This is a genomic window from Streptomyces sp. PA03-5A (assembly GCF_033792725.1).
Classification (GTDB): Bacteria; Actinomycetota; Actinomycetes; order Streptomycetales; family Streptomycetaceae; genus Actinacidiphila.
Genome location: NZ_JARAVL010000018.1, coordinates 57672 through 113588, shown reverse-complemented (window position 1 = coordinate 113588; position 55917 = coordinate 57672). Strand labels below are relative to the sequence as shown.

Here is a 55917-nt window from a genome sequence, read left to right as displayed (position 1 = left end):
CACCGCGGGTACCTCCAGGCCTTCCGTTCGATATACTGAACAGCATCCGCAACTGTGAATCTGTTCGGGAGCCTACTTGTGCGGGTCCCGGCCGAACAAGGGGGGTCCACTCCAGATGGCTGCAGGTGAGGGCGGCGCGCAGGTCAAATCCGCGGTGCGGACGGTGGAGCTGCTGGAGTTCTTCGCGGGGCAACCCGGCATGCACAGCCTGGCCGCCGTGCAGGAGGCCGTGGGCTACCCCAAGTCCAGCCTGTACATGCTGCTGCGCACGCTCGTGGAGCTGGGCTGGATCGAGACCGACGCCACCGGCACCCGCTACGGCATCGGCGTGCGCGCCCTGCTGGTCGGCACCTCGTACATCGACGGCGACGAGGTCGTCGCCGCGGCCCGCCCGACCCTGGACCGGCTCTCGGACGACACCAGCGAGACCATCCACCTGGCCCGCCTCGACGGAACCAGCGTCGTCTACCTGGCGACCCGCCAGTCCTCGCACTACCTGCGGCCGTTCACCCGGGTCGGCCGCCGGCTGCCGGCCCACTCCACCTCGCTCGGCAAGGCGCTGCTCGCCACGTACACCGACGAGCAGGTCCGCAAGCTGCTGCCGGAGACGCTGGAGCCGCTCACCGAGCACACCCACACCGACCGCGAGAAGCTGATCGCGGAGCTGCACCAGATCCGCGAGCAGGGCTACGCCGTGGACCGCGAGGAGAACACGCTGGGCCTGCGCTGCTTCGGCGTCGCCATCCCGTACCGCACGCCCGCCCGCGACGCGATCAGCTGCTCGGTCCCGGTGGCCAGGCTGACCCCGGCCCACGAGCAGCTGATCAAGGACGCCCTCTTCGACGCGCGCGACCGCCTCACGCTGGCGACCCGCCGTCTGTGACCCTCCCGGTCAGGACTCCTCGCGCAACACCCGGACGGCACCCGGCGGCACGCTGAGCCGGCCGATGACCCGTTCGCCGGTGAGCAGTTCCGTACCCGGCGCGTCGAGGGGCACCTTCGCCTCGGACCCGGTGTGGTTGATCACGAAGAGGTACCTGCCCTGCTCACCGGCGCGGCGGACGACCTCGACGTCACGCGGCAGTTCGGCCCGGTCCGGCAGGCCCGCGTCCTCCGCGGCGGCGGCCAGGACCGCGCCGATCTCCGCGGGGCCGAGCCGGGTCGAGACGTACCAGGCCGTGCCCTCGCCCAGGGCGTGCCGGGTGACGGCGGGGCGGCCGGCGGCGGGGCCGTCGGCGTACGTCCACACCGGCTCTGCGCCGCGCGGCACGACGACCTCGGTCCACAGGTCGCCGGTGAGGGCGGGGCCCTCGGGGCCGTCGAGCCGGACCCGTTCCCCGTCGAGCAGGGGCGCGAACTCCTCGACGGTCAGCCCGAGCACGTCCCGCAGCGCGCCGGGCGCGGGGCCCGGGTGGACGGTGTCGTGCTCGTCGACGACGCCGGAGAAGTAGGAGACCAGCAGCGTGCCGCCGCCCTCGACGTAGGCGCGCAGGTTCCGTCCGGCGGCCTCGGTGGTGAGGTAGAGGGCGGGGACGACGACGAGGGGATAGGCCGACAAGTCGGCTTCTGGACGCGTGAAGTCGACGGTCAGGTGCCGGTCGAAGAGGGCCTCGTAGTAACTGTCGGCGCGTTCGCGCGCGTCGTGGTCCTGGCTGGGCCGCCACTCCAGCTTCTGCGCCCACCAGGACTGCCAGTCCCACAGCACGGCGGCGTCCGCGACGGTCCGGGTGCCGGCGACCTCGGCGAGGGCGGCGACGTCGGCGCCCAGCCGGACCACCTCGCGCCAGACGCGGCTGTCGGTGCCCGCGTGCGGCAGCATCGCGGAGTGGAACTTCTCGGCGCCGTAGCGGGACTGCCGCCACTGGAAGAACAGGGCGCCCTCCGAGCCGCGGGCCACGTGCGCGAGGCTGTTGCGGGCCATCTGGCCGGGGGCCTTGGCGGGGTTGCGGCGCTGCCAGTTGACCCCGCTGGTGGAGTGCTCCAGCAGCAGCCAGGGGGCGCCGCCGGCGACGGAGCGGGTGAGGTCGGCGGCCATCGCCAGGTTGACGTGGGTGCGGCGGCCGTCGGTGATCAGGTAGTGGTCGTTGGTGACGAGGTCGACCTCGCGGCCCCAGGCCCAGTAGTCCATCGAGTCGCACTGGCTGAGCGCGGTCATGAAGTTGGTGGTGACCGGGATGCCGGGTGACAGCCGGTGCAGGATGTCGCGTTCCGCGGTGAAGTTGCCGCGGACGGTCTCGTCCGTGAAGCGGGCGTAGTCCAGCTGCTGGGCCGGGTTGGCGACGGTGGGGGTCAGCCGCGGGGCGTCGACGTGCGCCCAGTCGCCGTAGGTCTGCCCCCAGAAGGCCGTGCCCCAGGCGGCGTTGAGGGCGTCGAGGCCCTCGTAGCGGGCCCGCAGCCAGTGCCGGAACTCCTCGGCGGACGCCTCGCAGTAGCAGGCGCCGACCGGTACGCCGTACTCGTTGTGGACGTGCCACATCGCCACGGCCGGGTGACTCCCGTAGCGCTCGGCCAGCCGCTCGGTGATCCGGGCGGCTGCCCGGCGGTATGCGGCGGAGCTGTGGCAGATGGCGCCGCGCGAGCCGAAGCCGTAGCGGATGCCCTCGCGGCTCACCGGGAGCGCCTCGGGGTGGGCGGCGTAGAACCAGGCGGGCGGCACGACGGTGGGGGTGCCGAGGTCGGCGCGGATGCCGTGCTCGTGCAGCAGGTCCAGCAGCCGGTCGAGCCAGGCGAAGTCGTAGCGGCCGGGCTCGGGCTCCAGCTTCGACCAGGCGAAGATGCCGACGCTGACCATGGTCACACCGGCCTCGCGCATCAGCCGGACGTCCTCGTGCCAGACCTCCTCGGGCCATTGCTCGGGGTTGTAGTCGCCGCCGTAGGCAAGGCGCGCCATGGGATCTCCTGGGTCAACTCTGGGAACGTGCACAGCAGCCCGAGGGGCGGCTCGGCCAAGGTAACCGCACGGCCACAAGCATTGACAAGTGTCGGAGATGTTTCTCTACTGTGAACGCTCACAGCGCCCCCGCGCACCCTCGTCAGGGGAGGAACCCATGAACAAGCGCCTCGTCGCCGCATTCGCAGCGGCCGCGCTCTCCACCACGCTGCTGGCCGGCTGCGGTTCGTCGGACGACGGCGGAGACGGAGACAAGGCGGAGTCCGGACCGGTCAGCCTCACGTACTGGGCCTGGGCCCCCGGCCTGGACAAGGTCGCGGCGATCTGGAACGCCGGTCCCGGCAAGGAGGCCGGCATCACGGTCACGGTGAAGAAGCAGGCGTCGGGCGACGACCTGGTCACCAAGATCATCACCGCCTCGAAGGCGCACAAGGCGCCCGACCTGGTGCAGGCCGAGTTCCAGGCCCTCCCCACGCTGGTGAGCAACGACGTCCTGGCCGACATATCCGGGCAGGCGGGCGACGTGAAGAAGGACTTCGCCGACGGCGTGTGGCAGCAGGTGACCCTCGGCTCCGACGCGGTGTACGCGATCCCGCAGGACACCGGGCCGCTGATGTTCTACTACCGCCAGGACCTGTTCACGAAGTACGGCCTGAACGTGCCCACGACGTGGGACGAGTTCGCGCGGACGGCCCGCGACCTGAAGAAGAAGGACGCCGAGAAGTCGCTGACCACCTTCTCGGCGACCGACCCCGGCCTGTTCGCGGGCCTGTCGCAGCAGGCGGGCGCGAAGTGGTGGACGACCTCCGGCGACGAGTGGAACGTCGCCGTCGACGACGCCGCCTCCACCAAGGTCGCCGACTTCTGGGGCGGCCTGGTCAAGGAGGGCGTCGTCGACAACCAGCCGATGTACACCCCCGCGTGGAACAAGGCGCTCAACACCGGGACCCAGATCGCCTGGGTCAGCGCCGTGTGGGCGCCGGGCGTGCTGACGACCGCGGCCCCCGACACCAAGGGCAAGTGGGCCATGGCGCCGCTGCCGCAGTGGAACGCGGGTGAGAACGTCACGGGCAGCTGGGGCGGCTCCACGACCGGCATCAGCAACGACTCGAAGCACAAGGACGCCGCGGTGAAGTTCGCGACCTGGCTGAACACCGACCCGGAGGCCGTGACGGCGCTGGTGAAGAACGGCGGCATCTACCCGGCGGCGACGGCCGCCCAGACCGGGGACGCGCTCGCCCAGGCGCCGGAGTTCTTCTCCAACCAGCCGGACTTCTACACCAAGGCGGCCGAGATCGCGAAGACCACCGCCCCGGGGGCGTGGGGTCCGAACGTGAACGTCGCCTACAGCGCGTTCAAGGACGCCTTCGGCAAGGCGGCGCAGGACAAGGCCGGCTTCGGCCCGGCGCTGGGCACGGTGCAGTCGACGACGGTCGCCGACATGAAGAAGCAGGGCTTCTCGGTCGCGGAGTAGCGCGCGGCAGCCCCTCAGGCCGACCGGGGGCACCACGCGCCCCCGGTCCCGCCCGCCCGTCCGCTGCCCGTCCGTCCGCCCTCAGCCGTCAGCCGTCAGCCGTCAGCCGTCAGCCGTCCGAAACGAGCCGCCCATGCCGCCCACGTCCGCTGCCCGGCGCACCCGACGCCTCGCCCCCTACGGATTCCTCGTCCCCGCCGTCCTCCTGTTCGCCGCGACCTTCGCGCTCCCCATCGGCTACGCCGTCTACCTGAGCTTCCGCAAGATCGAGGTCAAGGGCCTGGGCCTGGGACGGGGCGCACGCGGCGAGGCCTGGGCGGGGCTGTCCAACTACACCTCCGTCCTGTCCGACACCGAGCTCCTGCACGGCGCCGCCCGCATCCTCGGCTACGGCGCGATCGTCGTGCCGGTGATGCTGGGCCTCGCCCTGCTGTTCGCCCTGATGCTGGACGCGCAGCGGACCCGGCTGCGCGGCTTCTCGCGGCTGGCGATCTTCCTGCCGTACGCCGTGCCGGGGGTGGTCGCGGCGCTGCTGTGGGGCTTCCTCTACCTGCCTTCGCTCAGCCCGCTCCACTACGCGCTGGGTGCCATGGGCCTGCCGGAGCCGGACCTGCTGACCGGCGGCGCGCTCTTCGGCGCGCTGGCGAACGTGGCCGTGTGGGGCGGCACGGGCTTCAACATGATCGTGATCTACACGTCGCTGCGGGCGGTGCCCTCCGAGATCTACGAGGCCGCGCGGATCGACGGCTGCTCGGAGCTGCAGATCGCGCTGCGGATCAAGATCCCCACGGTGGCGCCGGCGCTCGTGCTGACCTTCTTCTTCTCGATGATCGCCACCTTCCAGGTCTTCGGCGAGCCGATGACCCTGAAGGGGATGACGAACTCGATCTCCACGGCCTGGAGCCCGCTGATGAAGGTCTACCAGGACGCCTTCGTGCGCGGCGACCTCCACTCGGCGGCCGCGACGTCCGTGGTCATCGCCGTCGTCACCCTCGTCCTGTCCTTCGGCTTCCTGCGGGCGGCCAACTCCCGTACCCGGCAGGGAGCCTCCTGATGAGCGTCACGGCAACCCCCCTCGCCCAGCGGCCCGGCGCCACCACGGCGGCCCGCGCCTCCGCGCCGCGGCGGCGCCGCGGGACCGGCCTGGTCCCGACCGTCGTGCTGCTGCTCGGGGCGGCCTACTGCCTGCTCCCGGTCGCGTGGGTGCTGGTGGCGTCGACGAAGAGCAGCCGCGAGCTGTTCGCGACGTTCACCTTCCTGCCCGGCACGGGCCTGGTCGACAACGTCTCCGCGCTGACGGCGTACCGCGACGGCGTCTACTGGCGGTGGATGCTCAACTCCCTCTTCTACGCGGGCCTCGGCGCGCTGCTGTCCACCGCGGTGTCCGCGGTGAGCGGCTACGCACTGGCGAAGTACCGCTTCCGCGGCCGCGAGGCGATCTTCAACGTCCTGCTGACCGGGGTGCTGATGCCGCCGGTCATCCTGGCGATCCCGCAGTACCTGCTGATGGCCAAGGCGGGTCTGGCCGACAGCTACCTGTCGGTGCTGCTGCCGAGCGTCCTGGCGCCGTACGGCATCTACCTGGCGCGGATCTACGCCTCCGCCGCCGTGCCGGACGAGGTGGTGGAGGCGGCCCGGGTGGACGGGGCGGGCGAGTGGCGGATCTTCCGCACGATCGCGCTGCCGGTGATGCTGCCCGGACTGGTGACGGTCTTCCTCTTCCAGTTCGTGGCGATCTGGAACAACTTCCTGCTGCCGTTCATCATGCTGGGCGACGACGAGAAGTTCCCGGTGACGCTGGGCCTGTTCACCCTGCTCCAGCAGGGCGCCTCGGCGCCCGCCCTCTACACGCTGGTGATCACCGGTGCGATGCTGGCGATAATGCCGCTGATCGCACTGTTCCTGGTGATCCAGCGGTTCTGGAGCCTGGACCTGCTCTCCGGGGCCGTAAAGTCCTGAGGAGTCCCGAAGGAAGAACGGTATGAGCCGCACAGAACGACGCCGTCCCCCGACGATCCACGACGTGGCCCGCGAGGCGGGTGTGTCACGGGGCACGGTGTCGCGCGTCCTCAACGGCGGGCACAACGTGAGCCCGGCCGCGATGGAGGCGGTCAACGCCGCCATCCGCCGCACCGGATACGTGGTGAACCGGCACGCCCGCAGCCTGATCACCGGGCGTTCGGACTCGGTGGGCTTCCTTCTCACCGAGCCGCAGGAGCGCTTCTTCGAGGACCCGAACTTCAACGTGCTGCTCAGCGGCTGCACCCAGGCGCTGGCCGCGCACGACATACCGCTGCTGCTGATGATCGCCGGCGACGAGTCGGAGCGGCGGCGGATCACCCGCTACATCACCGCCGGGCACGTCGACGGCGTGCTGCTGGTGTCCAGCCACTCGGGGAACCCGGTCGCCGAGCGGCTGGAGAAGGCCGGGGTCCCGGTCGTCGCCTGCGGTGAGCCGCTGGGGCAGGGCGGCCGGGTCGCGTACGTGGCGGCCGACGAGCGGGGCGGCGCGCACCGGATGGTGCGGCACCTCGTGGCCTCCGGGCGGCGCACGATCGCCATGATCACGGGGCCGCTGGACACCCCCGGCGGTGTCCAGCGCCTGGCGGGCTACCGCGAGGAGCTGGCCGCCGCGGGGCTGCCCGCCGACGAGACCCTGATCGCCGAGGGCGACTACAGCCGGGCCAGCGGGGAGGCCGCGATGACCGCGCTGCTGGACCGCTCCCCCGGCCTGGACGCGGTCTTCGTCGCCTCCGACCTGATGGCCCAGGGCGCGCTGGCGGCGCTGGAACGGGCCGGGCGGCGGGTGCCGGAGCACGTCGCGGTCGGCGGCTTCGACGACTCCCCGGCGGCGCTGGCCACGCTGCCGCCGCTGACCACGATCCGCCAGCCGTGGGACCGGATCAGCGCCGAGATGGTGCGGCTGCTGCTCGCCCGCATCGCCGGTGACGAGCCGTCCGCGGTGATCCTCCCGACGGAGCTGATACGGCGGGAGTCGACCTGAACATCCCCTAGGATCATGGGAGTTGGGGCGTCGAAGCCGCCGCCCCCGGACTTGGAGGACCGGTGCGTCTCCCCCGCTCCCTTTCCGGCTGGACCATGGCCGTCTTCGGTGTGCTCGCCGCCGCGCTCGGCATCGTCGGGATCGTGTCGCCGGCCGTGCAGCTGTCCCTGCTCGGCTTCCACCGTCCGGACCACCGCGCAGCCGGCGACTACACCCTGGTCTTCCTCACCGCGTCCTCGATGGCGGCGCTCAACATGGGCGTCTACTACGTCCTGGCGGCCCTCGCCGACTGGCGCGCCTTCTTCCGCTGGACGGTCCCGTTCCGGCTGCTGACCTTCACCGTCTTCACCACGGCCGTGGTGATCGGGCGGGCGCCCTCCGGTTTCCTCGGGGTCGGCGTGTGGGAGGGCGTGGGCGCGCTGGTGACCGGTGCGGCCCTCTGGCACGAGGGCCGCACGGCCCGGGCCGCGACCCCCGAGGGCGCCGCGGCGGCGTGACCCGGCCGCGGGGCGGTCAGGACGTACGGGGCGGGACCGCGCACTGCTCGGAGAAGCCCTGGCTGGTCAGCCCGAGGGCGCTGTTGAGCCGGGAGCGCAGGTTCTCCACCGCGACCATGGCCGTGAGCTCGACGAAGGCGGCCTCACCGAGCCGGTCGAGCAGCCGGCGGGCCAGGTCGTCGGTGACGGACGGCTCCGTCTCGCTCATGGCCTCGGCATACTCCATCACCCACTGCTCGAGCTCGGTGAAGTCCTCCCGGTGGTCGCGCCAGACGGGCACCTTGCCCACCTTCTCCATGGGCAGCCTCAGGCCCTCGGCCTTCCAGTGGCCGAAGTCCACGCACCAGGAGCAGCCGATGCGGACCGCGGACGCCATGACGGCGAGGTGCTTGAGGCCCGGGTCGAGCGCGTGCCACTTCTCCACGCCCTGCTCGAAGCGGGCGTAGGACATCAGCACCTTCGGGTTGTGGCCGACCGCCCGGCCGGGGTCGAGGACCCTGCCGAACCTGCGGCGCGCGTACCACTCGGCGAGCCGGATGAACGGGGTCCGCGGCGGGTCGAGGGAGATGCGGGACATGTCGTGCCTCCTGGGGTCGTCCGCGTCGTGCCTGCGGGCGTACGACGGACGGCGGCCTCCCCGGTGTGACATCGGACAGGGGGCAGGTCCGGGAGGTCACACCCGCAGGGCGCACAGGGCGCGGTCCCAGAGCCGGTCCGCGGCGATCGGGTCCACGGCGTGGGCGGCGACGCCGCCGGGACGCCCTTCGTCCCCGTCCACGACCGGCGCCTCCTGGTTGTCCTCGAAGTAGCGTCCGGTCACCCCGTCGAGCAGCGGCGACGCCGCGAGCAGCACCGAGGTGGCGGCTCCCTGCTCCGCGGTCTTGTGGTACGGCTGCGGGATGACGGCGCCGTCCTCGTCCGTCACGCCCATCGCCCGCATGGTGCCGGCGTCGATGTGGCGCTGGAGGTTGGTGCTGAGGATCCATCCGGGGTTGAGCGCGTTGGCCGTGACGCCGTCGGCGGCCCACCGGCGGGCGCCCACCGCGAGCAGGACGTCGGCGGTCTTGGACTGCGCGTAGGCCGTCCAGGGGTCGTAGGGACGCCGCTCGAAGTGGGGGTCGCCGAAGTCGAACGCGGCGTTGTGGTGGGCTCCGGAGCTGACGACCACCAGCCGGGCCGACCCGGCCGCCCGCAGTGCGGGGTGGAGCGCCGTGGCGAGGGCGAAGTGCCCGAGGTGGTTGGTGGCGAGCTGCAGCTCCCACCCGAGGTCGGTGACCTGGCGGGTGGGGAGGGCCATGATCCCGGCGTTGGCGACGAGGATGTCGAGCGGCCCGCTCCAGGCGTCCGCGAAGTGTGCGACGGACGCGAGGTCGGCCAGGTCGAGGCCCCGTACGTCCACCGAGCCCGCCGGGGCGGTGGTGGCGAGTCCGCGGAGGGCCGGCTCCGCGGCGGCGGGGTCGCGCGTGGCGACGGTGACGTCCGCGCCGGCCGAGGCCAGGGCCCGGACCGTTTCCAGGCCGATGCCGGAGGCGCCGCCGGTGACGAGGGCGCGCCGGCCGGTGAGGTCGACTCCGCTGACGACCTCGGAGGCCGTGGCGTGCGAGGGGAAGGGGGTCTGCAGCAGGGGGTGGTCGAGCACGGTGACCTTCTCGGGAGGGGAACGGCTGGTACGCGAACCAGGCTATGGACGGCATCGCGTATTCTCCATAATGAAAACTCCGGAAAACTTCAGCCATCGTCCAGACCCAGGAGGTACGTCATGGATCCGCTCGAGGACGTGCTGGCCCTGCTGGAGACCAGGGCCCACCTGTCGACGGGCCTCGTGGCGGGCGGCGAGTGGGCGGTGCGCTTCGAGGCGCCGTCCGGGGTGAAGTTCAACGCGGTCCGGCACGGCGGGTGCCTCCTGGAGGTCGAGGGGGCGGACGGGCCGGTGGAGCTGGCCGCGGGCGACTGCTTCCTGCTCACCCAGGCCCGCCCGTTCGTGCTGCGCAGCGCTCCCGGCGTGGCCCCGGTCGCCGCGGAGCCGGTGTTCGCCGCGGCGGAGGGCGGTTTCGCGCGGGTCGGCCGGGGGGACGACGTCCTGCTGGTCGGCGGCCGCTTCTCCTTCGGCGACCGCGCGCGGGCCCTGCTGCTGGACGCCCTGCCGCCGGTCATCCACGTGCCCGCGGGGACCGCGCACGCGCAGACCGTGGGCTGGGCACTGGAGCAGATCGGGCAGGAGCTGCTGCGACGGCCCGTGGCCTCCACCCTCGTGGCGGAGCACCTGGCCGTCGTCATGCTGGTCCACGTGCTGCGTCTGCACCTCGCAGAGGAGTCGCACGGCGCGTCTGGCTGGCCGGCGGGCCTGTCCGACCCCGTCGTGGCGCCCGCCCTGGCCGCGCTGCACCGTGCGCCGGCGCACGGCTGGACGGTCGCCGAACTCGCCCGCACCAGCGGGGTGTCGAGGTCCACGCTCGCCGCACGGTTCAAGCGGACCGTGGGCTGTCCGCCGCTGGACTACCTCAGGCGGTGGCGCATCGAACTCGCCTCGCAGCGCCTGCGCAAGGGCACCGAGACCCTCGCCGTCATCGCCCGCGCGGTCGGCTACGGCTCCGAGAGCGCGCTCAGCACGGCCTTCAAGGAGGTCACGGGGAGCTCGCCCCGTGCCTACCGCGGCGGTCCCGTGGCCTGACGGGACGCCCGGGGGCGCGGGCCTCCGCCGGCCGGGGACGGTCGGCCGACGGGTGGGGTGGGTGCGGGGCGGCGGCCGGTCAGAGCCTTCCGCTGCCCGCGTGGCGGTCGACGACGTACGGTACGGCGCCCGCACGGTCGACCCGGGTGCGCAGGGCCGGGGTCCACCCCGCGTCGTCGCCGAGCTGCTCGGCGGGGACGCCCGCGTTGTGGACGGCGAGCAGGTCGACGGGGCGGCCGTTGACGAGGTTGCCGTCCTCGGTGAGGGCGGTGCCCTTCCACTTCTTGATGACGGTGGCGCGGTCGACGCCCGCAGGCAGGGTGAAGGCGTTGGCCTCCGCCACGAGCTGCGACTGGACGCCGACACCGAGGCTGTAGCCGTAGGCGTAGCCGGAGTCCGCGGTCGCCACGTAGTGGTTGTTGTAGGTGTCGACCTGGCCGAAGCGGACGCGCGGGGCGCGCTCGGTGACGTTCCGGTAGAGATTGTGGTGGAGGGTGACGCGCAGCCTGCCCGCGTCGGTGGCGGCGGCGCTGTCGCTGTTGCCGATGAGCGAGGTCTTGCCGTGGTCCCGGAAGACGTTCCAGGACCCGGTGACGAGGTCGGAGCCGTTGATGACGTCGAAGAGGCCGTCGTGCTTCTGGAAGACGCGGCCGAAGTACGTGGGCAGGGTCGTGTCGGGCTCGTCGCCGTCGGAGAAGGTGTTGTGGTCCACCCACACGTGCGTGGAGCCGACCACGCTGAGGTTGTCGTACTCGGAGTTCCAGTTGCCGGTGTCGCCGTCGGTGGGGTCCCAGGCGGGGAAGCAGTCGGCGGCGTTCTCGAAGGACAGGTTGCGGATGATGACGTCGTCGGCGTCCTGGACCATGAGGTTGCCGCCGCGGAGGGTGGCGCCCCGGCCGAGGCCGACGATGGTGGTGCGGGAGCCGACCCGCACCTGGACGCGTTCCGCCTGGACCTTCTGCGAGGCGGCGCGGGCGTCCTCGAGCGGGCCGGACGGCTCGCGGTCGGTGCCCCACACCGCGGGGTCGTAGGCGGCGAGGTAGCCGTCGAGCGTGTACCCGTCGGTGGCGTAGTCCGCGCAGCCCAGGGGGGTGCCGTCGTCGGCGGTGTTGACGTCGATGACGCCCTTGACCTGAACGATCCGGGGGGTGCCGTCGCCGTCGCCGAGGGCGGCGACCAGTTCGGCGCGGTTGCGCACGGTGAAGACGTGGGCGGCGTCGGCGGCCGAGCCGCCCCTGGTGCCCCGGCCGGCCGAGGCCCAGCCGTCACCGGCGGGCAGTACGGCACGGCCGAGGGCGGCCCCGCGCGGGACGGCGGCCTGGGCCGCGGCCGGAGCGGTGAGGGCGAGGGCGAGCGTCGTGCAGCCCATCAGGACAGGAATGACGCGCGCATGACACATAGATCTGCGCATTGCGGCTCCTTTGGGAGGAGGTGGGGATGGGAGAGGGAGCGGGAGCGGGAGCGGGGACGGCCGGCGGCTCACGGCGCGGCGTGGGCGCCGCCGGCCGTCCCGTACCCGGGCACGCGGATCAAGAGGTGTGCTTCTTCCAGTCCGCCTGCGCGGCGTTGAGCTTCCCGGCGAAGGCGTCGAGGAAGTCCTTGGCGCTCAGCCGGCCGAGGACGACCTTCTGGAACTCCGGTTCGCTGTCGGCCTTGCTGAGGGTGTTCCAGTCCGGCAGGTAGTACGGCAGCTGGACGATCTTCGTCTTGGGGTCGGTGAGCGCCTCGATGGCGATCTTGGTCGCCCCGGCGGAGGCGATCCAGTCGTCGTCCTGCGCCTCGGTGTTGGACGGGATGGCCCCGGCCGACTCGTTCCACAGGCTGTTCGCCTCCGCGGAGGCGGCGAACTCGATGAACTTCCAGGCGGCCTCCTTGTTCTCGGAGCTCTTGAACAGACCGAGCCCGTCCACCGGGTTGGAGACCGTGGTGCGCACCCCCGCCGCGTCGACCGGCATGGCCACGCCCGCGAACTTGCCCTGGCCGAGGGCATCCAGGTGGTTCTGGTAGGAGCCCAGGTTGTGCTGGAGGATGCCGATCTTCCCGTTGTCGAACTCGGCGACCATCTTGGTGAAGTCGTTGTTGAGGTCGGCCTCGGGCGTGGTCTTCTTGTACAGCGCGACGTACTTCTCCAGCGCCGCCACGTTCTTCGGGTCGTTGACGGTGGTCGTGTCGCCGTTCCAGAAGCTGTCGATGCCCGACTGCCCGTACATCATGTCCAGGGCCTGTGCGATCGAGCCGGCGCCGCCGCGGAAGGTGAAGCCGAACTCGTTGCTCTTGCGGTCCGTCAGCTTCTCCGTCGCCGTGAAGAACGCGTCCCAGGTGGTGGGCGCCGGCACCCCCGCGGCCTCGAAGAGGTCGGTGCGGTACCACAGGACGCCCATGTTCGCGGAGGTCGGCACGGAGAACAGCTCGTCGCCGCCACCCGCCACCTGCACGCTCTTGACCAGGTTGGGGTCGAACCTGCCCTTCAGGGGGCTGTCGTCGATGCGGTCGGTCACCGGGTCGAGCGCGCCCTGCGCCACCAGGCTCGCGAGCATCGCGGTGCCCACGCCACCGACGTCGGGCAGGCCCTTGCCGCCCGCGATGGCGGTGTCGTACTTGGACTGCACGTCGGCGGCGGCGACCCCGACGTACTTCACCTCGACGTCCGGGTTCTTCTTCTCGAAGCGGGAGATGATCTCCTTCCACACCTCGGTGCGGACACCGCCGTTGTTGTCCCAGAAGGTGACGGTGCCCTTGCCGCTGCCCTCGCTGCCCGAGCTGCCCTTGCCGTCGGTGCCGCAGGCGGACGCGGTCAGCGCCAGTGCGGAGACGGCCGCGACGGCGGCGGCGAGGCGCGCTCCGCGGCCCTTCGGTGCTCTCATGGTGACTCTCCTGTCGGGGTGCGTGCGGGTGGTGGGGACGTGAGGGGTGGCCCGGGGTCCGGCGCGGGCCGTCGCCGGTGTCCGCGGCGGTAGGTGCCGTCGCGGGGGGTCGGCGGTCCAGGGGCGCATCGTCAGCCGCTCCCGTCGACGAGGCGGCGGGCCAGCGCGCCGGCCTGCGCGGGTCCGAGCCGCCCGTCGGCGACGGCGGTGACGATCCGCCGGGTCACGGTGCCGCCCGCGGGGACGGGCAGCCGCCGCGCCCAGGCGAGGGCGGAGCCCACGCCGGGGTACTCGGCGGTGCGCACGAACCACGGGTCGCGGCGGGTCCCGGCGGTCGCCCCGGCGAAGACCAGCGTCCAGCCCTCGCCCGAGAGGGCCAGCCAGTCGGCCGCCCGGCCGTGCACGGCCTCCTCGCCCTCCGCGCCGGCCGTGAACACCCGCGCCCGCTCCGGCTCGGCGGGCGCCCGCCAGAAGAAGCCGCCGTAACCGGCGCCGGGGCGGCCGTTGGTGGCGGGGCTGCCGATGGTCAGCTCCCGGTCGCCGGGGTTGGCCAGGGCGAAGGTGACGTCGAGCGCCCAGCAGCCCTCGCCGAGCGCGCGGGCCGTGACCGTCCGTCGCTCGCGGAGCAGTTCGCGGTCCCCGGTGCGCCAGGACAGCTCCTCGGTGAAGCCGTCCGGGCCGCCGCGGAGCAGGCCCAGGTGCTCCTGGACACCGTGGTCGTCCAGCTCGGCCGGGCCCCGGTCGCGGACGTAGGTGCGCCCGCCCCAGAAGTTGCGCCCGTCGACGTCGGGGACGGCGACGCTCACCCCGAGGTGGTGGAGGTGGTCGCCGGGCATGAACTCGGTGACGGGCACCCCTGCCAGGGTGGTCAGCGGGTGCAGGTAGGGGCGCGGGGCGAGCCGCCCGGGCAGCTCGGGGCGGTGGACGTACCGTCCGACGGTGCGTCCGGCGGCGCGCAGCACGGTGGTCGTCATCGCCGGATCACCCCGTTCGGTGCGGCCCAGGGGGCGCCCAGCTCGGAGAAGAGGGCCAGGGTCTCCGCGCCGGCGGTGACCATGCCGTCGACCCCGGTGACGACACGTCGCGTGGACCGTTCGCCGGGCTCGGTGCGCCAGGCGCCGTCGGGGAGCGGCACCGGGTCCGGGGCGGTGCGCACGGCCTCGACGACCTTCATGAAGGCGCCGGTGGCGCGGGGCGGCACGAGCAGGTCCTCGCCGTGCCGCACGTGCGCGACCAGGTTCTCCAGCAGGTCCGTGCGTCCGTACCGCTGCTCCTGCGGGCCGCGCCCGGCGCGTTGCAGCAGGACGCGGTCCTGCTTGTACCAGAACGTCACACGGCCGCGGTCGCCGTGGACGACGACGTACGGCTCGGCGTTCCGCTCGGCGCACAGGGTGGCGGTGACCGTGACGACCGTGCCCCGCGCGGTGCGCAGCCGCAGGGCGGAGGTGTCGTCGGCCTCGATGGCGTTGGCCCGGAAGAGCTCCAGCTCGATCGCCCCGACGTCCTCGGCGCGTTCGCTGCCGTCCAGGGCGAGCGCGGTGGCGACGGCGTGGGCGAGGGGGTTGGTGAGCACCCCGTCGACCACGTCCGTACCGCCCATCCTGCGCCGCCCCGACCAGGCGGCCCGGCGGAAGTAGTGCTCGTCGCGCACCCAGTTGCCGGCGGCGCCGATGCCGCGCACGGTGCCTATCGCGCCGTCGGCCACCAGCGCGCGGACGGCGTCCAGGGCGTGCGAGCCCAGCGACTGGAAGCCGATCTGGCAGGCCCGCCCGCTCGCCTCGACCCCGGCGACCAGCCGTTCGTACGCGGCGTAGGAGGGTGCGGGCGGCTTCTCCAGCAGCACGTGGGCGCCCTGCGCAGCCGCGGCCAGCGCCAGGTCGGTGTGCGTGTGGAGGGGGGTGCAGACGATGACGATCCCGGCGCCGGTCCGCGCGGTCAGTTCGCCCAGGTCGGTGCCGTGGGCGGGTGCGGGGAACCCGGCCGGTTCCCCCGGTGCCGGCGGGACGGTGTCACAGATCCCGGCGAGCCGCACCAGACCGGTGGCCGACAGCCTCCTCAGGTTCTCCAGGTGCCAGGCGCCGTGACCGCGGGCCCCGGCCAGGACGACGGGCACGGGCGCGTCGCCGGGCGGCGTCGCCGCCGGGCCGCCGCCGACGGGCCGCGTGGATGCATCTCGCACGGTTCGGACCTCCTCGTCCGCGGGACAGGGGCGGGTGGCGGGACGGGCGTCAGCCCTTCACCGCACCCGCGCTGAAGCCGGTGACCAGCCACTTCTGGATGAAGGCGAAGACGATGACGACGGGCACCGCGGCCACGACGCCGCCCGCGGCGAGCGTTCCGAGCTCGACGCTCTCGCCGGAGCCGATGGTGTAGCTGAGGCCGACGGGGATCGTGTACTTCTCCTGCGTGCTGAGGAACATCAGCGAGAAGAGGAAGTGGTTCCAGCTGTGCACGAAGGCGAAGGAGCCCACCGCGACCAGCCCCGGCCGCAGCAGCGGCAGCACCACCGCGCAGAAGGCCCGGATCCGGCCGCAGCCGTCGACCCAGGCGGCCTCCTCCAGCGACACCGGGACGTTCCTGATGAAGCCGCTGATGAGGATGATCGACAGCGGCAGCTGGAAGACCGTCTCGGCGACGATGACGCTCCACAGGGAGTCGATCATGCGCAGTTCGCTGAAGATCTGGAAGAGCGGCACCAGCATGAGCGCGCCCGGGATGAACTGCGAGCACAGCAGGGCGAGCAGGAAGGCGCGCTTGGCGCGGAAGTCGAAACGGGCCAGCGCGTAACCGCCGAGCAGGGCGATCACGGTGGTCATCACGAGCGTGGCCACGCCGATGAGCAGGCTGTTCTTGAAGAACACCGCGAAACCGAGGTCGTTCCACACCTTCGAGAAGTGCGCGGTGGTGGCCGGCCACGGCACCAGCGAGGTGGACCCCGAGGGGCGCAGCGCGAACAGCAGCATCCAGTAGAAGGGGACGAGCGTGAACAGCAGGTACAGGCCGAGCGGCAGGTAGATCTGCCAGCGGGGCGCACCCGCGCCGAGCCCCCGGCGCCCGCGGCGCCGCCCGGCACCGCCGCCGTCGTCGTCGTCGGGGCGCGCGGCGGGCGCCACGCGCGGCAGGGGGAGGCCGTTCCTCTCCGGCACGGTGGTCGTCATGTGCGGTCGCCCCCGAACTTGCTCAGACGCAGGTAGACGATGGAGCAGAACAGGAGGATCACGAAGGCGACGGTGGTGAGCGCGGACGCGTAGCCGAAGTCGTGGCCGTCGATGCCGGTGTTGGCCACGTACAGCGGCAGCGTGGTCGTCGAACCGGCGGGACCGCCTCCGGTGAGCGTGTAGAGCAGGTCGACGTTGTTGAACTCCCACACCCCGCGCAGCAGCGTGGACAGCACGATGGCGTCCCGCAGGTGGGGCAGCGTGATGTGGAAGAACCGCCGGAAGCGGCCCGCGCCGTCGACCGAGGCCGCCTCGTACAGCTCGTTCGGGATGGACTGCAGGTCGGCCAGGATGAGGATGGCGAAGAACGGGACCCCGCGCCACAGTTCGGCCAGGACGGCGGCCGGGAAGACGGTGTCGGGGTCGGAGAGCACCGAGGTGCCGTACTCGCCGATGCCGGCGTCCGCCAGGTAGCGGCTGATGCCCGTGGCGGGGTTGTACAGCAGCATCCAGATCGTGGTGGTCAGCACGCCGGAGACGGCCCACGGCGAGAAGACCAGGGCGCGCGCCAGTCCGCGGCCGACGAAGGTCTGGTTGACGACCAGGGCGAGCGCCAGCCCGAGGGCGAGCTGCAGCCCCACCTCCGCGGCGACCCACTTGAGGCTGAAGAGCAGGCTCTGCCAGAACAGCGGGTCGTCGAAGAGGATCCGCTGGAAGTTGCCGAAGCCGGCGAAGCCGTTCCGCCAGGGCTTGGTGACGTTGTGGTCCTGCAGGCTGTAGTAGAGGACGCTGACCATCGGGTAGGCGATGAAGCCCAGCATCAGCAGGACGGCGGGGGCGATCAGGAGGTACGGGGTGCGCCGGGCCGCGCCGGACGGCCGGCGCCGCGAGGGCCGGGGTGGTTTCGCCACGGCTGTGGCCATGACCGGTACTCCTTCGTACGGGTGCGGGGAAAGCGCTTGCCTAGTGGTGCGGGGCCGCCACGGGCGCGGTGGCGGTACGGGCGCGGTGGCGGTACGGGCGGTACGGCGTGGTGCGCGGCGGGGCGTCAGCCCGCGTAGGGCTCCGGCACTTCTCCGGGCCGGGTCAGGAAGCGGAAGTCGCAGCCGGTGTCGGCCTGGGTGATCTGGTCCTGGTACAGCGCGCCGTAGCCGCGTCCGTAGCGGGGCGGCGGCGCCTGCCACTGCGCGCGCCGGCGTTCCAGTTCCGCGTCGTCGACCTCCAGGCGCAGGGTGCGCGCCTGGACGTCCAGGGTGATCGGATCGCCAGTGCGGACGAGGGCGAGCGGCCCGCCCACGTGCGACTCGGGCGCCACGTGCAGCACGCACGCGCCGTAACTCGTGCCGCTCATCCGGGCGTCGGAGATCCGCACCATGTCCCGCACCCCCTTCTTCAGGAGGTGGCCGGGCAGCGGCAGCATCCCGTACTCGGGCATGCCCGGGCCGCCGAGCGGACCGGAGCCGCGCAGCACGAGCACGCTGTCCTCGGTGATGCCGAGCGCCGGGTCGTCGATGGTGCGCTGCAGGGTCCGGTAGTCGTCGAACACCACGGCCGGGCCGGTGTGCTTGAGCAGGTGCGGCTCGGCGGCGATGTGCTTGATGACCGCGCCGTCCGGGCACAGGTTGCCGCGCAGGACGGCGACGCCGCCCTCGGCCGCGAGCGGCCTGTCCAGCGGGCGGATCACGTCCTCGTCGTGGACGAGGGCACCGGCGAGCTGTTCGCGGAGCGTGGCGTGCGCGACGGTCGGCCGGTCGAGGTGCAGGACACCGGCGTCCCGCAGCCGGGTCAGGAACCCCGGGAGGCCGCCGGCGAAGTGGAAGTCCTCCATCAGGTGGCGGCCTCCCGGCCGGAGGTTCGCCAGGACCGGCACCGTGCGGGCGATGCGGTCGAAGTCGTCCAGCGTCAGCGGGACACCGCTGCGCCCGGCCATCGCGATCAGGTGGATCACGGCGTTGGTAGAACCGCCGAGGGCGAGCACCGTGGCCACCGCGTCCTCGTACGCCTCGCGGGTCAGGATCGCCGACGGCCGCAGGTCCTCCCGCACGAGGTCGACGATCCGCATCCCGGAGGCGGCCGCCATGCGGTCGTGCCCGGAGTCGACGGCGGGGATCGACGACGCGCCCGGCACCGTCATCCCCAGCGCCTCCGCCGCCGCGGTCAGCGTGGAGGCGGTGCCCATGGTCATGCAGTGGCCGGGCGAACGGGCCAGCCCGCTCTCCAGCTCGGCCATCTCGCAGTCACCGATGAGGCCGGCCCGCTTGTCGTCCCAGTACTTCCACATGTCGGTGCCGGAGCCGAGCACCTCGGAGCGCCAGTGCCCGGGCAGCATGGGTCCGGCCGGCACGAACACCGCCGGCAGGTCGGCGCTCGCGGCCCCCATCAGCAGCGCCGGGGTGGACTTGTCGCAACCGCCCAGCAGGACCGCCCCGTCCACCGGGTAGGAGCGCAGCAACTCCTCGGTCTCCATCGCGAGCAGGTTGCGGTAGAGCATCGGCGTCGGCTTCTGGTACGTCTCCGACAGCGTCGCGACGGGGAACTCCAGGGGGAAGCCGCCCGCCTGCCACACCCCGCGCTTGACCGCCTGGGCCCGCTCGCGCAGGTGGACGTGGCAGGGGTTGATGTCGCTCCAGGTGTTGACGACCGCGATCACCGGCTTGCCCAGGTGCTCCTCGGGCAGGTAGCCCAGCTGCCGGGTACGGGCCCGGTGGCTGAACGAGCGCAGGCCGTCCGTCCCGTACCACTGGTGGCTGCGGAGCTCTTCCGGCTTCTTCATGGCGGCCCTCCGTCCCGTCCCGGCTCACACGTCCCAGCCGGCGAGCAGCGCGGCCACCCGCTCGCGCCGGCCCCCGGTCAGCAGGCGGCTGGGCGGGCGCACGTCGCGGCGGCACAGTCCCAGCACCGCCAGCGCCTCCTTGACCACCGACACGTTGTTGGCGGACTGCTGTTCGGCCCGCAGGTCCTCGAACTCCCTGATCTGCTCCCACACCTTCATCGCCGCCGCGTAGTCGCCGTCGCGCAGCGCGCGCAGCATCTCCAGGGACACCCGGGGCGCGACGTTGACCAGGCCCGAGGTGAAGCCCCTCGCGCCGACCGCCCAGTACGCGGGGGCGTACAGCTCGGCGAGGCCGGCGACCCAGGTGAAGCGGTCCAGCCCCGCGTCCCGGGCCACCGCCGCGAAGCGGGCGGCGTCCGGCACCGCGTACTTCACCCCGACGACGTTCGGGCACAGCTCGCCGAGGCGCGCGATCAGCCCCCCGTCCAGCGCCGCGTTGCGGACGTACGGGACGACCCCGGTCTCCGGGACGGCCTCCGCGACGGCGCGGTGGTAGTCCACCCAGCCCTCCGGCGACACGTACGGGTGGATCGGCTGGTGCACCATCACCATCTGCGCCCCGGCGTCGCGTGCGTGCCGCGCGGCGGCCACGGCGGTCGGCACGTCGTGGCCGACGCCCACCACGACCTGGGTGTCCGGGTCCGCCTCGGCCATCGTCAGCTCGACGACCAGCCGCCGCTCGGCCGGGTCGAGGGCGTAGAACTCCCCGGTGTTGCCGTTCGGCGTGACCGTCCGCACCCCGCTGTCGAGCAGTCTGCGCAGCAACGCCCGGTACGCGGTGGGCTCCACGCCCCCGTCCGCGCCGAACGGGGTCACCGGGATCGCCACGACATCGGCGAGCGCCGACGACTGCTCTGCGAATGACATGCGGTTGCCCTTCAGCTCGGGTCGCTACGGGATGCCGTGGGGGCGGCATGGGGGGAGCGGGCGCGCGGAGGGCCGTCCCCTCACCCCGCGCGCCCGCGGCTCAGCGGGCCGTTCCTTCGCCGCCGTCCGGGCCCTCGGGGAACGCCCGGGCCACGAAGCTCGCGATGTGGTCGTGGAGCAGCCGCGCCGCGCCGTGCGCGTCCCCGTCGAGGGCACGCGCCAGGATCTCCCGGTGCTCGCGGGCCTCCTGCTCCCACGACGGGGTCTCCTGCCAGACCACCGCCGAGACCAGGGCCGCCTGGTCCCGCACGTCGTCGAGCATCCGGGCCAGCAGGGGGTTGCCGCACGGCGTGTACAGCGCCCGGTGGAACTCCCGGTTGGCGAGCGACCGGTCGGCCCGGTCCCCCGCCTCGTCGGCCCGCGACAGCGCGTCCCGCGCGGCGTCCAGCGGGGCGCGGTGCGTGACGGTACGGCGCAGCGCCTCCGGCTCCAGCAGCAGGCGCACGTCGTACACCTGACGCGCCATCTCCGCGTCCACGGCCCGCACGGTCACGCCCTTGTACTGGCTCATCACGACCAGCCCGGTGCCGGCGAGCGTCTTGAGCGCCTCCCGCACGGGCGTCTTCGACACCCCGAACTGCGCGGCCAGCTCGGCCTCCACGAGTGCCTGACCGGGCTTCAGCTGCCCGGTCAGTATCCCGTGCTTGATCGTTTCCAGCACGACCTGGGTACGGGACGGAATCGGCGTCGGCGCGGTGCCGGCGAGCAGGTCCATGGGGGCTCTTTCGGATCTCACGTAGGGCGTCTCATATATGACGTACGAAGTACGACGCGATGAAAGTAGGGCGGGGGGCGGGGTTCGTCAATGGGCCCGACGCACTTTGTGTGCGGTGCGGTTGTTGTCGTGTGCGGGTTGTTTGCGCCTGCGGCGGGCATCCCCCGCCCGCCCTCCCTCCCCCAGCCTTCGGCCGGGGGGACCCCCACAGGGCTCGCGGTTTACCCCTGCAGTATTCGGCGCCGGGTCCGCCGCTCGTCTCCCCCAGCCTTCGGCCGGGGGGACCCCCATGGGCGCACCCCGCCACACCCCCTCCCGCTGTGTGGGCGACTGACGGCCGGTGGGGGTGTCAGGGGCGCACGTTCCAGGGCAGTCCGCAGGATGCGAGCACGAGGTGCAGGCGTTCGTCGGTGGCCTCGGCGAGAGGGGGGACCAGCAGGGTCGCGATGCCCGCCTCGACCGCCGCACCGTCATAGGCGCAACGGTCCCCGACCATCAGCGCCTCGCCCGGACCCACCGCGAGCTCGTCCAACGCCAGTCGGAAGATGGCGGGATCGGGCTTGCACACACCATGCTCGAAGGACAGCACGAACCGGTCGACGTAACCGTCGAGGCGCGCCTTCTCGAACCACGGGCGGATGTCGAAGTGGACGTCGCTGACCACGGCAACCCGCACCCCGGCGGCCTTGAGCGTCGCAAGTGTCGGCCCCACGTCCACCGCGAAGAGATCGACGTCCGGTTGCGCCAGTTCGGCATACAGGGCGTCCACCAGCGTCTCGTCGATGCCCGCGGCCGAGGCCCAGTGCCTGAACCCGGCCCGGTACGACTCCACGGACACGTCCGCGCCGTTCATGGCCCGTGCCACTTCAGGTTGCCTGATCGCCGCGTCGAGACCAGCGCTGAGCCGCCGCACCTCCGACGGCGAGGCGTCCCGGGCGAGACGCCTCAACGCGCCCTCGATCCACGCCCCACCCTTCGGACCGGCATGGTCAGGACCCCACTTGGGGACGATGAGCGTTCCCACCCAGTCCAGAAGGACGGCCCTCACCTTTTCGACCACCCCGCCGGTATACCGGTGCGCTTATGTCGGCGGAAGGGCACCCCCGTCATTACCACCCTCCGGCCGTCAGTCGCCCACACCGGCAGGAGGGGGTGTGGCGGGGTACGCCCCCGGCCGAAGGCTGGGGGCGTACCCCGGCGCGGCACCGACCCCATACGTACGCAGCGAGGCGGTCACTGACCGCGCCGGATGGGGGTCCCCCCGGCCGAAGGCTGGGGGAGGGCGGGCGGGGGGGGATGCCCGCCGCAGGCGCAACCAACCCGCACACAACAACCCACCCGCACCCGAGGCGCAAGCCTCACCCCACCCCCGCCAAGAACGCCCGCACCCCCGCCAGGTCCCCCGCGGACGCGAGCCCCGCGTGGTAGAGCCGCAGCTCCGTCGCCCCGGCCGCAGCCGCCCGGGAGGCGTCCGCGGTCAGCGTGCCGGGGCTGCCCCCCATTCCCGCGACCACGGGGAAGTTGGCGGCCAGCACGGTGCCCGCCCGTGCGTGCGGCACGCAGGCCGCCACCAGGTCGGCCCCGGGCAGCACGAGCCCGTCCGCATGGTCCAGGACGTACGCCGGGTCGACGCCCACGTTGGCCCCGCAGCGGTGGGCGTGCGGATCCGCGTGCAGCAGCACCTGGAACCCCGGTGCGGCCCCGGCCCGTGCCGCCGCACCCCGTACAGCCTCCACCGCCGCCCGCTGCAACTCCCGCGCGACGGGGCCCCGCCACGCCATCGTCAGCCCCGCGAGGTCCGCCCCGAGCAGCTTCTCGACGTCGGCCCACTCGTCGGGCCCCGGGGTCCACTCCCCCGCCCACACCGGCGCCAGGGCGTCGCGCACGGCCGCGCGCAGTTCGTCCGGGTCCGCGCCCAGCGCGGCGTACCCCGCCGCGCACGTGGGGCAGAAGCACAGGGACATCAGGTACTGCGCGGCCCCGGGCAGCGGCACGCCGCCCGTCTTGTCGTGGGCGTGCAGGTGGGCGAGGCCGTACCAGCCGCAGGACTCCAGTTCCGTACCCTCCGTCCCGGTCCCCGGCCGCACCGCGGCCTCCGCCGCCAGCGTGACGAGGTACTCGCGCACCTCCGGCTGGGCGATGCACGGCGCCCACGGGTAGGGGTCGCCGTAGGCGTTGCGCACGCTCACCCGGGGGTGTTCGTCCCCGAGACGGGAGTTGTGGGCGAGCACGACCCAGGAGTGCACGGCCAGTCCGGCCGCCCGCAGGGCCCGGGCGGCCTCGCCGTAGGCGTCCTCGGCGCCCGCCCAGTCCTGGGTGTACGGCCGCAGGGCGCGCCCCGCCCAGCGCCGCTCGTCCGGCGGGTAGAGCACGGCGGCGTGGCGGGCGGTGACGACGCGGTGCCCGGGATGGCGTGGGGTCAGCGCCCGCGTGGAGTGGTACGCGGAGGCGAGGGTGACCTGCTGCACGCCGAGGCCGGCGATGCGGTCCGCCGCCTCCGGGTCGCCGACGACGTCCCACGGGTAGACGAAGGTGGAGGCTCTCAACGCGGCTCCTGGGGGTGGGGGTTGACGCGGGTCACCGTACGTCAGTCCTCGCCGAGCAGGGCGAGTCCGCGGTCGATGAGTTCGGCCAGTTCCTTGATGTGCGCGGGCGCGGGCTCGGACAGCGGCGGGCGCACCTCGCCGACGTCCAGCCCGCGCAGCCGGACGCCGGCCTTGACCAGGGAGACGGCGTAGCCGCGGCCCTGCTGGCGCAGTTCCACCAGCGGCCGGTAGAAGCCGTCGAGGAGGGCGTTCACGGTGGTGTCGTCGCCGCCGGTCAGGGCGCGGTGGAAGGCGAGGGCGATCTCGGGCGCGAAGCAGAAGACGGCGGAGGAGTAGAGGGTGACGCCGATGCCGCGGTAGGCGAGGCCGGTGAGTTCGGCGGTGGGGAGGCCGTTGAAGTAGCGGAAGTCGCGGTCGGGGACCGTGCTGCGGACGGCGCTGATGATGCGCTGCATCAGGTCGAGGTCGCCGACGCCGTCCTTGAGGCCGATGATGCGCGGGATGCGGGCGAGTTCGGCGACGGTCGCGGGGGTGAGGACGGCGTTGTCGCGCTGGTAGACGATGACGTCGAGCGAGGTGCCCGCGGCGAGCGCCGCGTAGTGCCGCAGCAGTCCGGCCTGGTCGGCGACGACGAGGTAGGGCGGCATGGCGAGCAATCCGTCGGCGCCCGCCTCCTCGGCGAGGCGAGCGAACTGCAGGGCCAGGGCGGTGCCGTAGCCGGCGCCGGCGACGACGGGGACCCGGCCCGCGGACTCCTCGACGGCCGCGGCCACGCAGGCGCGGAACTCCTCGGGCGTCAGCGCGTGGAACTCGCCGGTGCCGCAGCACGCGAAGACCGCCCCGGCTCCGGCCTCGATCCCGCGGCGCACGTGCGCGCGGAAGACCTCCAGGTCAACGGCGCCGTCCGGGCCGAAGGGCGTCACGGGGAAGAACAGCAGGCCGTCGAGGCGCGCGGAGAGTGAGGCGGCATCGGTCATCGGGTTCTCCCTGAAGACTGGCGTCTGTGCGCTCATCTGATCGATGTCTATATTCATGAACGCGTTTACGCTAAGGCAGCACATAAGGAGGGGTCAAGAAAGACAGCCGCAGGTGGTGGAGTCTTGACGCTTCGACAAGCTCTCTTTAGCGTGTCCATGCATATGAATGACATCCACGAACGTGGACGTCCGATCGAGGAGACCTGCGCATGCCCGCTCCCCGCACCGTCCTGCTCACCGGCGCCGCAGGCGGCCTGGGCGCCCTGATGCGCGAGCTGCTGCCGGCCTACGGCTACCGGCTGCGCCTGCTCGACGTGCGGCCCGTCGAGGGCGCGCCCGACGCGATCACCGCGGACCTGGCGGACCGCGCCGCCCTGCGCGAGGCCGTACGCGGGGTCGACGCGATCATCCACCTCGCGGGCATCTCCCTGGAAGCCCCCTTCGAGAAGATCCTGCGCGCCAACATCGAGGGCACCTACCACCTCTACGAGGCCGCCCGCGAGGAGGGCGTGCCGCGGATCGTCTTCGCCTCCAGCAACCACGCCGTGGGCTTCACCCCGCGCCCGGTCGGGGACGACCCTCTCATCCCGGTCGACACCCCGCGCCGCCCCGACACCTTCTACGGCGTGTCCAAGTGCTTCGGCGAGGACCTCGCCCAGCTCTACTGGGACCTGCACGGCCTGGAGACCGTCTCCATCCGCATCGGCTCCTGCTTCCGGGAGCCGACCTCGGTGCGCATGCTGTCGGTCTGGATGAGCCCCGAGGACGGCGCCCGGCTGCTGCACGCCGCCCTCACCGCCGAGGGCGTCGGGCACACCGTGGTCCACGGCAGCTCCGCCAACACCCGGCTGTGGTGGGACCTGTCCTCCGCGCGGGCGCTGGGCTACGAGCCGCAGGACGACTCCGAGCCCTTCGCGGCCAAGCTCATCGCCGAACAGGGCGAACTCGACCCGGACAACCCGGACCACGCGCACCTCGGCGGCCACTTCACCACGCATCCGCCCCTCTGGCCCCACTGACGCGGCGGCCCTCAGCGGCCGCGTTCCGCGCCGCCGTTCACCTGGTGGATCTGCGCGGTGATGTGGGCGGCACCAGGGGAGGCGAGCCAGTGGGCGAGCGAGGCGACGTCCTCGGGGACGCCGACCCGGCCGGTGAGGGTCTGGCCGACGAGGAACGCGCGCCGCTCCTGCGTCATGCGCCCGCCGAAGAACTCGGTGTCGTCGATGAAGCCGGGCGCGATGACGTTGACCGTGATCCCGCGCCCGCCCAGGTCCGCCGCCAGGTCGTAGGCGTACGGGTGCAGGGCGGCCTTGGCGGCGCCGTACGAGCCGGACCCGCCGCCGCGCACCGCGGCGATGGAGCTGAGCAGCAGCACCCGGCCGCCGTCTGCCAGCAGGTCGCGCAGCGCCTCGGTGAGGAGCACGGCGGTCAGCACGTTGGACCGGAAGTTGCCCGTCCACAGTTCGGTGAGCGACGGCTCCCCGCCGCCGAGCGCGACGTTCCCGCCCGCGTTGTTGACCAGGACGTCCACCCGCCCGAAGCGCTCCGCCACGAGCTCGCGGACCCCGGCCGTCCCCGCCTCGTCGGTCAGGTCCGCCGGGACCGCCAGGGCCGATCCGGAACCCAGCCGGGCGACCGCCCCGTCCAGGACGTCCTTGCGCCGTCCGACCAGCACGACCTGGTCCCCGTCGCGGACGAACGCCTCCGCGACGGCCAGGCCGATCCCCGTACCGCCGCCGCTGATGACCACGATGCGTGACACGTGAAAACCCCGTTCGGTAATGGAACCGTAAACCCGGAACGATCGTTAAGCGGAACATGACCGCAATGACACCCGGCTCGAACATCCCGCTCTCCGCGGCACGCGTGGCAGTGGAGGTATCCGCGCCCGTGCGGCTTGATGTGTCGGGCCTCCTGATCGCCGCCGACGGCAAGGTGCGCTCCGACGACGACTTCGTGTTCTACAACCAGCCCGCGGGGCCGGGTGTGACCTACCGGTCCGGCGGCGGCACCTCCCCCGACGCGATCACGGTGGACACGGTGGCCGTGCCCGCCGGCATCGAGAAGATCGTCGTGACGGCGAGCCCCGACGCGCCCGGGGCGACCTTCGCCGGCACCGAGCCGACGGCGACGGTGCGGGACGCCGACAGCGGCGCCGTCCTGGCGACCTTCACCCCGCCCGCCCTGAGCACCGAGACCGCCCTCGTGGTGGTCGAGATCTACCGCCGCTCCGGCGCGTGGAAGGCCCGCGCGGTCGGCCAGGGGTACGCCAACGGGCTGGCGGGCATCGCGACCGACTTCGGCGTGTCCGTCGACGAGCCCGCGGCCGCCGCGCCGCAGACACCGCCCCAGGCGCCGCCCGTGGCTCCCCCGCCGCCCGCGCCCCCGGCCGCCGCCATGACGCCTCCCCCCGCGCCCCCGGCGCCGCCCGTGCCCCCGGCACCCCCCGCCCCACCGGTCGGCACCGGCAAGATCAACCTGGACAAGGGCCGGGTCAACCTCCAGAAGAATCAGACGGTCTCCCTGGTCAAGGGCGGCAAGCCGCTGATGACCTCGGTCCGCATGGGCCTCGGCTGGGAGCCCGCCTACCGCGGCAAGGACATCGACCTGGACGCCTCGGTCATCGCGTACGGGCCGCAGCGCAACCACATCGAGTCCTGCTACTTCGGCCGGCTCACCATCCTGGGCGGGGCGATCCAGCACTCCGGTGACAACCTCACCGGCGAGGGCGCGGGCGACGACGAGGTCATCACCGTCCACCTCGGCGGGCTGCCGCCCGAGGTCACCGGACTGGTCTTCACGGTGAACTCCTTCTCCGGCCAGAAGTTCAACCAGGTGGCCAAGGCCTACTGCCGCCTGCTGGACGGCACGACGGGCGAGGAGCTGGTGCGCTTCGACCTCACCGGCGCCGAGCCCCGCACGGGCGTGATGATGGCCAAGTTCGTCCGCCAGTTCTCCGGCGAGTGGGAGATGACGGCGCTGGGCGACTTCGTCGACTCCCGCACCGTGAAGGGCATGGTCAAGCCCGCCGCGCAGGCGCTCTGAGCGACGCGGGTGCGCCCGGTGGTCCGTGCGGGGCACGGACCACCGGGCGCGGGTGGTGCGGTCGGAGCTCAGCAGGCGCCGCCGTGGCCCTGGCGGCGCCACGGTCCGGTGATGGCCAGCATGATGCCCGGCACCTGGATGTTGGCGAACAGCGTCCTGCCGTCGGGCGAGAAGGTCACACCGGTGAACTCGCTGTACTCCGGCTCCTGCGCGGTGCCGATGTTCAGCTCGTTGCGGGCGATCGGGTAGGTGCGGCCGTCGCCGAGCGCGCCGAACAGGTGCTGCTGGCCCTCGCCGTCCTCGGCGATGACCAGGCCGCCGTAGGGCGAGACGGTGATGTTGTCCGGGCCGTCGAAGGCGCCGTCGACCGACGGGTCGGGGTTGACGCCCAGGAGGACCTTGAGGGTCAGGGTGCGGCGCTTGGGGTCGTAGAACCACACGGCACCGTCGTGGGCCGCGCCCGGGCTCTCCTCGCGGGCGTAGGAGGAGACGACGTACACGCCGCCGTCGCCCCACCACATGCCCTCCAGCTTGCGGGCCCGGGTGACCTCGCCGGCCGCGAACTGCTTGCGGACGGAGGTGGTGGCGGCGTCCCGGTCCGGGACGTCCACCCAGTCCACGCCGTAGACCGTGCCGATCTTCGTGGCACGGGACAGGTCGTCGACGAACCTGCCGCCGGAGTCGAAGCACTTGAAGGCCTGCAGCACACCCGCGTCGGCCTTGAGGGCGCGCAGCTTGCCGCGGCCGTGGTGGAAGCCGGCCGGCGGGGTCCAGCGGAAGAACAGGCCGTTGGGGTTGGAGGCGTCCTCGGTGAGGAAGAGGTGGCCGCGCTTGGGGTCGACGACGACCGCCTCGTGCGCGTAGCGGCCCAGGGCCTTGATCGGCTTGGGGTCGCGGTTGGCCTTGCGGTCGTACGGGTCGACCTCGAAGACGTAGCCGTGGTCCTTCAGGAAGCCGTTCTTGCCGGCCTTGTCCTCGGTCTCCTCGCAGGTCAGCCAGGTGCCCCAGGGGGTGCGGCCGCCCGCGCAGTTGGTGACCGTGCCGGCCACGCCGACCCACTCCACGACGTGGCCGCCGTGCTGGGCGACCTCGACGATGGTCACGCCGCCGGCCGCGCCGGAGTCGTAGACCAGGCCCTCGGTCAGCGGGACCGGGTGCGGCCAGTCGGCGCGGGCGCCGGCCAGCTCGTGGTTGTTGGCGAGCAGCGTGGCGCCGCGCAGGCCCTCGAAGGTAGCGGTGCCGTCGTGGTTGGAGGGGGTCGACTCGCCGGACTCCAGCTTGGTGACGCCGGTCCGGGTGATGACGCGGTACGAGAAGCCCTTGGGCAGGGCCAGAATGCCCTTGGGGTCCTTGATCAGCTCGCCGTAACCCAGCTGGCCGTGGTGCCGGGACGCCCCGGCCTCCGCGGCGGTCGCCGGGGCCTCGGCGGCGAGGGCACCCGGTGCGGTCGCGAGGACGTCGACGGTTCCGGCCAGCGCGACTCCGGCGCCGGTGATCGCCGTGCGCTTGGCGAAGTCTCTACGGGTGAGCGGCATCGTTGTCTCCTGGGGCCACGAGGTCACTGCTCTGCCGCAGTCACGCTCCCGCCCCGTGGCGAACGGGAGTTGAACTGAGCGGGACATTCCGACGCCCATTCCCTGAGGCGTTCGGGCCTCCTCCGCGCCCCGTTCCGCGCCGCGGCAGGCGGCTCAGGGCGCCGTGGGTCCCGCCGAACGGGCCTTGAACGCGGCCTTGCGCGCCTCCTTGGCCAGCCGCTTGTCGGGGTGGATGCGGCCCATGGCCTCCAGGACGTCGGCGGTCGCCGGGTGGTCCACCCGCCAGGCCGCGGTGAAGAACCCGTCATGCCGGGCGACAAGGTCGGTGACCAGCTCGCGCAGCAACTCGGGGTCGTCGTCGGCGTCGAGCTGGGCGGCGATGGTGTCGACCGTGAGCCAGAAGATCATGTCCTCGTCGGGCGCGGGGACGTCCGCCGCCTCGCGTTCGGTCAGCCAGACCCGGGCCAGTCCGCCGAGCTGGCGGTCGGGCAGGACCTCGCGCAGGGCCGGCTCGGCCTCGTCGCCGAGCAGGCTCAGGGTCTGCTGGGCGACCAGCCGGCGGCCGGGTGCGTTGCGGTCCTCGCCGCGCGCCGCCTCCAGCAGCTCACGGGCCGCGTCGTACGGCTTGCGGTTGCCGAGCCACGCGTCGGCCTCCCGGCGGGCGATCTGGTCCGGGTACCGGAACAGCGCCTCCAGGAGGGCGGCGGCGGGCTCCCCGGCCAGGTCACCGGCGACCGGGGCGTGCAGGCCGGCCTCGACCATCCGGGACCGCACGCCGTACGCGCCGAGCGGGGTCAGCCGCACCAGGCCGTACCGGGAGACCTCATCGGGCCCGATCTCCTGCGGGAAGGCCACCGTCCCCTCGGCGGGACCGGCGTCCTCGGACTCGGCCTCCTCGATCAGCGCCTCGTCCAGCGGCTGGTACTCCAGCAGCCCGGTGGTCGTGAGCAGCCGGAAGTGCTCGTCGAGGCGCATCATCACCTCGGTGACGTCCTCCAGCAGGGCGTCGCTCGGCTCCTCCACGTCCTCGGGGACGACGAGGGAGGCGGCCAGGACCGGCAGCGGCACGGCGTCCTTGGCGTCGCCGCCGGAGTCCTCCATGACGGTGAAGAGGTACAGGTTGGCGAGCGCGCCGTCGAGGAACTCGGCCTCCTCCTCCGGGTCCCAGTCCAGGGTGCTCAGGTCGACCTCCCCGTCCGGGCCCAGTTCCTCCAGCAGGCCGTCCAGGTCGGGGGTCGCGGCCTCGGCCAGCGCCGTGTCCAGTGCGGCGAGCCACAGCTCCAGCACCTCGCGGGGCTCGCCCGTGTCCAGCCGCGTCAGCGCCTCGCCGGGCACGGCGCGCCCCGCGGGCTCGTCCAGGGCCACGCTCGGGGCGCCGCCCTCCTCGTCCTCGTCCGCGGTGTCCGCGATGTCCAGGTCGACGAGGCCCGCGTCCACGGCCACGCCCCAGGCCTGGGTCGTCTCTGCCGGGCCGTCCGGCTGCTCCTCCAGACCCAGCTCGCGGACCGCGCGCGGGACGTCCTCGGCGGTCAGCTCCCCCATCGCGTCCACGGTCACGTGCGGCGCGCACCAGCGCGCCAGCCGTACCGCGCGGTCGAGGAGCGGTACGGCGAGTGCGAGCCGCGCCAGCTCCTCCTCGGGCAGCAGCCTCACCGGCGGCAGGTCGAGGCGGTCAGCGGCCATGGCGGGATCTCCAATGCAGCGGTGTCCGGGGGCGCGTGAGCGCGCAGCACCAGCCTAGACGTGCGGGCGCCCGGCGGGTGCGCTTCGGCCTCCCGTCACCCGTCGTTACCGCAACGGACGCGCGAGGCGGCGGCATTGGCGCGCGTCGGCGGACCCCGGAGGGCGACCACGGCGGCTCCACCCGTCAGCGGTGTCACTTCCGCCCCACCGCCGTGGCCGGGCACCGGTGCGCACGTCCCGGAGCCCGCGCCACACGGCGCGCACCGGTGCGCGCCGTGGCGTACGGCGGGGCCCCTCGCGCCCCACGGGGTGGGGCGGGGTCGGGCGCCGGGCACCTGACATGGTCCCCGCCATGACGACGAGCGGGGCGGAGCCGACGCAGGAGGCGCTCGACCGGCACGTGCGGAGGTTCTTCGCGGGCCACCCGGTGGGCACGGCCGACCACGACCTGGGCGACGGACGGCGCGGCACGGTCCCCGGGCTGCGCGTCCTGGAGGTGGGCCCGGGCCCCCGCGGCGGCTACTGGACCTACGTCACGGCCGGTCGCGGGTCACGGGCCGACCGCGACGGCCACCGCCTGGAGTTCGTGCTGACCGCCCCGGTCCGCGACCCCCGCTTCGCCGACCTGGTCGCCATGACCGCCCACCACCACCGCGGTCCCCGGCCGCATCCGCTCGACGTGGGCCACAGCCTTCCGGTCGGCGAGCCCTGGGTCCCCGGTTCGGCCTGCGACCACATCCTGGTCAGCCTCCCGTATCTGTACGGCCCCGATCTGGAGGTGTGCCGGCTGCCGGACGGCCACGCCCGTCTGCTGTGGCTGCTGCCGGTGACCGCGTCCGAGATCGCCTTCCGCCGGCCCTGCACCGGGCGCCGGTCGTCTGAGCCGGGTCGCTCCGCGGGCACGGCCGTGGTCAGCCCTGCGAGAGGAAGTCCTCCAGGGCCTCCAGCCAGGCGTCCGGCTGGTCGACGTGGGCCATGTGCCCCGCCTCCTCGATCACCGCGGCCCGCGCGGACGGGAGGAGCCGCAGCGTGGGTGCGACCAGGCCGGCCGGGAAGGTCATGTCCTGCCGCCCGTGCAGCAGCAGCACGGGCACGCCGAGCGCCGCGAGCCGCCCGGGGTCGCCGGGGCGGCGCGGCCCCGGCAGCGTCCCGGCCTGCCAGGGGCGCAGCCACTCCCCGGTGAAGCGGACGCCGCGCAGGACGTCGAGGTAACCCGGCAGGGCCTCCTCCCGCCACACGTTCGCCCGTGCGGAGGCCACGGCGGCCGCACGTGTGAGGGCCGCTCCGGACAACGAGCGGTCGGACCACACCGCGGCCTCCGCCGCCAGCCGCTCCTCGCGCTCCGGCCAGCCGTCGAAGGCGTCCGGCGGCACCGGCAGGACACTGCTCGACGCGATCACCAGGCGTCGTACACGCCCGGGCGCGGCCAGGGCGAGGCGCTGCGCGATCAGCCCTCCGTACGAGAAGCCGAGGACGTCCGTCCGCCCGATCCCCAGGGCGTCCAGCAGCCGCACGAGGTCGGCGGTGGCCGCGTCCGGCGTGTAGTGGCCGTCGGCGAGCCCGCGCGTGGAGCGCCCGCAGCCGCGCAGGTCCGGGAGGACGATCCGGCGGTGCCCGGCGAGCCGGTCCAGGGGCCGGCGCAGATAGGTGTGGTCCCAGTCGGGTCCGCCGTGCACCACCAGCAGCGGCGGCCCGGGCGGACGGCCCGCCCGGGCAACGAACAACTCCACCGCCGGGTCGTCCGAGACCGGCACCAGGATCTCCTCGAACACGGGGGCCAGTATGACGATCCGACAACGTCCCTAGGATGGCCGGGTGACGACGGACACCGCTACGCCGGACCGCACCGAAGACGCCGCCGGCGGCCCCCGGGCGGCGACCGCCGCCGACTGGCCGCTGCGACTGCGCCGGTTCGGCCACAGCCCACGCCCCCGGACCGACACGCGCGAGCGGCTGGTCCCGCCCTTCCCCGAACCGGGCACCCGAACATGGCAGGCCCTGGGCCTGGGTCCGGCGCGGGCGCACCGCGCCGCACGGGCCATGGGCTGGCTCGGCCCCGCCCTGGTCGCCGTCCTCGCCGGAGTGCTGCGCTTCGTGGACCTCGGCAGCCCGCGCGCCATCGTCTTCGACGAGACGTTCTACGCCAAGGACTCCTGGTCCCTGCTCCGGCTCGGCTACGAGGGCACCTGGCCCGACCGCAAGGTCTCCGACCCGCAGATCCTGGGGGACCCCCAGGTCATCCCGCTCTCCGGGACCGGCCACTTCATGGCGCACCCGCCGATGGGCAAGTGGGTGATCGCCCTCGGCGAGTGGATGTTCGGCCTGAACCCGCTCGGCTGGCGTTTCATGGCGGCCGTGCTCGGCACGCTGTCGGTGCTGATGCTGTGCCGCATCGGCCGCCGGCTGTTCCGCTCGACGGCACTGGGCTGCCTCGCGGGCGGCCTGATGGCGGTGGACGGGCTGCACTTCGTGATGAGCCGGGTCGCCCTCCTCGACGTGGTCGTCATGTTCTTCGTGCTGGCGGCGTTCGGCTGCCTGCTGATCGACCGCGACCGCGCGCGGGCCCGGCTCGCGGCGGCCCTCCCGGTGGACCCCGACGGCTTCGCCGGGCCCGACGCGGTCACCGGCGCCCGCGCGGGAACAGGCCCGCGGCCCTGGCGGCTCGCGGCCGGCGCGCTCCTGGGCCTGGCCTCCGCCGTCAAGTGGAACGGCCTGTACTACCTGGCGTTCTTCCTGCTGATGACCGTGCTCTGGGACGTCGGCGCCCGCCGTCTGGCCGGGGCCCGCCGCCCCCGCCGCGCGGTGCTCCGCCGCGACCTCGGCTGGTCCTTCCTGTCCCTCGTCCCGGTCGCCCTGGTCACGTACCTGGTGACCTGGACCGGCTGGTTCCTCAGCGACGACGGCTACGGCCGGGACTGGGCCGACGGGCGCGGCGGCACGTGGTCCTGGATCCCGGCGCCGCTGCGCAGCCTGTGGCACTACGAGTACGCGGTCTACCAGTTCAACGTCGGCCTGGAGGACCCGCACCCGTACCAGTCCAACCCGTGGAGCTGGCTGGTGCTGGGCCGCCCGGTGTCCTTCTTCTACGAGTCCCCCAAGACGGGGCAGGACGGCTGCGGCGCCGCCAACTGCTCGCGGGAGATCCTCGCCCTCGGCACGCCGCTGCTGTGGTGGGCGGCCTGCTTCGCCCTCGTCTACCTGCTCTACCGCTGGGCGCTGCGCCGTGACTGGCGCGCCGGCGCCCTCCTGTGCGCGGTCGCCGCGGGCTACCTCCCGTGGTTCCACTACCAGAACCGCACCATCTTCTCCTTCTACGCCGTCGTCTTCCTCCCCTACCTCTGCCTGGCCCTCGCCATGACGCTCGGCGCGCTCCTCGGACGGCCCGGCGCCGGCGAACGCCGCCGCACCTACGGGGCGGTGGCCGCGGGCGTCCTCGTCCTGCTGATCGTCTGGAACTTCCTCTACTTCTTCCCGATCTACACAGGGCGGACGATCCCGTACGACGACTGGCACGCCCGGATGTGGCTGAACACCTGGATCTGACCCGGCCGCCCAGGGCCGGGATACCATGCCCGCCCGTCCAGGTAGCCCCGTCCGGAGGTGTGCGATGGCACGTCCCGTCTTCCCCGAGGCCCCCGTCCCGCCCGGTGAACTGGACCGCGCACTGCGGCCGTTCGGAACCTCGACGATGCTGCCCGGCGAGGCGTACACCTCGGCCGCCGTCCTCGACTGGGAGCGGCGGCACCTGTTCGCCGGCACCTGGTGCTGCCTCGGCCGCGCCGACGACCTGTTCAGCGGGCCGGACGGGACCGCCGTCACGCAGCGCGCCCTGGTCGTGGGCGACGTCCCGGTCCTGCTCACACGCTCCGGGGACGGCGGCGCCGTCCGCGCGTTCGCCAACACCTGCCGGCACCGGGCCCACGAACTCCTGCCCGAGGGCGGCACGGGCACCCGGGAGATCGTCCCGTGCCCCTACCACGCCTGGGCGTACGGCCTGGACGGCGCGTTGCGCAGGGCGCCCGGCTTCCAGGACGTGCCCTCCTTCGACCGCCGGGACCACGGGCTGGCCGAACTGCCCGCCGTCGAGTGGCACGGCTGGGTCATGGCCAACGCGACCGGCGGCGCGGCACCGTTCGCCGAGCACCTCGGCGGGATGGGCCCGCTGGTCGACCCGTACGCCCCCGGGGAGCTGAAGGCAGCCGAGCGGCACGCGTACACGGTCCGCGCGAACTGGAAGGTGATCGCCGAGAACTACCACGAGTGCTACCACTGCCCGCTGATCCACCCCGAGCTGTGCGCCGTGTCCCCGCCGGCCAGCGGCGACAACTACGACCTCCCCGGCGCATGGGTGGGTGGGGCGATGGACCTGCGGGACGGCGCGGAGACGATGTCCCTGACCGGCCGGTCCCGGGGGACCTTCATCGACGGCACGGACCGGCGCCGCGTGCTGTACCTCGGCCTCTTCCCGAACCTGCTGCTCTCCCTGCACCCCGACTACGTGATGACCCATCTGCTCGTCCCGGAAGCCCCGGACCTCACCCGGGTCACCTGCACCTGGTACGTACCCCAGGGCGTGGCCGACGCCTCGTACGCCGTGGAGTTCTGGGACCGCACGAACCGGCAGGACTGGGCCGCCTGCGAGTCGGTGCAGCGCGGCCTGGCCTCCCCGCACTACCGCCCCGGCCCCTTCGCCCCCAACGAGGACGCGGTCCACCGCTGGGTCACGATGGTCGGCCGCGCCTACCGCGGCACGCCCCCGTGGGAACCGCTCGACCCCGCCTAGTCCACCGCCCGGGCGGGTCACTCCACGAAGCTGCCGCTCCGATACCCCATGCGCGCGTCCCCGACCTCCAGCAGTACGTCGGAGATCGTGAAGTGCTTTTCGAGGGCCGTCCGCAGCGACTCCAGGGCGGCGCGGATCTCGGACAGCTGCTCGCGCGGCTCGCGCTCCCGCAGGTACCGGACGACGGATTCGTACGTCGACGGTCCCCATGGGGACGACGTGGCGAGCGCGGTGTCACGCCACCGGGGCGCGAACTCCTCCAGGTTGGCCATCATCCGGCGCTGCCCCTCCCTGCTGCCGGGATGACCGACGTCCATCGCCCTCGCGAGGTCCTCCTGCGTCGGGGCGAGCGGCAGGGCCCCGGAGCGCATGATGGCGAGGAGCACCTGCAGGGCGTTGAACTTGCCGCTGAGCAGCGGCTGGAGCCGGTTGTAGGCCTCGGGGTCGATGATCTGCAGCGCCACACCGTGGTCACCCATCAGACCGGAGATCCGCGCGAGGTTCACGATCTGCCTCTGCACACCCCGGGCGACCCAGCCCCCCGCGCCGAGCGCGTACGCGTCGTCACCGTGCTCGAGGTGCCGGCCCATCCGCTCCGCGTAGCCCTCCAGGTTCCTGACGATGCCTTCCGCCTCCAGCATCACCTCGTTGAGCCGCACGTAGAGGATGAACAGCTCCGCGCCGAGTTTGCTGCGCCGCTTCTCCTCGCGGATCGCCCTCAGTCCCGGCAGCCCTTGCACGAGTGCCTCGACCAGGGTCCGTACCAATTCGACCATCGTTGTCCTTCGCGGTCCGATCGCTCATGGATCCTCCGCCGCCTGCGTACGGTGGCGGGAACCGGCAAGGCCGGACTCTAACAGCCGGTCGAACGCCGCAGGCCCCGGATGCGCCGCCCGGGTCCGCACACCTCCCGGCGCGCCAGTCCCGCTCTGGGCGCGGCGGGCCGCATACGCTGCGAGGACGTACGACCCGGCGCCCGCGGCTACGCGTACGCACAGGGAAAGGGTGTGGCATGACGTCCCCAGGCGTGCACCTCCGGGAGATCACCGACGACAACCGCGAGGCCGTCCGTGCCCTGCGCGTCCGGCACAAGCAGAAGCAGTTCGTCGCGTCGGTGTCCCTGTCGCTCAAGCAGGCGGCGAAGATGCCGGACGCCAACCCCTGGTACCGCGCCGTGTACCGCGGCGACGAGCCGGTCGGCTTCGTGATGCTGTCGTGGAAACCGCCGGCCGGCCCCTACCAGGGACGGCACTTCATCTGGCGCCTCCTCATCGACAAGCACCACCAGGGGCACGGCATCGGCCGGGAGGTGCTCACCCAGATCGCCGACCTGGTCCGCGCCGACGGCGCCACCGAGCTGCTGACCAGCTACGAGCCCGGTGACGGCGAACCCTGGCCCTTCTACCGCAAGTTCGGCTTCGAGCCCACCGGTGAGATCGACGACGGCGAGATCGTCCTGCGGCTCGCCCTCCCACCCGGCTGAGCACCGCGCGGGCGCGTGAACGCATCGGTCATCCGTCGAAGCGCCGCCACGGGATGTCGAGCAGTCCGAGCGGATGCAGTGCGCCGCGGTGCCGGCCGCCGACCCAGACGTCGAGCTTTCCTTCGTCCCCGCTGGGGCTGACCGTGGCGACGAGACCAGGGGCCGACCAGGAAGTGCGTGACGCGACGGGGGCCGGTGCGAGGCCGACCAGCCGGAACTCCCGGTCGTTCCACACCCCGCTGACGTCCGGGTCGTCCCCGGGGTCCGCGACGATCACCACCGACAGGGGTCCGACCACGACGGTCGCCCCGGGCACGCGGAACACGTCACCGCCCGGCCCGGCAAACCGCAGGCCGCGTCCTCATCGACGTGGGTCAGGGGCGCAGGCATCATCCCGGAAGGATATTCGGGCGACGATCGACGCCGGGCTCACGGTGCTGACCCTCCGCCGGCTGTTCCCGGACCTCAATGCCGTTGACCACAGTGCCTGTCGGTGACGGGTGTGCCGAGGCAGTAGGCGCCGGTTCAGCCTGGCTGTTACGGTCCTGGCCGTGATCGACACGCTCCCGGACTCCGCTTGAGCCCGTCTCCCCACGCACGGCAGGTCCCCCACGAGCGCGTACAGCACCGGTGAGATACCGCAATCCCCGAACCATCACTGACCGGCGGCGGCGCAGGCTGACCCCGTCACGCCCTGAGCAAACGTCGTTGACCGACCCTGCCCGGCCTTGGCCGGGCACCACCGGCACCCTGGAGGCCAGCACGTGATGCGCCCTACCCCTGCTGTCAGGCGGGCGACCTTCCTCGCGATACTCGTGTCCGAATTCCTGAACCTGCTGGGTGCGGGAATGGCGTCGATCGCCGTCACGCTCACCGTCACGACGAAAACCGGCGAGGCCTCCACGCTCGCGGTCCTGCTGGCGGTGCGCACGTTCACGAGCGTCTTCTTCGCCCCGTTCGCGGGCGTCATCGTCGATCGTTTCCCTCAACGGCACGTTCTGCTCGGGGCCAACGCCGTGCTGGCCGCGACGGTCGCCGCGCTGTTCCTCATCGTGCGCGACGACCACGTCGACTTCGTCCTGATCGGCGTCGTCCTCGTCGTGCAGGCCCTCGCCGACAGCGTGGCGCAGTCGCTCATCGTCAGTGTGGTGAGGCACCTGGCGAGCGATGTCGAACTGGTCCGCTCCAACGCGCTCGTCCACCTGGTGCAGAGCGTTCCGCAGATCCTGGCACCGGCGATCGGCGCGTGGACCTACGCGGTCTCCGGGCCGGACGTCGTGCTGGGAACCAGTCTCACCGGGCTGCTGCTCTCCTTCTCCCTCATGGCGGTGCTGGCCCGAGGGTTGCCCATGGTCGAACGGGGGGCGAGGCAGTCGCCGTTCGCGCATGTCGCGGCCGGTTTCCGGTTCATCTGGGCGCATCGCGGCCTGCGCCGGCTGCAGCTGTCGTACAGCGCCCTGAACTTCTTCAACGGCCTCTCGGCAGCCGGGCTGGTGGCCTACGTGACCCGGCACGCCGGCAGTGTCGGCTGGGGGTCGTACTCCGCGTTCGGCGGAGTGGGGCTGGTCTCCGGCGCCCTGTACATGACGCTGCGCAAGCGGCCGCACCGCGCCGACGTCCTCCTGCCCGCCGCACAGGCCACCGCGGCCGTGGCAGGCCGCATCCTGCTCGTCGTACCGGGTGCCCACTGGCTCTGGTACCTGGGGAGTTTCGGCCGCAACGCGGGGCTGCAGCTCACCGGCGGCCCGATGACCGCGATCTGGCAGCGCCAGTCACCCGGCGACGCGCTCGGCGTCGTCAGCGGCTGCCGCCGCCTGATCTCCCAGGGCGCCTACCCGGTCGCGGTGCTCATCGGCGGCCTTTCCTACGACTGGTGGACGGCAGCGATCGGTTCCGGCGGCATGTTCTTCACCGTCCTGGGGGTCGCGGAACTCTCGGCGGTCTCGCTGTGGCTCTCCGGCCCGGTACGGGCGGTGTTCCTCGCCGAGAACACGCACGTCGACGAGGAGCGGATGGGGAAGATCGACGCCAAGGCGGCCTAGGTCGTGTCGTCAAATGAGCGCCGGCCGCCCGAAGGGCGGGCCCAGCGGCGTCTGGTGCGGTGCATCGCAAGGCGGCGAGTCGTCCTCGTAGTGGGCTACTCGGTCGATTCGACAACGCAGCGTGGGGGCACCCCCGGCCGAAGGCTGGGGGAGTGCCGTGCCAGGCGCCGCGGGGCAGGCGGGCATTTGACGACACGGCCTAGGGCGAGGCGATCTGACGCATACGAGGCACAGCTCCCTCAACGCGCGAGCGCCCTCCCGCGGGGGGCGCTCGTCACGTCGGCCAAGGCCGCCGCCACCGGTTCAGGGTGTCCCATGAACGTCGATGGCAGCCGGAGGACGAGCCGAGAGCCCCGGCGACCTGAAGGGCCTCTGAAGAGGTCGCCCGGACTGCGATGAGTTCCAGCACGGTCTCGGGTCTTCAGGTACATCCACCTTCCGCACGCGAATTTGGAGGCACCTTGAAGCTCCTGCTCACGTCAGGCGGCGTCACGAACCCGAGCATCCACACGGCGCTCGTCAAGCTCCTCGGCAAGCCGATCGCCGAGTGCCACGCCCTCTGCATCCCGACAGCACAATGGGGTCACCCGATGTGCGGGCCGACATCGGTGCGGGGCCTCGTAGCCGCCGAGCCCCGGTGGCAGCACCTGACCGGCCTCGGCTGGGCGTCACTCGGCGTCCTCGAACTCACCGCACTGCCCACCATCGGCGCAGAACGATGGGTCCCCTGGGTCCGGGAGGCCGACGTGCTCCTGGTCGACGGCGGCGACGCGACGTACCTGTGCCACTGGATGCGGGAGTCCGGGCTGGCCGATCTGCTGCCTTCGCTGCCCGACACGGTCTGGGTGGGAGTGAGCGCCGGAAGCATGGTGATGACGCCCCGGATCGGAGCGTACTTCGTCGAGTGGGCGTCCGCGCCGGACGACCGCACTCTGGGAGTCGTCGACTTCTCGATCTTCCCGCACCTGGACGCCTTCCCAACGAACACCCCGGCTGACGCGGAGCGTTGGGCCGCCGACATCGGCGTCCCGGCCTACGCCATCGACGAACAGACGGCCATCCAGGTCGTCGACGGCTCCGTCGAGGTGGTCTCCGAAGGGCAATGGACGAAATTCGGGTCATAGCCGCCCGACAGTCGTGACGTCGCGTCGTTCCGCGAGACCCCATGACGTGCCGCGACCTCGACCACCGGGGCGCCCGCGGCCACCTCCATGACCGCGTGATCCCGCTGCTCGACCACGCCCAACTCCACCAGCGCGGCCCCGGCCCTCCCGCACGCGCCGAATCAGGCCCCGCACCCGACAGCGCCGTCACCCGAATGGCGCATCGTGACGTGCCACCCACATGGGTGAAGATCAAGCTGACTAGTGTCCGAACCGAGGCAATGCGTGAAAGGGGAACCACATGCGCATTCGACGAATCCTCGCCGCCGTCATCGCCACGGCAGCCCTCACGGGACTCGGCCTCACCGGCGCCGCCACCGCCACCGCAGCCACCGCCGCCACCACCGCCAGCCCCACCCCGGGTGAGTGCGAGCAGGGCGGCGGAACGGTCGACTGGGCGACCAACACCTGCAAGGGCGGCACGTACGACGGGCAGATGGTCGACTAGTACCCGGTATGCGCCCCGCAGCCACCCGCTGCGGGGCGCTCCCGCGCGAGCGTGGCCGGGAGAGTCGCTGGGCCCCGCAGGCTCGTCCCGACCACACGGTGGTACCGCCGGACGGCGCCCGGATCGAACTCCTGGAGCGGGGCTCCTGCACGAGCGCCCTCCCGGGCCGTCCTCGGGCCGTGGAAGGGCGCTCGGCGATGACCAACGTCGACAACTGCCGACAGCTCAGCAGCGGATCAGGACGTTGATCGAAAAGACAGCCGCAGGTCACGGCCGCCGGCGGTCAGTTGTGGCTGTGCAGGATCTCGTTCAGCCCGCCCCACGAGCCCGTGCGCTGGAGGACCTCGACCGCGCCGGTGATGGAGTTGCGGCGGAAGAGGAGGTTGTTGGCGCCGGAGAGCTCCTTGGCCTTGACGATGGTCTCGTCGGGGAGGAAGACCCGGGTGCCCGCGGTGACGTAGAGGCCGGCCTCGACGACGCAGTCGTCGCCCAGGGAGATGCCGATGCCGGCCTCGGCGCCGAGGAGGCAGCGCTCACCGATGGAGACGACCGCCTTGCCGCCGCCGGAGAGGGTGCCCATGATCGAGGCGCCGCCGCCGATGTCGGAGCCGTCGCCGACGATGACGCCCTGGCTGATGCGGCCCTCGACCATGGAGGTGCCCAGCGTGCCGGCGTTGAAGTTGCAGAAGCCCTCGTGCATCACCGTGGTGCCGGACGCGAGGTGCGCGCCGAGGCGGACGCGGTCGGCGTCGGCGATGCGGACGCCGGCGGGGACGACGTAGTCCGTCATGCGCGGGAACTTGTCCACGCCGTAGACCGACAGGTGCAGCCCCTCGGCGCGGGCGGCGAGGCGGGCGCGCTCGATGTCGCCGACGGGGACGGGCCCGATGGAGGTCCAGGCGACGTTGGCCAGGAGGCCGAAGATGCCGTCCAGGTTCTGGCCGTTGGGCTTCACCAGGCGGTGGCTCAGCAGGTGCAGCCGCAGGTATGCGTCGTGCGCGTCGAGCGGCTTGTCGTCGGTCGAGGCGATGACGGTGCGTACGGCGACGACCTCGACGCCGCGGCGCGGGTCCGGCCCCAGGGCCTTGGGGGCGGCGTCTCCCAGCAGCTCGGCGGCCTGCTCGGCGGAGAGCCGTTCGGTCCCGGCGGGGCCGGGCGCCGCCACGAGCTCGGGCGCGGGGAACCAGGTGTCGAGGACGGTGCCGTCGGCGGCGATCGTGGCGAGGCCTGCGGCAACGGCACCGGTGGCGCGAGAGGTGGCGGTCGTTTCAGTCATGTGTCGAACGCTAGTCGTTGCGTCCCGCACTTGCCCAACCGGCCCGCCATCCGGAACGCCGGCGCCCGCCCGCCTCGGCCCCGGCCGATCCGGTGTCCCGCGCACCCGCGTCGGCGGACCCGGAGCCGCGCCGCCACCGAGCGGCGGCCGCCAGCAGCACCGCCCCGCTGAGCGCGGCCAGCACCGCGCAGACCGGCCACAGCGCGCCGGGCGCGGCCTCGTACAGGCCGCCGCCGAGGGGCGGGGCGAGGACGGTACCGCTGACCGAGGCGCCTGCGTACAGGGACTGGAAGCGGCCCTGCAGGTGGTCGGGGGCGCTGTCGGCCACGTAGGCGGTGGCGGTGGTCTTGTAGAGGATCTCCCCCGCCGTGAGAAGCAGCATCATCGTGACCGCGGCGGCGATGTACGGGCCGCCGGCCAGGGCGGCGTAGCCGGCGCCGACGAGGACGAGCCCGGTGCCGATGATCGGCAGCGGCGGGCGGCGGCGCAGGGCGACGGTGGCCGGGATCTCCAGGCAGAGGATGACGCCTCCGTTGACGGCGATGAGCAGGCCGTACGCGGCGGTGCCGATGCCGTGGTCGGCGAGCCAGACGGGCAGGGTGGAGTACTGCTGCCGGTAGACGGTGTCGGTGACCAGGACCGTCGCCAGCAGCACCACGACGGCGGGCCGGGCGCGCAGTGCCGCCCACAACCCGTCGGCGCCGGCGGCGCGGACGGCACGGGCCCGGCGGGCGCCCTGGGCGGGCAGCGCGCGGGCGGCGTAGCCGGCGAAGAGCAGGGTGCCGAGGCCGTCGGCGACGAAGAGCCAGGTGTACGAGGTGCGGGCGGCCAGCAGCGCGCCGAGCGGCGGCCCCACGGTGAAGCCCGCGTTGGAGGCGAAGCGCAGCACGGCGAAACCCTGGCGGCGCGCGCCCTCGGGGACGGAGACGGCGACGAGCGCGGAGTTGGCGGCCCGCACGGTGCCGGACGCGTACTGCGCGAGCAGCAGGACGGGCAGCAGCGCGGCGGTCGGCAGGGCGGGCAGCAGGACGAGTCCGGCGCCAGAGACGGCGGACCCGGCGAGCAGGACGCGGCGGTGCCCGAGGTGGTCGCCGAACCAGCCGCCGGTGAAGTTGCCGGCGACCAGGCCCACCCCGCCCGTGCCGGCGATCAGCCCGGCCTCCGGGACGGGCAGGCCCCGTACCGAGGTCAGCCAGACGAAGAGGTAGACGAACGTGAAGCTCACGACCGCGTTCGTGAAGACCCCGGCGGCCAGCAACCAGACGACCCTGGGCACCTCGCGCATGCCCGTACCCCCTCCTCCGCCCAGTGAGTTCCTTTTGGAAACTCACTCCCGGCTGGCAGGATAGCGGCATGGCCCGCCGCACAGAACTCGGTGACGCGAATTGCTCCATCGCCCAGGCCCTCGACGTGGTCGGCGACTGGTGGACGCTGCTGATCGTGCGGGACGCCGCCCGCGGCGTGGACCGCTTCGACGACCTGCAGCGCGAACTCGGCGTCTCCCGCAAGGTGCTGGCCGAGCGGCTGCGCCTGCTGGTCGACGCGGACGTGCTGGCCCGTGAGCCGTACCAGGACCGCCCCGTGCGCCACGCGTACCGGCTCACCCCGCGCGGCCGGGCGCTGCTGCCGGTGCTGATCGCCCTCCAGGACTGGGGCGACCAGTGGGTGCTGGGCGACGGCACGACCACCGGCACCGCACCGGACGGCTCACGGGAGGCGGAGCGCGTGCACGCGCTGACGGGGACCCGCGTGCCCGCGCTGCTGCTCCCCGCGGGCCCGGACGGCGAACTCCGCGACCCGGTGGCCGCGGACCGCCCGTTCACGGTCCTCTACTGCTTCCCCGGCGCCTACGCGCGGCCCGCGTCCTACCCCCCGGGCTGGGGCGACATCCCGGGTGCGGCGGGTTGCACGCTGGAGTCCTGCACCTACCGGGACCGGCAGGCGGAGTTCACCGCGGCGGGCGCGGCCGTGCACGGGGTGAGCACCCAGCGTCCGGACGAGCAGGCGGAGTTCGCCGAGCGGGAGCGGTTGCGCTTCCCGCTGCTGTCGGACGCGGAGCTGACCCTGTCCGCGGCGCTGCGGCTGCCGACCTTCCGCGCGGGCGGCGCGGTACGGCTGAAGCGGCTGACGCTGGTGGTCGGCGCGGACCGGGTGGTCCGGCGGGTGTTCTACCCGGTCACGGACATCACGGCGAGCGTGGCGGAGGCGCTCGAGGCGGTCAGGACTGCGTCGCGGCCTTGACCGCGTCCGGTTCGGCGGCCGCGTCCCGTACGCCCGGCAGCCGCTGGGCACCGAGTACGGCCGCGCCGGCGATGACGCCGAGCACCGCGCACAGCGGCCACAGCGCGCCCGGCGCGTGCTCGTAGAGCACGCCGCCGAGCGGGGCGGCCAGCACCACGCCGCTGATGGACGCGCCGGCGTACATGCTCTGGAAGCGGCCCTGCAGGTGGTCGGGGGCGTTGTCGGCCACGTAGGCGGTGGACGGCGACTTGTAGAGGATGTCGCCCACGGTCAGCAGGATCATCATCGCGACGGCGGCCGCGACGTACCATCCGCCGGTGGTCAGCGCGGCGAAGCCGAGCCCGACCAGGATCACGCCGAGGCCGATGATCGGCAGCGGGGCGCGCCGGCGCAGGGCGATGGTGACCGGGAGTTCGAGGAGGATCACCAGCGCGCCGTTGATGGCGATGAGGGCGCCGTAGACGCCCGTGCCGATGCCGTGGTCCTTCAGGTACACGGGCAGGGTGGAGTACTGCTGGCGGTAGATGGTGTCGGCGACCAGGATCGCGACGAGCAGCACCAGGACGGCGGGCCGGGCGCGCAGCGCGGTCCACAGGCCGGGCGCGTCGGGCGATGCCTCGCCCTTGGGCCGGTGGTTGCCGTTCGCCGGCAGGATGAAATGCGCGTAGACACCGAAGAAGAGCATGCCGAGGCCGTCGGCCACGAACAGCCAGTCGTACGAGATCGTCGTGGCGATCAGCGCACCGAGCGGCGGGCCCACGGTGACGCCGAGGTTCGCCATGAAGCGCAGCAGGGCGAAGCCCTGACGGCGGGAGCCCTCGGGCACGGAGAAGGCGATGAGCGCCGAGTTGGAGGCCCGGGTGATGCCGGTGGCGTACTGGGCGACCGGGAAGACCACCGCGAGGGCGGCGGTCGGCGTCAGCGGCAGGGCCGCCAGGCCGAGACCGGACACGACCATGCCGGTGATCAGGGTGCGGCGGTGCCCGAAGCGGTCGCCGAACCAGCCGCCGGTGAAGTTGCCGGCGACCATGCCGACGCCGCCCACACCGGCGATGAGTCCTGCCTGGGAGGTGCTGAGCCCCCGCGGTCCGGTCAGGTAGACGAAGAGGTAGACGAAGGTGAAGCTCACCGCCGCCACGAAGAACATGCCGCTGGCCAGGAGCCACACCACCCTCGGTATGTCCTTCATCGCCTGTTTCATACTGCCCTCCGATCGACGCTCTACAAGAATCGATCACGTGAAGGCGTGAATGCGGCGCGTGAGGATGCCGGATCAGGTCGCGGCCGGTATAGGTCAGCGAACCCGGTCACAGGTGCCGATGATCCGGGCGAAGACCTCGCGGGCCTCCTCCCGGTCGATGTCGCGGCCGGTCAGCAGTGCCTGCAGGCACATCCCGTCGGTGAGGGCGGCCAGCGCGCGGGCGGTGACCGGGTCGGTCCACCGGGTGAGGAGCGCGGCCATGTGGTCCACCCACTCCGCGGCGACCGGGCGTACGGCATCGTGGCGGAGCGCGGCGAGGTAGAGCTCGTACTCCAGCTGCGCACGCGGACGGTCCCGGGAGACCGTCTCCTCGACGAACCGGGCCAGTTCCGCGGCGAGGTCGGCGCCGGGCGAGCCGAGCAGGGCGCGCTCCCCGACCTCCCGGAAGAAAACCTCGTTGCACTGCCGCAGCGCGGCCACCAGCAGGTCGTCGAGGGTGGCGAAGTGGTACGTGGTCGAGCCGAGCGGGACGTCGGCCGCCGCGGCGACGGCCCGGTGGCTCAGCCCGGCGATGCCGCGCTCGCCGACGACGCGGATCGCGGCGTCGATGATGCGCTGCCGCCGCTCCGGGTCGTACCGGCGGGCCATCAGTGGGCGCCGCCGAGGTTGAGGACGACCACCCCGGCGATGACCAGGGCGATCCCCGTCAGCTTGGCGGCGGTGGCCGCCTCGCCGAGGAAGACCATGCCGATGGCGGCGATGGCCGCGGTGCCGACTCCGGCCCATATCGCGTAGGCGGTGCCCACGGACATCGACTTGAGCGTCTGCGCGAGCAGCGCGAAGGCGATCAGGTAGCCGGCGGTGGTGCCGAGGGAGGGCCACAGCTTGGTGAAGCCGTCGCTGTACTTCATGGACGTCGTACCGAGCACTTCGGCGAGGATCGCCCCGCCCAGCAATGCGTATGCCATGCGTACGAGCGTACACATCGATGTGTACGCTCGTACGCATGGCGGGCCCCTCAGGACCGGCGCGGCCACCACCGCTTCCGGGCGGTGTCCGGCGCCGGCGCCAGGCCCAGCGAACCCGTCAGGAAGAACTCCCCGTCCACCCAGTGCCCCGGGGCCGGGGTGTCCGTCAACTCCTCGCCGGCCACGGCGACATCGACCTCGTGGCCGCCGATGGTGCGCACCCGCAGCCGGTGGAAGCGGCCGCCCCCTGCCCCGCCTTCGTGGACCTCGGCGAGCAGGACCTCCCCGGCGAACGCCGCGTGCGCCGAGGGCACCCAGTCCTCGCCCGCCCCCTCGGGCGCGAACAGGCCGAAGGGAAGGAGGTAGTCGGGCGCGAAACCGATCTCGCCCTCCTCCTGCGCGGCGTCGTACGCCTGCCTGCCCCCGGTGTGGAGGGTGAGCCGCTCCGCGAGCGCGGCGAGGCGCAGTTCGCCCTCGGGGGCCGTACCGCCCCGGGAGCGCAGCACGGCGCGGTCCTCCAGCTCCACCGCGAGCGGGCACAGCATCGTCCCGCAGGGACGTTCCAGCAGTTCGAGCCGGGCGGTCTCCTCGTCCACCAGCGCCACGCGGGCCACCAGCACCGGCTCGGCGGGCACCAGGCAGGGCAGCACCTGGGCGATCGAGCGCCCCTGCGTCTCGATGACGACCCGGGCGCCTCCGGCGCCCGTCCACACGTGCCGCCTCAGCTCACCCTCGACGTGCTGCGTGTCCGCGCGTTCGAGGAGCCCGACGACGAGTGAACGGAAGGAGTCCCGGTCGGTCACGCCGAGTCCGATGGCGGCGAAATGACTGCTCATGCGCGGAGACTCACCGACCCGGGGGAACCCCCGCAAACGAAAATACGACCGCGGGACGCCGCTCCTCCCCGGAGCGGCGTCCCGCGGTCGTGGTCCCGTGCGGGTCAGACGTTGAAGCCGAGCGCGCGCAGCTGGTCGCGGCCCTCGTCGGTGATCTTGTCGGGGCCCCACGGCGGCATCCAGACCCAGTTGATCTTCAGGTCGTTGACGATGCCGTCGGTGGCCGACTTCGCCTGGTCCTCGATGACGTCGGTCAGCGGGCAGGCCGCCGACGTGAGCGTCATGTCGAGGGTCGCGACGTTGCTGTCGTCGATGTGGATGCCGTAGATCAGGCCGAGGTTGACGACGTCGATGCCCAGTTCGGGGTCGACGACGTCGTAGAGGGCCTCACGGATCTCCTCCTCGCTCGCCGGCTTCGTCGTCGTCACTTCTGCGTTCTCGCTCATGCGGACTCCCTGACCGCGCCATCGCCCAGTGCCTGGGCGGTGGCGTCCTTCCACGCCATCCAGCTCAGCAGCGCGCACTTGACGCGCGCCGGGTACTTCGAGACGCCCGCGAACGCGACCGCGTCCTCCAGCACGTCCTCCATCGCGTCGTCGGGCTCCAGCTTGCCCTTGGACTGCATCAGCTCCAGGAAGACCTCCTGGACCTTCACGGCCTCGTCGACCTGGCGGCCGACGAGCAGTTCGTTGAGCACGGAGGCACTGGCCTGGCTGATGGAACAGCCCTGGCCCTCGTAGCTGATGTCCCGGATGGACGTGCCGTCGAGCTTGACGCGCAGCGTGATCTCGTCGCCGCACGTCGGGTTGACGTGGTGCACCTCGACGTCACCGTCGCGCAGGCCGCGGCCGTGCGGGTTCTTGTAGTGGTCCAGGATGACTTCCTGGTACATCGAATCCAGCTTCACAGGCTTCGCCGTCCGTCCCTCAGCCGAAGAAGTTCCGTACGTGCTCCAGGCCCTCGACCAAGGCGTCGACCTCGGCCGGAGTGGAGTACAGATAGAACGACGCTCGTGTGGTCGCGGGAATTCCGTACCGCAGGCAGACCGGCCGCGCGCAGTGGTGGCCGACGCGCACGGCGATGCCCTGCTCGTCCAGGACCTGGCCCACGTCGTGCGGGTGGATGTCGCCCAGGGTGAAGGAGATCGCGGAGCCGCGGCCCTCGGGGGTGTCCGGGCCGATGATCTTCAGCTCGGGCACCTCCTTCAGCCGCTTCAGCGCGTACTCGGTGATCGCGTGCTCGTGCGCGGCGATCTTGTCCATGCCGATGGCGCTCAGGTAGTCCACGGCCGCGCCGAGACCGACGGCCTGGGCAATCGGGGGCGTACCCGCCTCGAACTTGTGCGGCGCGGGCGCGTACGTCGACTCGTGCATCGAGACGGTCTCGATCATCTCGCCGCCGCCCAGGAACGGCGGGAGGTCCTCCAGCAGCTCCTGGCGGCCCCACAGCACGCCGATGCCCGTCGGGCCGAGCATCTTGTGGCCGGTGAAGGCCACGAAGTCGGCCTGCAGCGCCTGCACGTCCAGCACCATGTGCGGCGCGGCCTGCGAGGCGTCGATCAGCACCAGGGCGCCGACCTCCTGGGCGCGGCGCACGATGGCCTCGACCGGGTTGACCGTGCCCAGGATGTTGGAGACGAGCGTGAAGGAGACGATCTTCGTCTTCTCGGTGATGACCTGCTCGATGTCGCTCAGGTCGAGCCGGCCGTCGTCGGTCAGGCCGAACCACTTCAGCTTCGCGCCGGTGCGCTGCGAGAGCAGCTGCCACGGGACGATGTTGGAGTGGTGCTCCATCTCCGTGATGACGATCTCGGTCTCGCTGTCCACGCGGTAGGGCTCGTCGGCCCAGCCCAGCATGTTGGCGACCAGGTTCAGCGATTCCGAGGCGTTCTTGGTGAATATCACCTCGTCGCGGCTCGGGGCGTTGACGAACGCGGCGACCTTGTCACGGGCGCCCTCGTACAGCGCCGTGGCCTCCTCGGCGAGCGTGTGCACACCGCGGTGGACGTTGGCGTTGTAGCGCTCGTAGTACTCGCTGAGGGCGTCGATGACCTGGCGCGGCTTCTGCGAGGTCGCCGCGTTGTCCAGGTAGACGAGCTTCTTACCGTCGTGGACCAGCCGGTCCAGCACCGGGAAGTCCTTGCGGATCGCCTCGGTGTCCAGCAGGCCCGGCAGCTGCAATGTCATGCGGACGCGCCTCCCTTCACATAGGCCTCGTAGCCCTCGGCCTCCAGCTTGTCCGCCAGCTCCGGGCCGCCGGACTCGGCGATCCGCCCCGCGGCGAAGACGTGGACGTGGTCGGGCTTGATGTAGCGCAGGATGCGCGTGTAGTGGGTGATCAGCAGGGTGCCGACCTCACCGCTCTCGCGCACCCGGTTGACGCCCTCGGAGACGATGCGCAGCGCGTCGACGTCCAGGCCCGAGTCGGTCTCGTCGAGGATCGCGATCTTGGGCTTGAGCAGTTCGAGCTGGAGGATCTCGTGGCGCTTCTTCTCACCGCCGGAGAAGCCCTCGTTGACGTTGCGCTCGGCGAAGGAGGGGTCCATGTGCAGGCGCTCCATGGCCTCCTTGACCTCCTTCACCCAGGTGCGCAGCTTCGGGGCCTCGCCGCGGATGGCGGTGGCCGAGGTGCGCAGGAAGTTGGAGACGGAGACGCCGGGGACCTCGACCGGGTACTGCATGGCCAGGAAGACGCCCGCCCGGGCCCGCTCGTCGACGGACATGGCCAGCACGTCCTCGCCGTCCAGGGTCACGGTGCCACCGGTGATGGTGTACTTCGGGTGCCCGGCGAGCGAGTAGGCCAGGGTCGACTTGCCGGAGCCGTTCGGGCCCATGATGGCGTGGGTCTCGCCCTGCTTCACGGTCAGGTCGACACCGCGGAGGATCTCCCGCGGACCGCCCTCGGCCTCGACGGAGACGTGCAGGTCGTGGATCTCAAGCGTTGCCATGGGTGTCTCAGGACTCCTGGGTGACGGAGACGAGCACATCGTCCCCTTGGATCTGAACGGGGTATACGGGGACGGGCCGCGTCGCGGGCAGCCCGGACGGCTTGCCGGTCCGCAGGTCGAAGGAGGAGCCGTGCAGCCAGCACTCGATCTGGCAGTCCTCCACCTCGCCCTCGGACAGGGAGACGTTCGCGTGCGAGCAGATGTCGTTGATCGCGAACACCTCGCCCTCGGTGAGCACGACCGACACCGGAACGCCACCGAGCTCGACACGCTTGGGCGTGTCCTCCTCGAGCTCGCTCAGCGCGCAGGCGCGGACGAAACCTTCGGCGGCGGTCATACGACGGACGCCTCCAGTTCCGCGTCGATCTTCTCCAGCAGGCGCTCCTGCAGGTCGGCGACGCCGATCTGCTGGATCAGCTCGGCGAAGAAGCCGCGGACGACCAGCCGGCGGGCCTCGTCGGCCGGGATGCCGCGGGCCATCAGGTAGAACAGCTGCTCGTCCTCGAAGCGGCCGGTCGCCGAGGCGTGACCGGCGCCGACGATCTCGCCGGTCTCGATCTCCAGGTTCGGCACCGAGTCGACCCGGGCGCCGTCGGTGAGCACCAGGTTGCGGTTGAGCTCGTAGGTGTCGGTGCCCTCGGCCTCGGCGCGGATGAGCACGTCGCCGATCCACACCGCGTGCGCGTCCCGGCCCTGCAGCGCGCCCTTGTACGCCACGTTGGACCGGCAGTGCGGAGTGTCGTGGTCGATGAAGAGGCGGTGCTCCTGGTGCTGGCCCTCGTCGGTGAAGTACAGGCCGTAGAGCTCGGCCTCGCCGCCCGGGGCGCCGTAGACGACCCGCGGGTGCAGCCGCACGACGTCGCCGCCGAAGGTGACCACGACGGACTTGAAGGTCGCGTCGCGGCCGACCAGCGCGGTGTGCTGGGCCGCGTGCACGGCGGTGTCGTCCCAGTCCTGGATCGACACGACGGTCAGCTTGGCGCCGTCACCGATCAGGTACTCGACGTTGGCCGCGACGACGGCGTCACCGGTGTGGTCGATGACCACGACCGCCTCGGCGAAGGCGCCGACCTCGACGACCTGGTGGCCGAAGGCGACCCCGCCCTGGCCGTGCACCGAGATCCGCACCGGCTCGGTAAGCACCGCGTCCTTGGGGACGGAGATGACCGACGCCTTCTCGAAGGAGCTGTAGGCCTGGGCGGCGACCCGGTCCACCGGCTTGCCCGCCTTGCCGACCCGGGCGTCGTCCCGGCCGACGGTCTCGACGGTGACGCCCGCGGGGGCGTTCACCTCGACCTTGACGCCGCCACCGGTCGCGACGGCGGTGCCGTCGTGCAGACCGCGCAGCCGCTCCAGCGGGGTGAAGCGCCACTCCTCCTCGCGGCCGTTCGGCACGGGGAAGTCGGCCACGTCGTAGGACGCGGGCGCGCTGACCCGGGCGTCCCGGGGCTGGCCGACCTGGATGGCGCCTTCGGTGGTGGCACCGGCGGCCGGGATGGTTTCAGCCATGGCTGTCTTACTGCCTCTTTCTGCCTATGTGTGCTCGCTCGCCTCCGGGCGCTCGAATCCGCTTCCGACGTTCCTCGACACTGCGCTCGTTCCTCGCTTGGTCTCGTCACTTTCGGAAGCGGCGCGCCCGTTGGCTCGCTCACGGCCCTGCAGGGGCATCGGTTCGTGGTGGACGGAGCAGCCGGGCGTCAGCCGACCGCGCCCTCCATCTGCAGCTCGATCAGCCGGTTGAGCTCCAGCGCGTACTCCATGGGCAGCTCGCGCGCGATCGGCTCCACGAAGCCGCGGACGATGGTGGCCATCGCCTCGGTCTCCTCCAGGCCGCGGCTCATGAGGTAGAAGAGCTGGTCCTCGCTGACCTTGGAGACGGTCGCCTCGTGGCCCATCGACACGTCGTCCTCGCGGACGTCCACGTACGGGTAGGTGTCCGAGCGGGAGATCGTGTCCACCAGCAGCGCGTCGCACAGCACGTTCGACTTGGAGCCGGCGGCGCCCTCGCCGATCTCGATCAGGCCGCGGTAGGAGGTGCGGCCACCGCCGCGGGCCACCGACTTGGAGACGATCGAGGAGGAGGTGTTCGGCGCCATGTGCACCATCTTGGCGCCGGCGTCCTGGTGCTGGCCCTCGCCCGCGAAGGCGATCGACAGCGTCTCGCCCTTGGCGTGCTCGCCCATCAGGTAGACGGCCGGGTACTTCATCGTCACCTTGGAGCCGATGTTGCCGTCGACCCACTCCATGGTCGCGCCCTCGTACGCCACGGCGCGCTTGGTGACCAGGTTGTACACGTTGTTCGACCAGTTCTGGATCGTCGTGTAGCGGCAACGGCCGCCCTTCTTCACGATGATCTCGACCACGGCGCTGTGCAGGGAGTCCGACTTGTAGATCGGCGCCGTGCAGCCCTCGACGTAGTGGACGTAGGCGTCCTCGTCGACGATGATCAGCGTCCGCTCGAACTGGCCCATGTTCTCGGTGTTGATCCGGAAGTAGGCCTGCAGCGGGATCTCGACGTGCACGCCCTTCGGCACGTAGATGAAGGAGCCGCCGGACCACACCGCGGTGTTCAGGGAGGCGAACTTGTTGTCACCCGCCGGGATGACCGTGCCGAAGTACTCCTGGAACAGCTCCGGGTGCTCCTTCAGCGCCGTGTCGGTGTCCAGGAAGATGACGCCCTGCTCCTCCAGGTCCTCGCGGATCTGGTGGTAGACGACCTCCGACTCGTACTGCGCGGCCACACCCGCGACCAGCCGCTGCTTCTCCGCCTCGGGGATGCCCAGCTTGTCGTAGGTGTTCTTGATGTCCTCGGGCAGGTCCTCCCAGGACTCCGCCTGCTTCTCCGTGGACCGCACGAAGTACTTGATGTTGTCGAAATCGATGCCGGACAGGTCCGAGCCCCAGGTGGGCATGGGCTTCTTCCCGAAGAGCTTCAGGCCCTTGAGACGCAGCTTGAGCATCCACTCGGGCTCGTCCTTCTTCGCGGAGATGTCGCGGACGACGTCCTCGCTCAGACCTCGACGGGCGGCGGCACCGGCTACGTCCGAGTCGGCCCAGCCATACTCGTAGTTGCCCAGACCCTCGAGTTCAGGGTGAGCCGTCTCCAGGGGGGCAGTCATGCGGGGTTCCTCCCGGCGTTGCTTGCGGTGTTGGTCGGTGCGGTGGTTCCGGCCGGCGACGCGGTCTTCGGCACGAAGGTGGTGCAGACACCGTCTCCGTGCGCGATGGTCGCCAGCCGTTGTACATGGGTGCCGAGCAGGCGCGAGAAGACCTCGGCCTCCGCCTCGCACAGCTGCGGGAACTGCTCGGCGATGTGGGCCACCGGGCAGTGGTGCTGGCAGAGCTGCTCCCCGGCGGAGGCGGGCGCGCCGCGCGTGGTGGCAGCGTACCCGTCCTGGCTGAGGGCCTTGGCGAGCGCCTGCGTGCGCTCCTCGGGGTCGGCCGCCTCGACGACCGCCCGGTAGCGCTCGGCCTGCGCGGCGACCCGGGCGCGGGCGAAGGCGGACACCGCGGCGTCGCCCTCCTCCCCGCCTCCGGCGGACTCGGCGATCCAGCGCAGGGCGTCGGCGGCGAGCTGGTCGTAGGCCTGGTCGAAGGCGTCGCGGCCGCAGTCGGTCAGCGCGAACACCTTGGCCGGGCGGCCGCGGCCGCGGTTCCCGTACACCCGCTTCTCACGCGGCTCCACCATGCCCTCGGCAAGGAGCGCGTCCAGGTGGCGACGTACGGCCGCCTGGGTCAGCCCGAGCCGTTCCGCCAGGTCGGCGGCGGTCGACGGCCCGTGGACCAGGACGGACCTGGCGACCCGGTTGCGGGTGCTCCGCTCCCCGGTCGTCTGCTCCTCCTGAGCCTCGGACACGTTTTTCACAAGACCAGTGTTGCGTAATTCATCTCGGAGAGGCAAGCGGCGGTCCCCCGGGCGGATGTCTGCTGCATCACTTAGGGAAACCTAACCTGACCTGCGGAAACGATCTTCGCCGGTGCCCGGGACCCGGCCCCCGCCCGCCGCGACCGGCGGCGGCGGCATCGGGCGCCGCCCTCCCGGCGGAGCGCGCCCCGGGGGTTCGTAGACTTCCCGTCATGCGAATGGACCCCGCGGTCGAGGTGACCGGACTGGTCAAGCGATACGGCCCCAAGACCGCGGTGGACGGGCTCGACCTGACCGTCGCCCGGGGCACCGTGGCCGCCGTGCTCGGACCCAACGGAGCCGGCAAGACCACGACCGTCGAGACCTGCGAGGGGTACCGCCGTCCCGACGGGGGCCGGGTCCGCGTGCTGGGGCTCGACCCGGTACGGGAGACCGCCGCGCTGCGGCCCCGGATCGGCGTGATGCTGCAGTCCGGCGGCGTGTACGCCGGTGCCCGCGCCGAGGAGATGCTGCGGCACACCGCCAAGCTGCACGCCCACCCCCTCGACCCCGCGCTGCTGATCGAACGGCTCGGCCTGGAGTCCTGCGGCCGTACCCCGTACCGCCGGCTCTCCGGCGGCCAGCAGCAGCGTCTGGCGCTCGCGATGGCCGTCGTGGGCCGCCCGGAGCTGGTGTTCCTGGACGAGCCGACGGCCGGACTGGACCCGCAGGCCCGCCGCGCCACCTGGGAGCTGGTGCGCGAGCTGCGCGCCGACGGCGTCACCGTCGTCCTGACCACGCACTTCATGGACGAGGCCGAGCAGCTCGCGGACGACGTCGCGATCGTCGACAAGGGCCGCGTGATAGCGAGCGGCACCCCCGAGGAACTGTGCCGCGGCGGCGCGGAGAACACCCTGCGCTTCAACGGCCGCCCGGGCCTGGACCTCGCCTCGCTGCTCAAGGCACTGCCCGCCGACTCCGCCGCCGTGGAGCTCACCCCGGGCAGCTACCGCATCGAGGGCAAGGTCGATCCGCAGATGCTGGCCACCGTCACCTCCTGGTGCGCCCAGCACGGCGTGATGCCCGACCGCCTCGCGGTCGAGCGGCGCACCCTGGAGGACGTCTTCCTGGAGCTCACCGGCAAGGAGCTGCGTTCGTGACCGCCACCGGCACCTTCACCCCCGACCCCGGCGCGGCCCCGCTGCCCCGGATGATCGGCGCGCAGACGGCACTGGAGACCCGGATGCTGCTGCGCAACGGCGAGCAGCTGCTGCTGACCGTCGTCATCCCCACGCTGCTGCTGGTGCTCTTCAGCGCCGTCGACATCGTCGACACCGGCGCCGGCAAGGCCGTCGACTTCCTGGCCCCCGGCGTCCTCGCGCTGGCCGTGATGTCCACCGCCTTCACCGGCCAGGCCATCGCCACCGGTTTCGAGCGGCGCTACGGCGTGCTCAAGCGGCTCGGTGCGTCGCCGCTGCCGCGCTGGGCGCTGATGACCGCCAAGACCGGCTCCGTGCTGGTCACCGAGATCCTCCAGGTCGTCCTGCTCACCGTGATCGCGTTCGCCCTGGGCTGGTCGCCGCACGGCAACCCGCTCTCGGTGCTCCTGCTGCTCGCCCTGGGCACGGCGGCCTTCTCCGGCCTCGGCCTGCTGATGGCCGGCACACTCCGCGCCGAGGCCACGCTCGCCGCCGCGAACCTGGTCTTCCTGCTGCTGCTCGTCGGCGGCGGGGTGATCGTGCCGCTCGACAGGTTCCCCGGCGCTGCGCGCTCCGTCCTGGAACTGCTGCCGATCTCGGCCCTGTCGGACGGTCTGCGCGACGTCCTCCAGCACGGCGCGGGCGTGCCCTGGGGCGACCTCGGGAT

At 72.4% G+C, this 55917-nt stretch carries 54 protein-coding genes and 1 pseudogene (2 of these 55 running past the window's edge); 19 read left to right on the top strand and 36 right to left on the bottom strand.

All coding sequences use genetic code 11. The features are described from left to right. On the bottom strand, positions 1-3 hold the 5' portion of the coding sequence (locus tag PV410_RS23155; RefSeq protein ID WP_500327310.1) for an aldehyde dehydrogenase (NADP(+)). The gene continues 1539 nt to the left of window position 1, outside the view; only the first 3 of its 1542 coding nucleotides appear in the window; the start codon lies at positions 1-3; its stop codon lies off the left edge, out of view. A 112-nt stretch (positions 4-115) separates the two neighbouring features. On the opposite strand from PV410_RS23155, the gene PV410_RS23150 reads away from it, so the two are divergent. After that, the gene (locus PV410_RS23150) at positions 116-883 is read left to right on the top strand and encodes an IclR family transcriptional regulator (RefSeq protein ID WP_361795955.1); all 768 of its coding nucleotides are present in this window, start codon (positions 116-118) and stop codon (positions 881-883) included. A 9-nt stretch (positions 884-892) separates the two neighbouring features. Here PV410_RS23150 and PV410_RS23145 read toward each other — a convergent pair whose 3' ends face one another. Continuing rightward, the gene (locus PV410_RS23145) at positions 893-2890 is read right to left on the bottom strand and encodes a beta-galactosidase (protein ID WP_500327308.1); all 1998 of its coding nucleotides are present in this window, start codon (positions 2888-2890) and stop codon (positions 893-895) included. A 157-nt stretch (positions 2891-3047) separates the two neighbouring features. On the opposite strand from PV410_RS23145, the gene PV410_RS23140 reads away from it, so the two are divergent. From PV410_RS23140 to PV410_RS23120, 5 genes are all read left to right on the top strand, one after another. Continuing rightward, positions 3048-4364, top strand: a complete 1317-nt coding sequence (locus tag PV410_RS23140; protein WP_500327307.1) for an ABC transporter substrate-binding protein — start codon at positions 3048-3050, stop codon at positions 4362-4364. Between the two features lie 133 nt (positions 4365-4497). After that, on the top strand, positions 4498-5418 hold the full coding sequence (locus tag PV410_RS23135; RefSeq protein WP_500327306.1) for a carbohydrate ABC transporter permease: 921 nt from the start codon (positions 4498-4500) through the stop codon (positions 5416-5418). Next, the gene (locus PV410_RS23130) at positions 5418-6323 is read left to right on the top strand and encodes a carbohydrate ABC transporter permease (RefSeq protein ID WP_500327304.1); all 906 of its coding nucleotides are present in this window, start codon (positions 5418-5420) and stop codon (positions 6321-6323) included. Before PV410_RS23135 ends, PV410_RS23130 begins: the two co-directional genes overlap by 1 nt. A gap of 22 nt (positions 6324-6345) precedes the next feature. Beyond that, a complete protein-coding gene (locus PV410_RS23125; RefSeq protein ID WP_500327302.1) occupies positions 6346-7368 on the top strand; it encodes a LacI family DNA-binding transcriptional regulator in 1023 nt (340 codons plus the stop codon). Between the two features lie 95 nt (positions 7369-7463). After that, positions 7464-7865, top strand: coding sequence for a hypothetical protein (locus tag PV410_RS23120; protein WP_500327423.1), 402 nt, complete (start codon positions 7464-7466; stop codon positions 7863-7865). Between the two features lie 16 nt (positions 7866-7881). On the opposite strand, the gene PV410_RS23115 is transcribed toward PV410_RS23120, so the two are convergent. Together PV410_RS23115 and PV410_RS23110 are read right to left on the bottom strand one after the other, a co-directional pair. Next, positions 7882-8442 carry a carboxymuconolactone decarboxylase family protein gene (locus PV410_RS23115; RefSeq protein WP_500327301.1) on the bottom strand — a complete coding sequence of 187 codons (561 nt, stop codon included), beginning with the start codon at positions 8440-8442 and terminating at the stop codon, positions 7882-7884. A 96-nt stretch (positions 8443-8538) separates the two neighbouring features. Beyond that, positions 8539-9504: an SDR family NAD(P)-dependent oxidoreductase gene (locus PV410_RS23110; RefSeq protein WP_500327299.1), complete on the bottom strand. Its 966-nt coding sequence runs from the start codon at positions 9502-9504 to the stop codon at positions 8539-8541. A gap of 120 nt (positions 9505-9624) precedes the next feature. Here PV410_RS23110 and PV410_RS23105 point away from each other — a divergent pair, with 120 nt between their 5' ends. Beyond that, positions 9625-10536 carry an AraC family transcriptional regulator gene (locus PV410_RS23105; RefSeq protein ID WP_500327298.1) on the top strand — a complete coding sequence of 304 codons (912 nt, stop codon included), beginning with the start codon at positions 9625-9627 and terminating at the stop codon, positions 10534-10536. A 79-nt stretch (positions 10537-10615) separates the two neighbouring features. Here the strand turns inward: PV410_RS23105 and PV410_RS23100 are convergent, their stop codons facing one another. The 12 genes from PV410_RS23100 to PV410_RS23045 all read right to left on the bottom strand — a co-directional run bounded on the left by PV410_RS23100 (position 10616) and on the right by PV410_RS23045 (position 24556). Then, positions 10616-11947, bottom strand: a complete 1332-nt coding sequence (locus PV410_RS23100) for a pectate lyase family protein (protein WP_500327296.1) — start codon at positions 11945-11947, stop codon at positions 10616-10618. Between the two features lie 118 nt (positions 11948-12065). Beyond that, positions 12066-13400 carry an ABC transporter substrate-binding protein gene (locus tag PV410_RS23095; RefSeq protein ID WP_500327295.1) on the bottom strand — a complete coding sequence of 445 codons (1335 nt, stop codon included), beginning with the start codon at positions 13398-13400 and terminating at the stop codon, positions 12066-12068. Positions 13401-13531: 131 nt separating this feature from the next. Further along, entirely contained in the window at positions 13532-14374 is an 843-nt protein-coding gene (locus tag PV410_RS23090; protein WP_500327293.1) for a DUF6807 domain-containing protein, read from the bottom strand. Beyond that, a complete protein-coding gene (locus PV410_RS23085) occupies positions 14371-15579 on the bottom strand; it encodes a Gfo/Idh/MocA family protein (RefSeq protein WP_500327292.1) in 1209 nt (402 codons plus the stop codon). The genes PV410_RS23090 and PV410_RS23085 overlap by 4 nt, the downstream gene beginning before the upstream one ends. A 49-nt stretch (positions 15580-15628) precedes the next feature. Then, entirely contained in the window at positions 15629-16558 is a 930-nt protein-coding gene (locus tag PV410_RS23080) for a carbohydrate ABC transporter permease (protein WP_500327291.1), read from the bottom strand. Next, positions 16555-17481, bottom strand: coding sequence for a carbohydrate ABC transporter permease (locus PV410_RS23075; RefSeq protein WP_500327289.1), 927 nt, complete (start codon positions 17479-17481; stop codon positions 16555-16557). Before PV410_RS23075 ends, PV410_RS23080 begins: the two co-directional genes overlap by 4 nt. A gap of 125 nt (positions 17482-17606) precedes the next feature. After that, positions 17607-19331, bottom strand: a complete 1725-nt coding sequence (gene araD, locus PV410_RS23070; protein ID WP_500327288.1) for an L-arabinonate dehydratase — start codon at positions 19329-19331, stop codon at positions 17607-17609. A gap of 24 nt (positions 19332-19355) precedes the next feature. Then, complete coding sequence (locus tag PV410_RS23065) at positions 19356-20258, bottom strand: dihydrodipicolinate synthase family protein (RefSeq protein ID WP_500327287.1); 903 nt, start codon at positions 20256-20258, stop codon at positions 19356-19358. Between the two features lie 100 nt (positions 20259-20358). After that, the gene (locus tag PV410_RS23060; RefSeq protein WP_500327286.1) at positions 20359-21033 is read right to left on the bottom strand and encodes a GntR family transcriptional regulator; all 675 of its coding nucleotides are present in this window, start codon (positions 21031-21033) and stop codon (positions 20359-20361) included. Positions 21034-21382: 349 nt separating this feature from the next. Next, positions 21383-22093 carry an HAD family hydrolase gene (locus PV410_RS23055; protein ID WP_500327285.1) on the bottom strand — a complete coding sequence of 237 codons (711 nt, stop codon included), beginning with the start codon at positions 22091-22093 and terminating at the stop codon, positions 21383-21385. 298 nt (positions 22094-22391) lie between these two features. Then, a complete protein-coding gene (locus PV410_RS23050) occupies positions 22392-23579 on the bottom strand; it encodes a hypothetical protein (protein WP_500327284.1) in 1188 nt (395 codons plus the stop codon). A gap of 41 nt (positions 23580-23620) precedes the next feature. Continuing rightward, on the bottom strand, positions 23621-24556 hold the full coding sequence (locus PV410_RS23045) for a 5-dehydro-4-deoxyglucarate dehydratase (protein WP_500327282.1): 936 nt from the start codon (positions 24554-24556) through the stop codon (positions 23621-23623). 209 nt (positions 24557-24765) lie between these two features. Between PV410_RS23045 and PV410_RS23040 the strand changes: the two genes are divergently transcribed. Then, positions 24766-25575, top strand: a complete 810-nt coding sequence (locus tag PV410_RS23040) for an NAD-dependent epimerase/dehydratase family protein (RefSeq protein WP_500327281.1) — start codon at positions 24766-24768, stop codon at positions 25573-25575. Between the two features lie 11 nt (positions 25576-25586). Here the strand turns inward: PV410_RS23040 and PV410_RS23035 are convergent, their stop codons facing one another. Continuing rightward, on the bottom strand, positions 25587-26318 hold the full coding sequence (locus PV410_RS23035; RefSeq protein WP_500327279.1) for an SDR family NAD(P)-dependent oxidoreductase: 732 nt from the start codon (positions 26316-26318) through the stop codon (positions 25587-25589). A gap of 65 nt (positions 26319-26383) precedes the next feature. Between PV410_RS23035 and PV410_RS23030 the strand changes: the two genes are divergently transcribed. Beyond that, entirely contained in the window at positions 26384-27601 is a 1218-nt protein-coding gene (locus tag PV410_RS23030; RefSeq protein ID WP_500327421.1) for a TerD family protein, read from the top strand. A 68-nt stretch (positions 27602-27669) separates the two neighbouring features. Here PV410_RS23030 and PV410_RS23025 read toward each other — a convergent pair whose 3' ends face one another. Next, positions 27670-29136 carry an alkaline phosphatase PhoX gene (locus tag PV410_RS23025; protein WP_500327277.1) on the bottom strand — a complete coding sequence of 489 codons (1467 nt, stop codon included), beginning with the start codon at positions 29134-29136 and terminating at the stop codon, positions 27670-27672. 153 nt (positions 29137-29289) lie between these two features. Then, complete coding sequence (locus PV410_RS23020) at positions 29290-30819, bottom strand: hypothetical protein (protein ID WP_500327275.1); 1530 nt, start codon at positions 30817-30819, stop codon at positions 29290-29292. A gap of 340 nt (positions 30820-31159) precedes the next feature. On the opposite strand from PV410_RS23020, the pseudogene PV410_RS23015 reads away from it, so the two are divergent. Beyond that, positions 31160-31615 (top strand): annotated as a pseudogene (locus tag PV410_RS23015) (suppressor of fused domain protein); the annotation flags it as partial. A gap of 115 nt (positions 31616-31730) precedes the next feature. On the opposite strand, the gene PV410_RS23010 reads toward PV410_RS23015, so the two are convergent. After that, the gene (locus PV410_RS23010; protein WP_500327274.1) at positions 31731-32591 is read right to left on the bottom strand and encodes an alpha/beta fold hydrolase; all 861 of its coding nucleotides are present in this window, start codon (positions 32589-32591) and stop codon (positions 31731-31733) included. Positions 32592-32634: 43 nt separating this feature from the next. Here PV410_RS23010 and PV410_RS23005 point away from each other — a divergent pair, with 43 nt between their 5' ends. Both PV410_RS23005 and PV410_RS23000 read left to right on the top strand, forming a co-directional pair. Then, positions 32635-34362, top strand: a complete 1728-nt coding sequence (locus PV410_RS23005) for a dolichyl-phosphate-mannose--protein mannosyltransferase (RefSeq protein ID WP_500327273.1) — start codon at positions 32635-32637, stop codon at positions 34360-34362. Between the two features lie 64 nt (positions 34363-34426). After that, on the top strand, positions 34427-35602 hold the full coding sequence (locus PV410_RS23000; RefSeq protein ID WP_500327272.1) for an aromatic ring-hydroxylating oxygenase subunit alpha: 1176 nt from the start codon (positions 34427-34429) through the stop codon (positions 35600-35602). Positions 35603-35619: 17 nt separating this feature from the next. Here PV410_RS23000 and PV410_RS22995 read toward each other — a convergent pair whose 3' ends face one another. Next, positions 35620-36378: a hypothetical protein gene (locus tag PV410_RS22995; RefSeq protein WP_500327271.1), complete on the bottom strand. Its 759-nt coding sequence runs from the start codon at positions 36376-36378 to the stop codon at positions 35620-35622. Between the two features lie 236 nt (positions 36379-36614). Between PV410_RS22995 and PV410_RS22990 the strand changes: the two genes are divergently transcribed. Then, positions 36615-37085: a GNAT family N-acetyltransferase gene (locus tag PV410_RS22990; RefSeq protein ID WP_500327270.1), complete on the top strand. Its 471-nt coding sequence runs from the start codon at positions 36615-36617 to the stop codon at positions 37083-37085. A gap of 28 nt (positions 37086-37113) precedes the next feature. On the opposite strand, the gene PV410_RS22985 is transcribed toward PV410_RS22990, so the two are convergent. Continuing rightward, entirely contained in the window at positions 37114-37401 is a 288-nt protein-coding gene (locus PV410_RS22985; RefSeq protein ID WP_500327269.1) for a hypothetical protein, read from the bottom strand. A gap of 499 nt (positions 37402-37900) precedes the next feature. On the opposite strand from PV410_RS22985, the gene PV410_RS22980 reads away from it, so the two are divergent. The 3 genes from PV410_RS22980 to PV410_RS22970 all read left to right on the top strand — a co-directional run bounded on the left by PV410_RS22980 (position 37901) and on the right by PV410_RS22970 (position 40738). Further along, positions 37901-39127, top strand: coding sequence for an MFS transporter (locus tag PV410_RS22980; protein ID WP_500327267.1), 1227 nt, complete (start codon positions 37901-37903; stop codon positions 39125-39127). 461 nt (positions 39128-39588) lie between these two features. Continuing rightward, positions 39589-40251 (top strand): Type 1 glutamine amidotransferase-like domain-containing protein, encoded by a 663-nt coding sequence (locus PV410_RS22975; RefSeq protein ID WP_500327266.1) that lies wholly within the window; start codon positions 39589-39591, stop codon positions 40249-40251. A gap of 280 nt (positions 40252-40531) precedes the next feature. Continuing rightward, the gene (locus PV410_RS22970) at positions 40532-40738 is read left to right on the top strand and encodes a hypothetical protein (protein WP_500327265.1); all 207 of its coding nucleotides are present in this window, start codon (positions 40532-40534) and stop codon (positions 40736-40738) included. A gap of 283 nt (positions 40739-41021) precedes the next feature. On the opposite strand, the gene dapD is transcribed toward PV410_RS22970, so the two are convergent. Together dapD and PV410_RS22960 are read right to left on the bottom strand one after the other, a co-directional pair. Further along, complete coding sequence (gene dapD, locus PV410_RS22965) at positions 41022-42014, bottom strand: 2,3,4,5-tetrahydropyridine-2,6-dicarboxylate N-succinyltransferase (protein WP_500327264.1); 993 nt, start codon at positions 42012-42014, stop codon at positions 41022-41024. Between the two features lie 10 nt (positions 42015-42024). Beyond that, a complete protein-coding gene (locus PV410_RS22960; RefSeq protein WP_500327263.1) occupies positions 42025-43299 on the bottom strand; it encodes an MFS transporter in 1275 nt (424 codons plus the stop codon). Positions 43300-43367: 68 nt separating this feature from the next. Here PV410_RS22960 and PV410_RS22955 point away from each other — a divergent pair, with 68 nt between their 5' ends. Then, positions 43368-44255 carry a winged helix-turn-helix transcriptional regulator gene (locus tag PV410_RS22955; protein ID WP_500327262.1) on the top strand — a complete coding sequence of 296 codons (888 nt, stop codon included), beginning with the start codon at positions 43368-43370 and terminating at the stop codon, positions 44253-44255. Here the strand turns inward: PV410_RS22955 and PV410_RS22950 are convergent. From PV410_RS22950 to PV410_RS22895, 12 genes are all read right to left on the bottom strand, one after another. Continuing rightward, a complete protein-coding gene (locus tag PV410_RS22950; protein WP_500327261.1) occupies positions 44233-45444 on the bottom strand; it encodes an MFS transporter in 1212 nt (403 codons plus the stop codon). The two genes, PV410_RS22955 and PV410_RS22950, sit on opposite strands and share 23 nt — an antisense overlap. Before the next feature lie 105 nt (positions 45445-45549). After that, the gene (locus PV410_RS22945; protein WP_500327260.1) at positions 45550-46104 is read right to left on the bottom strand and encodes a TetR/AcrR family transcriptional regulator; all 555 of its coding nucleotides are present in this window, start codon (positions 46102-46104) and stop codon (positions 45550-45552) included. Next, positions 46104-46424: a DMT family transporter gene (locus PV410_RS22940; protein WP_500327259.1), complete on the bottom strand. Its 321-nt coding sequence runs from the start codon at positions 46422-46424 to the stop codon at positions 46104-46106. The genes PV410_RS22945 and PV410_RS22940 overlap by 1 nt, the downstream gene beginning before the upstream one ends. A 50-nt stretch (positions 46425-46474) precedes the next feature. Beyond that, a complete protein-coding gene (locus tag PV410_RS22935) occupies positions 46475-47260 on the bottom strand; it encodes a hypothetical protein (protein WP_500327257.1) in 786 nt (261 codons plus the stop codon). Between the two features lie 104 nt (positions 47261-47364). After that, entirely contained in the window at positions 47365-47706 is a 342-nt protein-coding gene (locus PV410_RS22930; protein WP_018560667.1) for a metal-sulfur cluster assembly factor, read from the bottom strand. Further along, positions 47703-48167, bottom strand: a complete 465-nt coding sequence (sufU, locus tag PV410_RS22925; RefSeq protein ID WP_326576995.1) for a Fe-S cluster assembly sulfur transfer protein SufU — start codon at positions 48165-48167, stop codon at positions 47703-47705. The genes PV410_RS22930 and sufU overlap by 4 nt, the downstream gene beginning before the upstream one ends. Positions 48168-48186: 19 nt before the next feature. Next, positions 48187-49446 (bottom strand): cysteine desulfurase, encoded by a 1260-nt coding sequence (locus PV410_RS22920; RefSeq protein WP_500327255.1) that lies wholly within the window; start codon positions 49444-49446, stop codon positions 48187-48189. Beyond that, a complete protein-coding gene (gene sufC / locus PV410_RS22915; RefSeq protein WP_500327254.1) occupies positions 49443-50207 on the bottom strand; it encodes a Fe-S cluster assembly ATPase SufC in 765 nt (254 codons plus the stop codon). Before sufC ends, PV410_RS22920 begins: the two co-directional genes overlap by 4 nt. 7 nt (positions 50208-50214) lie before the next feature. Continuing rightward, the gene (locus PV410_RS22910) at positions 50215-50544 is read right to left on the bottom strand and encodes a non-heme iron oxygenase ferredoxin subunit (RefSeq protein ID WP_396348051.1); all 330 of its coding nucleotides are present in this window, start codon (positions 50542-50544) and stop codon (positions 50215-50217) included. Continuing rightward, positions 50541-51716 carry a Fe-S cluster assembly protein SufD gene (gene sufD, locus PV410_RS22905; RefSeq protein WP_499511220.1) on the bottom strand — a complete coding sequence of 392 codons (1176 nt, stop codon included), beginning with the start codon at positions 51714-51716 and terminating at the stop codon, positions 50541-50543. Before sufD ends, PV410_RS22910 begins: the two co-directional genes overlap by 4 nt. Before the next feature lie 188 nt (positions 51717-51904). Then, a complete protein-coding gene (gene sufB / locus PV410_RS22900; protein WP_499511221.1) occupies positions 51905-53326 on the bottom strand; it encodes a Fe-S cluster assembly protein SufB in 1422 nt (473 codons plus the stop codon). Beyond that, positions 53323-54072: a helix-turn-helix transcriptional regulator gene (locus PV410_RS22895; RefSeq protein WP_500327251.1), complete on the bottom strand. Its 750-nt coding sequence runs from the start codon at positions 54070-54072 to the stop codon at positions 53323-53325. Before PV410_RS22895 ends, sufB begins: the two co-directional genes overlap by 4 nt. A 212-nt stretch (positions 54073-54284) precedes the next feature. Here PV410_RS22895 and PV410_RS22890 point away from each other — a divergent pair, with 212 nt between their 5' ends. Beyond that, the gene (locus PV410_RS22890; protein ID WP_500327250.1) at positions 54285-55211 is read left to right on the top strand and encodes an ABC transporter ATP-binding protein; all 927 of its coding nucleotides are present in this window, start codon (positions 54285-54287) and stop codon (positions 55209-55211) included. A 50-nt stretch (positions 55212-55261) separates the two neighbouring features. Further along, positions 55262-55917, top strand: partial view of an ABC transporter permease gene (locus PV410_RS22885; protein ID WP_500327419.1) — the 5' portion only. Its footprint extends 61 nt past the window's final position; 656 of the gene's 717 nt are visible here — the first part of the coding sequence; its start codon is at positions 55262-55264; the stop codon falls past the right edge of the window.

Coding starts and splice junctions, on each gene's coding strand:
- PV410_RS23150 (WP_361795955.1), top strand. CDS start 116: ATGGCTGCAGGTGAGGGCGGCGCGCAGGTCAAATCCGCGGTGCGGACG.
- PV410_RS23145 (WP_500327308.1), bottom strand. CDS start 2,890: ATGGCGCGCCTTGCCTACGGCGGCGACTACAACCCCGAGCAATGGCCC.
- PV410_RS23140 (WP_500327307.1), top strand. CDS start 3,048: ATGAACAAGCGCCTCGTCGCCGCATTCGCAGCGGCCGCGCTCTCCACC.
- PV410_RS23135 (WP_500327306.1), top strand. CDS start 4,498: ATGCCGCCCACGTCCGCTGCCCGGCGCACCCGACGCCTCGCCCCCTAC.
- PV410_RS23130 (WP_500327304.1), top strand. CDS start 5,418: ATGAGCGTCACGGCAACCCCCCTCGCCCAGCGGCCCGGCGCCACCACG.
- PV410_RS23125 (WP_500327302.1), top strand. CDS start 6,346: ATGAGCCGCACAGAACGACGCCGTCCCCCGACGATCCACGACGTGGCC.
- PV410_RS23120 (WP_500327423.1), top strand. CDS start 7,464: ATGGCCGTCTTCGGTGTGCTCGCCGCCGCGCTCGGCATCGTCGGGATC.
- PV410_RS23115 (WP_500327301.1), bottom strand. CDS start 8,442: ATGTCCCGCATCTCCCTCGACCCGCCGCGGACCCCGTTCATCCGGCTC.
- PV410_RS23105 (WP_500327298.1), top strand. CDS start 9,625: ATGGATCCGCTCGAGGACGTGCTGGCCCTGCTGGAGACCAGGGCCCAC.
- PV410_RS23100 (WP_500327296.1), bottom strand. CDS start 11,947: ATGCGCAGATCTATGTGTCATGCGCGCGTCATTCCTGTCCTGATGGGC.
- PV410_RS23095 (WP_500327295.1), bottom strand. CDS start 13,400: ATGAGAGCACCGAAGGGCCGCGGAGCGCGCCTCGCCGCCGCCGTCGCG.
- PV410_RS23090 (WP_500327293.1), bottom strand. CDS start 14,374: ATGACGACCACCGTGCTGCGCGCCGCCGGACGCACCGTCGGACGGTAC.
- PV410_RS23080 (WP_500327291.1), bottom strand. CDS start 16,558: ATGACGACCACCGTGCCGGAGAGGAACGGCCTCCCCCTGCCGCGCGTG.
- PV410_RS23075 (WP_500327289.1), bottom strand. CDS start 17,481: ATGGCCACAGCCGTGGCGAAACCACCCCGGCCCTCGCGGCGCCGGCCG.
- araD (WP_500327288.1), bottom strand. CDS start 19,331: ATGAAGAAGCCGGAAGAGCTCCGCAGCCACCAGTGGTACGGGACGGAC.
- PV410_RS23065 (WP_500327287.1), bottom strand. CDS start 20,258: ATGTCATTCGCAGAGCAGTCGTCGGCGCTCGCCGATGTCGTGGCGATC.
- PV410_RS23060 (WP_500327286.1), bottom strand. CDS start 21,033: ATGGACCTGCTCGCCGGCACCGCGCCGACGCCGATTCCGTCCCGTACC.
- PV410_RS23045 (WP_500327282.1), bottom strand. CDS start 24,556: ATGACCGATGCCGCCTCACTCTCCGCGCGCCTCGACGGCCTGCTGTTC.
- PV410_RS23040 (WP_500327281.1), top strand. CDS start 24,766: ATGCCCGCTCCCCGCACCGTCCTGCTCACCGGCGCCGCAGGCGGCCTG.
- PV410_RS23030 (WP_500327421.1), top strand. CDS start 26,384: ATGACACCCGGCTCGAACATCCCGCTCTCCGCGGCACGCGTGGCAGTG.
- PV410_RS23025 (WP_500327277.1), bottom strand. CDS start 29,136: ATGCCGCTCACCCGTAGAGACTTCGCCAAGCGCACGGCGATCACCGGC.
- PV410_RS23020 (WP_500327275.1), bottom strand. CDS start 30,819: ATGGCCGCTGACCGCCTCGACCTGCCGCCGGTGAGGCTGCTGCCCGAG.
- PV410_RS23000 (WP_500327272.1), top strand. CDS start 34,427: ATGGCACGTCCCGTCTTCCCCGAGGCCCCCGTCCCGCCCGGTGAACTG.
- PV410_RS22995 (WP_500327271.1), bottom strand. CDS start 36,378: ATGGTCGAATTGGTACGGACCCTGGTCGAGGCACTCGTGCAAGGGCTG.
- PV410_RS22990 (WP_500327270.1), top strand. CDS start 36,615: ATGACGTCCCCAGGCGTGCACCTCCGGGAGATCACCGACGACAACCGC.
- PV410_RS22970 (WP_500327265.1), top strand. CDS start 40,532: ATGCGCATTCGACGAATCCTCGCCGCCGTCATCGCCACGGCAGCCCTC.
- dapD (WP_500327264.1), bottom strand. CDS start 42,014: ATGACTGAAACGACCGCCACCTCTCGCGCCACCGGTGCCGTTGCCGCA.
- PV410_RS22960 (WP_500327263.1), bottom strand. CDS start 43,299: ATGCGCGAGGTGCCCAGGGTCGTCTGGTTGCTGGCCGCCGGGGTCTTC.
- PV410_RS22955 (WP_500327262.1), top strand. CDS start 43,368: ATGGCCCGCCGCACAGAACTCGGTGACGCGAATTGCTCCATCGCCCAG.
- PV410_RS22950 (WP_500327261.1), bottom strand. CDS start 45,444: ATGAAGGACATACCGAGGGTGGTGTGGCTCCTGGCCAGCGGCATGTTC.
- PV410_RS22945 (WP_500327260.1), bottom strand. CDS start 46,104: ATGGCCCGCCGGTACGACCCGGAGCGGCGGCAGCGCATCATCGACGCC.
- PV410_RS22940 (WP_500327259.1), bottom strand. CDS start 46,424: ATGGCATACGCATTGCTGGGCGGGGCGATCCTCGCCGAAGTGCTCGGT.
- PV410_RS22935 (WP_500327257.1), bottom strand. CDS start 47,260: ATGAGCAGTCATTTCGCCGCCATCGGACTCGGCGTGACCGACCGGGAC.
- PV410_RS22930 (WP_018560667.1), bottom strand. CDS start 47,706: ATGAGCGAGAACGCAGAAGTGACGACGACGAAGCCGGCGAGCGAGGAG.
- PV410_RS22920 (WP_500327255.1), bottom strand. CDS start 49,446: ATGACATTGCAGCTGCCGGGCCTGCTGGACACCGAGGCGATCCGCAAG.
- sufC (WP_500327254.1), bottom strand. CDS start 50,207: ATGGCAACGCTTGAGATCCACGACCTGCACGTCTCCGTCGAGGCCGAG.
- PV410_RS22910 (WP_396348051.1), bottom strand. CDS start 50,544: ATGACCGCCGCCGAAGGTTTCGTCCGCGCCTGCGCGCTGAGCGAGCTC.
- sufD (WP_499511220.1), bottom strand. CDS start 51,716: ATGGCTGAAACCATCCCGGCCGCCGGTGCCACCACCGAAGGCGCCATC.
- sufB (WP_499511221.1), bottom strand. CDS start 53,326: ATGACTGCCCCCCTGGAGACGGCTCACCCTGAACTCGAGGGTCTGGGC.
- PV410_RS22890 (WP_500327250.1), top strand. CDS start 54,285: ATGCGAATGGACCCCGCGGTCGAGGTGACCGGACTGGTCAAGCGATAC.